This is a genomic window from Clavibacter phaseoli, from assembly GCF_021922925.1.
Taxonomy (GTDB): Bacteria; Actinomycetota; Actinomycetes; order Actinomycetales; family Microbacteriaceae; genus Clavibacter; species Clavibacter phaseoli.
In genome coordinates this window covers 1,082,674-1,138,231 of record NZ_CP040786.1, presented here as the reverse complement: position 1 = coordinate 1,138,231, position 55,558 = coordinate 1,082,674, and the positions used below count along the sequence as shown (strand labels likewise).

Sequence of the window (55,558 nt, the reverse complement as noted above, 5' to 3'; positions counted from 1 at the left end):
CATCCGGCTGCTCGCCCCGTTCGACTGCTCCGTGACGGTCGTCCGCCGCAGCGGCGACCCCGTCGAGGGCGCGGACCGCACCGTCACGGCCGACCGGCTCGACGAGGTCCTGCCGGGCGCCGACGTCGTGATGCTCGCCGCGGCCAGCACGGACGACACGGCCGGCCTCATCGGCGCCGCGCAGCTCCAGGCCATGAAGGACACGGCCGTCCTCGTCAACATCGCGCGCGGCGCGCTCGTCGATCCCGACGCCCTGCTCGACGCGCTCCGCTCCGGCGCCATCCACGGCGCGGGCCTCGACGTCACGTCGCCCGAGCCGCTGCCCGACGGCCACCCGCTGTTCTCCGAGCCGCGGTGCATCGTCACGCCGCACACCGCGGACACCCCGGACATGGTGCGGCCGCTGCTGGCCGAGCGGATCCGCCTCAACACGGAGGCGTTCACCCGCACGGGCGACTTCGTCGGCATCGTCGAGCCGTCCTCCGGCTACTGACGGCGGCGCGACGCCGAGCGGCGCCCGCGCCGTGTCGGGCGGGACCCGTAGGGTGAGCGACGTGATGACGCCCGAGGAAGCCGCCGTGCCCGAGGTATCGATGTGGGCGGGCGGCTACACCGCCGACGCCGGCGGATCGGGCATCGGCATCACGGGCCTCGCGATCGACGCCCTCACGGGCGAGCTCGCGGTCGTCGGCACCGCGGTCGAGACGCCGTCGCCCTCGTTCCTCCTGGCGCACGACGACATGGTCTACGCGGTGGGCGAGGCGTCCGACCGCGTCGAGGCGTTCCGACGCGGACCCGGCGGCTCGCTCCAGTGGGCGGGCGGCCGGGCGAGCGGCGGATCCGGTCCCTGCCACCTCCACGTCGTCGACGGCCTGCTCCTCACCTCGCACTACGGGGACGGCACCGTCGCCGTCCACCCGATCGCGGACGACGGCACCCTCGGTGAGGCGGTGCAGCTGCTCGCCTCCGAGGGATCCGGTCCTCGCCCCCAGCAGGACGGCCCGCACGCGCACGCCACGCTCCACGTCGGCGGCGGCATCGTCCTCAGCGCCGACCTCGGCACCGACGCCGTGTTCGTGCATGCGCTCCGCGACGGCCGGCTCGACCGCATCGACTCCCTCGCGCTGCCGCCGGGGACGGGACCGCGCCACATGGCGCTGCTGTCGTCGGGCCGCGTGCTCCTCGTCGGCGAGCTCGACGGCACCCTGCACGCGCTCGAGGGCACGGGCGCGTCCTGGCGCGTCGCCGCCTCCACCGCCTGCGCGGCCGAGCCGGACGCGCGCGACTCCGCGGCCGAGGTGCGCGTCTCCGCCGACGAGCGCCTCGCCTACGTCGGCCTCCGCGGCTCCGAGCGGATCGCGGTGGTCGGCATCTCCGCCGACGGCGCGCTCGCCCCCGTCGCCGCGTTCGACTGCGGCGGCGAGATGCCGCGCCACCACGTGATCGTCGACGACCGGCTGCACGTGGCGAACCAGGCATCCGGCACGGTCGCCTCGTTCCGGCTCGACCCGGCGACCGGGCTGCCCACCGCGGCGCCCGCCGTCATCGCCGTGCCGAGCCCGACCTACCTGCTGCCCGTCGAGTAGTCGGGGGCTGCCGCCGGGCGCGCGGCTCAGCGCAGCAGCAGGGGAGCGGCCGCCCGGATCTCCTCCTCGACCCCGAGGCCACGCCAGCCGGACGCGGTGAAGGCCAGGCCATCGACCCCGTTGCGGTCCATGAGCGCGAAGCCGACCGCGCGGATCCCCGAGTAGGCGATGAGCACCGGGCGCAGGGGATCGGACACGAGCCGCACGATGCGCTCGCGCCGGGCCTCGAGGACGCGCAGCGAGTCAGCCGGCCCGTTGGCGGGGCGGGCGAGGATCGCGTCGGCGACCGGATCGAGGGCCGCGTCGTCGGGCGCGGCCTCGCGCGTCCGCAGGTCCTCGTCGAGCAGCGGCCACAGCCGGTCCGCGTCGTTCGGACGCGCGACCACGACCTGGAACATCCCCATGGCCCGACGCTACCCGGCGCGGGGGATGGCGGTCGGGATCGGCGGAGGACGAGCGCTGGAGGCGCAAAGTAAAAGGCCCCGCGGGTGGAGCCGCGAGGCCTTCGCTCCCCGAGTTGGACTCGAACCAACAACCTGCCGGTTAACAGCCGGCTGCTCTGCCAATTGAGCTATCGAGGATCACGTGGAGCAACCTGGAAAGCGTAGCAAAGAAATCGGGCGCCTCCGGTCACCGGGTCGCCGCCGGGCGCGTCCCTCAGTCCTCGAGGTGGTCGCGCCCCGGCAGCCACGACTGCCCGGGCACGCCCCAGCCGCTCTTCCGGATGATCTTCGCCACGGGCTTCACGTGCTCGTGCTCGAGCCGGTCGGTGTACAGCAGCCCGTCGAGGTGGTCGAACTCGTGCTGCAGGATCCGCGCGAACCACCCGGCCGCCTCGATCTCGAACGGCCGGCCGTCGAGGTCGACCGCGCGGAGGATCGCCCGGTCGGCGCGCACCAGCGGGAAGCGCTCGCCCGGGAAGGACAGGCAGCCCTCCTCCTCGGTGTCCTCGTCGGCCTCGCGCACGGCGACGGGCGTGATGAAGAGGTCCGGGTTGACGGCGACGCCCCGCAGCGGCTCGCCCTCGTCGGTCTCGTAGGAGTACACGAACACGCGCAGCGGCACGCCCACCTGGGGCGCCGCGAGTCCCACGCCCGGCGCCTCGTCCATGGTCTCGAACATGTCCGCCACGAGGGCGCGCAGGTCGTCGTCGAACGCCTCCACCTCGCGGGCAAGGGCGTGCAGGACGGGGTCTCCGGTGATCCGGATGGGGAGGACGGCCATGCTGCCGATGATAGGCGGACCGCCGGGTAGGGTCGGGGCGTGCCCTTCGACGCCAGCCCCGTCCTCCAGGCCGCCTCGTTGACCCCCTACCAGGCGCTCGGGATCCCGATCGCGCTCGTCGGCGCGGTCTTCCTGTCCCTCGGCGCGCAGCTGCAGTCGCAGGGCGTGGCGAAGATGGAGGCGCGCGGGACGAAGAGCACGGCGGGCCTCAGCCTCCGCCAGCTGGGCGCGCTGCTCGGCCGCCCGTCCTGGGTCGCGGGCACCGTGATGCTCGGCCTCGCCATCGTCTTCCAGCTCGCGAGCCTGCGCCTCGCGCCGCTCATCGTGGTGCAGCCGCTCGGCGCGGTCGCGCTCGTGGTCACGGCCATCCTCAACTCCCGCGCCACGGGCAAGCGACTCGACCTCAAGGCCAAGCGGGCGGTCGCGCTCTGCATCGGCGGCGTGGGCCTGTTCGTGATCTTCGCGGCCGTCTTCGCGAAGGAGACGCCCATCCGCACGCCCGAGCTCATCACGATCCTGGTGATCCTCGCGGTCGTGCTCGCGCTGCTCGGCGGCCTCTTCCTCTACTTCCGCCGCCACGTGCAGGCGATCTTCTACATCATCAGCGCGGGCGTGCTCTACGGCTTCGTCGCCACGCTCGCCAAGGTCGTCATCAACCGCCTCACGACGGGCGACTTCGACGTGCTCACGGCCGTGTGCATCGTGGCGCTCATCGCCGCGACGCTGCTCGGGGCGTACTTCGTGCAGACCGCGTACTCGTCGGGACCGCCCGACCTCGTCATCGCGGGCCTCACGGTCGTCGACCCGCTCGTCGCCGTCTGCATCGGCGTGACCGTCCTCGGCGAGGCCGCGGACGCGCCGCTCTACGCGGGCGTGGCCTTCCTCGTCGCGGGCGCCGTGGCGGTCGCCGGCGTGTTCCAGCTCGCGAAGCACCACCCGCACGCGTCCTGACCGGCCTGCGGCCGCGTGACAGTGCGCGGCGCGGACCCTGAGCACGCCTCCCCGCAGCCCGGTGCGCCGTCGGCCCGTCCCGGGGCCCGTGCGATACGTTGCTCTGCGACACCCGGCCCGCGCCACCCGGATCCACGTGACGCGCGCCGGACGCCGACACCACTGGAGAGACACTTCTTGCCGAACACCTCAGGGCAGACCCCGCGCGAGCCGGCGACCCCCGGTCGACCGCTGCGCATCCTCATCGGCGCGGACACGTTCCCGCCGGACGTGAACGGCGCCGCCCGCTTCGCCGAGCGCCTCGCGGGAGGGCTCGTCCGCCGCGGCCACGAGGTCCACATCGTCGCGCCGGCGGCCAGCCGCAAGCACGGCACGTGGACCGAGGTCCACGACGGCCAGGAGATGACGGCGCACCGCCTCCGCAGCTGGCGCTGGTACCCGCACGACTGGCTGCGGTTCGCGCTGCCGTGGAACATCAACCAGAACAGCGCGCGGATCCTCGACGCCGTCCAGCCCGACGTCGTGCACTTCCAGTCGCACATCGTCACGGGCCGCGGCCTCAGCATCGAGGCCGAGAAGCGCGGGATCCGCATCATCGGCACCAACCACTTCATGCCGGAGAACATGCTCCAGCACACGCTGCTGCCGGTGGCGTGGCAGGACAAGGCCATCTCCATGGCGTGGAAGGCCGCGCGCCGCACCTTCGGGCGCGCCGAGGCCGTCACCACGCCGACGCGTCGCGCCGCTCAGTTCCTCGAGCGCTACACGGGGCTCCAGGGGGTCATCGCGATCTCCTGCGGCATCGACGCCGCCAACTACACGCCCGACTTCGCCCCGCGCACCCGCAACCGCATCGTCTTCGTCGGACGCGTGACGGGGGAGAAGCAGATCGACGTGCTCCTGCGCGCGTTCGCGATCCTGCCGCAGGCGCTCGACGCGGAGCTCGAGATCGTCGGCGGGGGAGACCAGAAGACGGCGCTCGAGAAGCTCGCCGCCGACCTCGGGATCACCGACCGCACCACGTTCACCGGCTACGTCTCCGACGAGGAGCTGCGCCGCGCCTACACGCGCGCGACCGTGCTGGCGATGCCGAGCATCGCCGAGCTGCAGTCCATCGTGACGATGGAGGCGATGGCCTCTGCGCTGCCCGTCGTGGCCGCCGACGCCATGGCCCTCCCGCACCTCGTGCACGACGGCGAGAACGGCTACCTGTTCCGTCCCGGCGACGTCGACGACCTCGCCGCGAAGCTGCGGTGCGTGCTCGAGCTGCCCGAGGAGGAGCTCCAGCGCATGAAGCGCGAGAGCCTCGCGGTGGTCGCCACGCACGACATCGAGCGCACGATCTCGACGTTCGAGAGCCTGTATCGTGGCGAGTCAGTGGCCGCGCCGGTCACGGACGAGGCACGCGGCGTGGCGGACGGCTCAGGCGCCGCCTAGCCCACCCGCCTCGGGGCGGTAGCTCAGCTGGTCAGAGCAGCGGACTCATAATCCGTCGGTCATGGGTTCAAGTCCCATCCGCCCTACTCCCGCGTCGTCCTCCCGGCGCACGCGATCGACTGCCCAGCGGCATGCGCCCGATCGCGCGCCCCCCCCCTCGGACTGGGGTCCGCCGCCGCCCTAGCACGCCGCCGTCCGGACCGCCACGGCGATGTCCGCTCGATTACCATGGGTACCGAAATCACCCCGGTCGCGGGCGCCCCGAGGGCGACCGACGACCGCCACCGGCCACCCGCCGACGAGGCGTCCGCGCGCGCGTCGGCCCCGCCGCCCAGCCGCGAGGACACGATGACCAGCACCCGCCCCAGCCGCACGAGCCGATCCACGACGGTCGCGCCGGAGGGATCGAGCACGAGGTCGTTCCGCGGAGACATCCAGGGCCTGCGCGCCCTCGCCGTGGTCGCGGTCATCCTCGACCACCTGCTCGCGTGGCCGTCCGGCGGCTTCCTCGGCGTCGACGTCTTCTTCGTGATCTCGGGCTTCATCATCACGTCGCTGCTGCTGCGCCAGCACGACAAGCGCGGCCGAATCTCGTTCGCCGAGTTCTACCGCAAGCGCGTCAAGCGCATCCTCCCGGCCTCGACCGCCGTGCTCCTCGTCACCGTGCTCGCGAGCTGGATGGTGTTCCTCTCCGGGCGCGCCTCGGCGATCGCGTGGGACAGCGTCGCGGCGTTCTTCTTCGTCGCCAACTGGCGCTTCGCCGCGACCGACACCGACTACTGGGCCGCCGACAGCGCCGTCTCGCCCGTCCAGCACTACTGGTCGCTCGGCGTCGAGGAGCAGTTCTACGTCGTCTGGCCGATCCTCCTCACGCTCGGCCTCGCGCTCTCGCTGCGCTTCCGCGGGCCGGGGCGCTACCGGGGGATCCTCGCCGCGATCCTCGTCGTCGTCACGGTCGGATCGTTCGCGTGGGCCATGGCCGACACCGCCGGGAACGCGGCCGTCGCGTACTTCTCCACGTTCTCCCGCGCGTGGGAGCTCGGCGTCGGCGCGCTGCTCGCCGTCGCGACGCCGCTGCTGCGCCGCATCCCGGACGCCGCCCGTCCCGTCCTGGCCTACGCGGGCCTCGCGGTCATCGCGTACGGGCTGTTCGCGCTGAGCAGCGAGTCGCCCATCCCCGCGCCCGGGTCCGTGATCCCCGTCGTGGGCGCCGCGCTCGTGATCGCGGGGGGCACGGGCGGGGCCCAGCGCTTCCTCTGGCCGCTCACGAACCCGGTCTCGCGCTACCTCGGCGACATCTCGTACTCGCTCTACCTCTGGCACTTCCCGGTGATCGTGATCCTCGCCGCCGTCACCGACACGTCGACGCTCGCCTACCCGGTCATCGTGCTCGTGCTGACCCTCGGCCTCTCGGTGCTCTCGTACCACGGCCTCGAGGACCCGATCCGCCGCTCGCACTGGCTCGAGCCGGGCGCCGCGGACCGCCGCACGAAGAAGCGCGCGCGCCGCCGGCCGGGCTTCGGCGCGTCCACGAGCACGAAGGTCGCCGCCCTCGGCACGGCCGCGCTCCTGACGGTCACGTTCATCAGCCTCGCCGTCGTGCGGCAGCAGGAGATCCAGGAGGCGTCGCGCCTCTCGCCGGGACCGGCCGCGTCGGGCGAGGAGGACCCCGCGGTCGACGCCGTGCTCGCCGACGGCGACCTCGGCGCGCTGCAGGGCCAGATCCGCGATGCCCTCGGCGCGACCAGCTGGCCCGCGCTCGACCCCGCGATCGACGGCCTCGAGAAGTCGGCGGTGCCCGTCGAGGACGGCCAGGGCTGCGGCCGCACCGACGCGGCGAACCCGCGCTCCTGCTCCTTCGGCGACACCCGGAAGCCGACGATCATGGTGCTCGGCGACTCGACCGGCATCACCCTGCTGCCCACGGTGCGCGCGCTGTTCGAGGCGACGCACCACATCCGCGGCCTCACGTACGCCGGCTGCGCCGTCATGGACGTCGAGTGGGACTTCCCGGACGCCTCCACCAAGGGCGGGTGCCTGGAGTTCCGCGAGCAGGCGATCGCCGCGATCCAGGAGGAGAAGCCGGAGATCCTGTTCGTCAGCAACAGCTACGGGCAGGTCTTCAAGCTCGCCTCGAAGGCGACCGGCGACGACGCCGTGTCCGAGTGGTCCACGGGCGTGCAGAGCACCATCGGCCAGGTGCGCGACAGCGTCGGGAAGGTCGTCCTGGTCTCCTCGCCGCCCGTCGGCCAGCCGCTCGAGACGTGCGCCACGAAGGTCTCGACGCCCGCCGACTGCCAGGCCTCGATCCCCGGCGTCTGGAAGGTGGGGGACCGTGCGCAGCGGGACGCCGCGGAGGCGATCGGCGTCGCCTACGTCGACACCTCGTCGCTGTTCTGCTGGGAGGAGCGCTGCCCGTCCTTCGTGGGCAGCACGCCCACCAAGCGCGACAGCGTCCACACGACGCCGCAGTACGCGGCCGTCATCACGCCGGCGTTCCGGCAGATGCTCGACGAGGCGCTGGCGGGCGTGCCCGCCTGATCCCGCGGCGACCGCCCGAGGCGGTCGCCGTCCCCGCACGTCCCTGAGCCCGGTCGCGCCCTCCGCGCGACCGGGCTCCGTCGCGCGCTCGTGGCGTGCCTCCGCCGCGCCCGCCCCGGCGAGCGACCGGTCGGATCCCGTATTCCAAACGTAACAAGATGGAAAAGAGAGAGCCGTACTGTAACTTTTGAGACGAGCGCAGCGGAGCGCGTGCGGATCCTCCTCGTGGGGGTCGGCCGCGATCGGCTCGTCCACGGACCGCGTGCGCCGGCCAGGCAGCGCCAGAGACAGTGAGGCTCCCCATGATCAGACCCGTCCGAGTCGCGGCCATCGCGCTCGCGACCACCGCGACGCTCGCCCTCGCCGCATGCGGCGGCGCCAGCTCGTCGAGCGACGGGGGCGCCGCCACCGGCGGCGACCTCGTCATCGCCCGGTCCGCGGACATCATCGCAATGGACAAGACCACCACCTTCGACAACAACTCCATCCGCGTCATGCAGCAGATCATGGAGCCGCTCTTCATGGTCAGCCAGGACGGCTCGAAGGTCGACCCGTGGCTCGCTACCGGCTACGAGATCTCCGACGACCAGCTGACCTACACGATCGCCCTCCGCGACGACGTCACCTTCTCGACGGGCGCGAAGATGACGGCCGCCGACGTCAAGTTCTCCCTCGACGAGGACACGAAGACGGGCGCCAGCGGCTGGGGCTTCGTCAACGCCGCCATCGACACCGTCGAGGCCACGGACGACACCACCCTCACCGTGAAGCTCAAGTACCCGTGGGCGCCGCTCATGGCCGACCTCTCGATCTTCAGCAACGGCGTCGTGCCGCTCGACTACGGCGGCAAGACCGTCGAGGAGTTCTACACCGCGCCCGTCGGCACCGGTCCCTTCGTCTGGGACTCCTGGACCAAGGGCCAGTCGGTCAAGCTCACCAAGAACGCGACCTACTGGCAGGCCGGCAAGCCGACGCTCGACAGCGTGACCTGGACCGTCGTGCCCGACGCCAACACCCGCAAGCTCCAGCTGCAGGGCGGCCAGATCGACATCAACGACACGCCCGACTGGTCGAGCTTCGCGTCGCTCAAGGACGCCGAGGGCGTGGAGGCCGTGACCTTCCCGTCGACCCAGATCGACTACCTCGCCTTCAACCAGCAGCGCGCGCCGTTCGACGACGAGCACGTCCGCCGGGCGATCGCCTACGCCATCGACCGCGAGTCGCTCGTGGATGCCGTGCTCTTCGGCAACGGCGAGACCGCCGACTCGCTGCTCTCGCCCGGCACGCCGTACTACGACGGCGACAGCGGAGCGCCCGAGCTCGACCTGGCGAAGGCCAAGGACGAGCTCGCGCAGTCGACGAAGCCCGACGGCTTCTCGACGACCCTCCTCATCCGCTCGGGCGACCCGAACCAGACCTCGGTCGCGCAGATCCTGCAGTCCGAGCTCAAGGAGCTCGGGATCACGGTCGAGATCACGCAACTCGACCCGACCGCCAACAAGCAGGCCCGCCTCGACTCCGACTTCGACATGACCCTCTCCGCGTGGACCATGGACATCCCGGACCCCGACCAGTGGACCTCCTTCGCGGTCGACCCCGAGGGCGGCTCGCACTCCGCCTTCACGTACTACGACGACCCCGAGGTCGTGGCGCTCAACAAGCAGGCCCAGCTCGAGACCGACGACGCGAAGCGCGCCGACCTCTACGCCCAGCTGCAGGAGAAGACGGGGGAGTCCGCCTTCCTCGCCTACCTCTACTACTCGCCGTACGCCTACGCGCTGAGCGACCGGATCGACGGGTTCGAGGTGACGCCGCTCGGCAACTACCACCTCGAGGACGTCACCAAGTCGTCCTGACCCACCCGGCGCCCACCCGCCGCCGACGTCGCCCGTGACGTCGGCGGCGCGGGGCGGCCGCCGCTCGCGACCCGAGCGGCGGCCGCCCCGCCACCCGCACGACACGCACCACCCGACCACCCACCGCATCCCGCCTCGAGGAGGAGCATTGCTGCACCGCCTGCGCTTCATCCCCGGCCGCCTGCTCCAGGCCGTGCCGGTCGCCTTCGGGGTGACGCTCATCGTCTTCTTCATGGCGCACCTGCTCCCCGGCAACCCGGCCCTCGCGATCCTGGGGGAGCGCGCGACCGACGCCAGCGTCGCCGCCCTCACCGAGCAGCTCGGCCTCGACCGCCCCATCTGGGAGCAGTACGGCATCTTCCTCGCGCAGCTCGTGCGCGGGGACCTGGGCACGAGCCTCACCTACCAGCTGCCCGTCACCGAGCTCGTCTTCCAGGCGATCCCCGTCACCATGTCGCTGCTCGGCTACGCGCTCGTCCTGTCCCTCGTCATCAGCATCCCGCTCGCCGCCCTCGCGGCCAGCCGCCCCGGCTCGTCCCGCGACCTCGGCGTGCGGCTGTTCACGCTCGTCGGGCAGGGGATGCCGCAGTTCTGGGTCGGCATCATGCTCATCCTGCTGCTCGCGGTGGGGCTCCGCGCCTTCCCCGTCGGCGGCTACGGCCGCGACGCGGCGGAGCACGTGCGCTTCCTCTTCCTCCCCGCGCTGACGCTCGCCATCGCGATGAGCCCGACGGTGATCCGCAGCCTCCGTGCCTCGATGATCGACGTGCTCGAGTCGGAGCACGTCGGCACCGCCCGCTCCAAGGGCTCCGCGGGCGTGCACCTCTTCCGCGACCACGTGCTGCGGAACGCCGCCATCCCGACGGTCTCGATCATCGGCGTGAACCTCGGCTACCTCGTGGGCGGATCGCTCGTCATCGAGAAGGTCTTCGCGCTCCCCGGCCTCGGCTCGCTCATGGTCAACGCCATCTTCAGCCGCGACTTCCCCACCATCCAGGCGGTGACGCTCTTCGTCGCCCTCTTCGTCGTGATCGTCGGCATCCTCACGGACGTCGTCTACACGATGCTCGATCCCCGGGTCACGCTCGGCGGGAAGGACGCGGCATGAGCACGGGCATCACCACCCCGACCGCGGTGCTCGCGGGGTTCCAGGCCCGGCGGCGCACCCGCCGCGGCTCCCGGGCGCTGCGCCCCTGGTACCGCAACGGGCCGCTCATGGCCGGCGGGATCATCACGGGCGCGCTCGTGCTCGTCGCGATCCTCGCCCCCGTCATCGCGCCGTACGACCCCGTGCTGCAGGACCTCCCGAACGCGCTGCGGTCGCCCGACGCGGAGCACTGGCTCGGCACCGACAAGTACGGCCGCGACGTGCTCTCCCGCCTCATCTGGGGCGCGCGGGTCGACCTCCGCGTCGGCTTCCTCGCGGTGCTGCTGCCCTTCGTCTTCGGCACGGTCGTCGGCGCGATCTCCGGCTACTTCGGCGGGATCCTCGACACCATCGTCATGCGCATCGTCGACGTCTTCTTCGCCTTCCCCTTCTACGTGATGGTCATCGTGCTGGTGTTCGTCTTCGGCGCCGGCGAGCAGAGCATCTACCTCGCGATCGCCGCGGTCTCCTGGGTCTCGTACGCCAAGATCGTGCGCGGCGAGGTCCTCGTGGCGAAGAAGCAGGACTACGTCGTCGCGGCCCGGCTCGGCGGCATGTCGCACGGCCGCGTGCTCGTCCGGCACATCGGCCCGAACGTGCTGAGCCAGGCGATCATCTACGGCATGAGCGACATCGTCATGGACATCATGGCGATCGTCACCCTCGGCTACCTCGGCCTCGGCATCGCCCCGCCCACCGCCGAGTGGGGCTCGATGATCGTCGACGGCCAGGAGTTCATCACCACCCAGTGGCAGCAGGCCACCATCCCCGGCCTCGTGGTGGTGGTGACGAGCCTCGGCCTGTCCCTCCTCGGCGACGGCCTGTCCGACCTGCTCAGCCCCGAGAGAAGGAAGTGACCGTGCCCGGAACGACCACCGCCCCGACGCCGGCGGCGCGCGCGAGCTCACCCGCGCCCGTGCTCCTCGCCGTCGAGCGGCTCACCCTCGGCATCCGCCGCCGCGGCGGGGAGCCGACCGTCATCGTCGACGACCTGTCCTTCGAGATCCTCGAGGGCGAGCGCTTCGGCATCGTCGGCGAGTCCGGCTCCGGCAAGTCGCTGACGCTGCGCGCGATCGCGGGCCTGCTGCCCAAGGGCGTCGAGGTGCTCTCCGGCCGGATCCTGTTCGAGGGCGTCGACCTCGTGCCGATGCCCGCCGCGAAGCGCCGCCTGCTCATGGGACCGGCGATCGCGATGATCTTCCAGGAGCCCATGACGGCCTTGAACCCCGTGATGCGGGTGGGCGAGCAGATCGCCGAGGGCCCGCGCCGGCACCTCGGGCTCTCGCGGAAGGCCGCGCTCGAGCTCGCCGTGGAGATGATGGCCCGCACGGGCATCCCGGATCCCGCCCGCCGCGCCCGCGCCTACCCGCACGAGCTCTCCGGCGGCCTCCGGCAGCGCGTGATGATCGCGATGGCGCTGTCATGCCGCCCGCGGCTCCTCCTCTGCGACGAGCCGACGACCGCGCTCGACGTGACCGTGCAGCACCAGGTGCTCCGCCTCCTCGAGCGGCTGTGCGTCGACTCCGGGGCGGCGCTCGCCTTCGTCACGCACGACCTCGCCGTCGTCAACCAGACCTGCACCGACATGGCCGTCATGTACGCCGGCCACGTCGTGGAGGCGGGCCGCGTCGCGGACGTCTTCCGCGACCCGCGTCACCCGTACACGAAGGGCCTCCTGGACTCGGCGCCCGACTTCGACCAGCCCGACCGCGAGCTCGTCGCCATCCCCGGCTTCCCGCCCAACGTGTCGAACCGGCCGTCAGGGTGCCCGTTCGCGCCCCGGTGCGCGTTCGCCGTCGAGGCGTGCACGACCGCCATGCCGCCGTTCGAGGAGGTGGCGCCCGACCACCGGGCGGCCTGCATCGAGTCCGACCGGATCTTCCTCGGGGTGCCCGCGTGAGCGCCGTGACGGCCGCGGCCGACGTCGCGTCCGCGGCGGGGGAGCCGCCCGTGCTGCGGGTCGCCGACATCACGAAGACCTACCGGGTGGGCGGATCCGTGCTGTCGCAGATCACCCGGCGGAGCGAGGCGGGGTCGCACCTGACCGCGCTCGACGGCGTGGAGCTGCACCTCGGGAAGGGCGAGATCCTCGCGCTCGTGGGGGAGTCGGGATCCGGCAAGTCGACGCTCGCGAAGATCCTCGTCGGCAGCACGGCGCCCACCGCGGGCGACGTCGAGTACCACGGCGCGCCCATGCCGGCGCGGCGCGACCGCGAGGCGAGCCGCCGGATCCAGATGGTGTTCCAGGACCCGTACTCGTCGCTCAACCCGCGCATCAGCGTGGGCGCCATGCTCGCGGAGCTGCTCACGCTGCACCGCATCGTGCCCCGGCGCGAGGTGCGGGCCGAGAGCGTGCGGCTGCTGAACCTCGTGGGGCTGGAGGAGGACGCGCTCGACGCGTACCCGAGCCAGTTCTCCGGCGGGCAGCGGCAGCGGATCGCCATCGCGCGCGCCCTCGCGGTGCGGCCGGACATCCTCATCGCCGACGAGCCCGTCTCCGCGCTCGACGTGTCGGTGCAGGCGACGATCCTCGAGCTGTTCGGGCGGCTCCGGGAGGAGCTCGGCCTCAGCATCCTGTTCGTCGCGCACAACCTCGCGGTCGTGCAGCACCTCAGCCAGCGCGTGGCGGTCATGTACCTCGGCCGGATCGTCGAGGTCGCCGACACGGCGGAGCTCTTCCGGGATCCGCGGCACCCGTACACGCGCGCGCTCATCGACTCGATCCCGCGCATGTCCGCCGGCAGCGTCAACGCCGAGGCCGTCCTCGAGGGCGAGCCGCCGAGCCCGTTCGCCGTGCCGAGCGGCTGCCGGTTCCACCCGCGCTGCCCGTACGCCGTCGCGGCGTGCCGCACCACCGACCCGGCCCTCGCGGCCGTCGCCCCCGGGCACGCGAGCGCGTGCATCCGGGCAAACGAGCTCGACGCCCCCGCGGGCGCCGTCACACAGGAACAGGGGAACGCATGAGGATCTGGATGTCGCTCGACATGGAGGGCGTCGCCGGCGTCGTGGACTGGGAGCAGTGCCGGCCCGACAGCGGCGCCGCGTACGCGCTGGGCTGCGAGCTGCTGCAGGGGGAGGTGAACGCGGCCATCGAGGGCGCGATCGCGGGAGGCGCGACCGAGATCGTGCTCAACGACTCGCACAGCCGCATGGCGAACCTCGACCCCCGCCGGATCGCCGGCGGCGCGCGCTACCTCTCCGGCCGGCACAAGCCGGGCTACATGATGCAGGGGCTCGACGACGGCTTCGACGCGATCTTCCTGGTCGGCTACCACGGGTCCATCTCGGGACCGCCGTCGACCATGTCGCACACGTACAACCCGGAGGTCTTCGCGGGCGCCCGGGTGAACGGCACCGAGGTGGGGGAGAGCGGGATCAACGCGCTCGTCGCCGACCACTACGGCGTGCCGATCGCGTTCGTCTCGGGCGACCAGGTGACGTGGACCGAGACGGAGCCCTTCTCGCCCGACGCCGTGCACGTGCAGACCAAGGAGTCGATCACCCGGTTCAGCGCGCTCAACCTGCACCCGGACGAGTCGTGCCGGCAGATCCGCGCGGGCGCCGAGGAGGCCGTGCGCGCCGTGGCCGACGGGCGCATGCGCCTGCCCGGCATCGAGCGCCCCGCCGTGCTCGAGCTCGACGTGCAGACGGCCGACATGGCCGACGTCGCATCGTGGGTCCGCGGTGCCGAGAAGGCGGCCGACCGCCGCGTCCGCATCGAGGGCGACGACCTGCTCGAGGTCTTCCGCTCGTTCGTGGCCGTGAACTACATCACGCGGCAGGCCGGGGGCCGCTGATGGGCCTCGCCGAGGAGTCGTCGCAGGCGCCGCGCCCGACGCGCTCGTGGAGCGTGCCGCCCGGACCCGACGGCACGGCGCTCGCGCTGCACGGCGGCGCGGGCGGCCGGATCCTCGAGCTGTCCCGGGAGGAGGCCGCCGCGTTCGACGCCGGCCTCCGCCGGGCCCACGACGCGGGATCCGCCGTGCTCGCCCGCGGCGGGTCGGCCCTCGACGCCGTGTGCGCCGCCGTCGAGCGGCTCGAGGACGACCCGCTGTTCAACGCCGGCCGCGGCGCCGCCCTGACGGCCGACGGCCACGCCGAGCTCGACGCCGCGGTGATGACCGGGGCCGGCCTGGCCGGCGCCGTCGCCGTCTCCCGGCACGCCAGGAACCCGGTCCGCGCCGCGCGCGCCGTCCTCGAGGAGACCGACCACGTCCTCCTCGTCGACCCGTCGGCGGAGCTCATCGCCGGCTGGGGGCTCGCCACCGCGGATCCCGCCTACTTCGTCACCGAGGCGCGCCAGCGGCAGCTCGCCCGCGTCCGCGCGGACCTCCTCCAGGGCGCGCGGCACGGCACGGTCGGCGCGGTCGCCCGCGACCGCACCGGCGCGCTGGCCGCCGCGACCAGCACGGGCGGCATGGTCAACCAGACGATCGGGCGCGTCGGCGACACCCCGGTCATCGGCGCGGGCACGTACGCGCGCGACGGCGTCGCCGCGGTCTCCTGCACGGGCGAGGGCGAGTCCTTCCTGCGCGGGGTCGTGTCGCACGACATCGCGGCGCGCGTCCGGCACCTCGGATCCACCCTCGAGGAGGCCGTGCTCGCCACGGTCGAGGCGGAGCTGACGGCCCGCGGCGCGAGCGGCGGCCTCGTCGCCGTGGGCGGGGACGGCACGCTCGTCATCGCCCACAACTCGCCGACGCTCTTCGCGGCGTTCCCCCGGGACGGGCGGCTCGTCGTGCTCACATAGGAGCGCACGATCCCGCCCACCCCCGACGGAAAGACGGAACATGCCCCTCAAGGAAGAGATCTTCGCCCGGATGGACGAGCTCACGCCCGCCGAGCGCAAGGTCGCCCGCAGCCTCCTCGCGAGCTACCCGAGCGCCGGGCTCGGCAGCGCCGCGACCCTCGCCAAGGCCGCCGGGACCAGCACCCCCACGGTGCTGCGCCTCGTCACGCGCCTCGGCATCGGGAGCTACCCGGACTTCCAGCAGCGGCTGCGCGACGAGATCACGCACCACATGAACAGCCCCGTCACCCGCACCGCCCGCAGCCGCGCCACCGCGGAGGACGGCGAGCTGTTCGCCAGGTCCGCCGGCAGCCGCGTGCAGCTCGTCGAGGGCCTCGCGGACACCGTCCCGCCGAGCGAGCTCGACCGCGCCGTGCAGCTGCTGGCGGGGAAGCCCAAGCACGTCGTGATCTCGGGCGGCTACTTCAGCCGCTTCCTCGCCATGCTGCTCGCGACCCAGCTCGACCAGGTCGTCCCCGGCGTGGAGTTCGTGGGGGAGCCGCTCGGGCACGACATCGGCCGGTACCTGCGGCTGGGGCGCGGATCCGTGGCCATCATCATCGACCTGCGCCGCTACGAGCTCGCCGCGAAGGAGGCGGCGGAGCTCGCCCGACGGCAGGGCGCGTCCGTCGTCGTCATCACCGACCAGTGGCTGAGCCCCGCCGCGGAGGGCGCCGACGTCGTGCTCCCCGTGAAGGTGGACGGCATCCCGTTCGACTCCATGGCGGCGCTCCTCGTGCTGCTCGAGGCGCTCGTCGAGCAGGTCCTCCAGGCCACCGGCGACGCCGGGCTCGAGCGCATGCGCCAGTGGGAGGAGTCCGTGCACATCCTCCGCGCCTACCGCGCCGGCGACGTCGAGCCGCTCGCGGACGGCGACGCCCCGTGATCCACCCCGACGACAGGACCCCCGCATGACCGCCACTGCACCCGAGCCCGCCCCCGCCCCCGCGCGCCCCTTCGACGGCCTCGTCGCCGTCGTCACGGGCACCGCCCAGGGGATCGGGCGCGCGATCGCCGACTCCCTCGAGGCCCAGGGCGCCCGCGTCCACGGCGTCGACCGCGACACCGTCGACCTCAGCGTCACGGCGGAGGTGGAGGCGTTCTTCGCGGGGCTGGGCGACGTGGACGTGCTCGTCAACGTGGCCGGCGGGGTGGTGGGCCAGACCCACACGCCCATCGACGAGCTCACGGACGAGGCGTGGGACCAGGTGGTGCGCGCCAACCTCACCACCACGATGGCGTGCACGCGCGCCGCGGCCCGGTCGATGAAGGCGCGCGGCACCGGGCGCATCGTCAACATCTCCTCGGGCGCCGGCCGGAGCGTGAGCCTCACCGGGATCCAGGCGTACGCGTCGGCGAAGGCCGCGCAGATCGGCTTCACGCGGCAGATGGCGCACGAGCTCGGCCCGCACGGGATCACCGTCAACTGCATCGCCCCGGGCTTCGTCCTCTCCAACCCGAGCACCGTGGCGCAGTGGGAGTCGTACGGCCCGGACGGCCAGGCCGCGCTCCTCGAGCGCATCGCGGTCCGCCGCACGGGCACGCCCGCGGACATCGCGCGCGGCGTCGCCTTCCTCGCGCATCCGGACGCCGGCTGGATCAGCGGCCAGACCCTCTCCATCGACGGCGGCCACTCGCTGTTCTGATCCGGCCTCCCGCGCCGCCCGCCCTCCCGCACCGACCGCCCGACAGGAGCACCATGCCCGACCACGTCCCCGCCACGCCGGCGGCCGCCCGCCTCGCCGAGCTCGGCGAGCGCTACTTCCGCGTCCAGCACGCGTACGACCCCTACAACGCGACGCTGCTCGGCATCGACGAGTTCGACCACCTGGCCGGCGACCCGAGCGCCGCCGCGAGCGCCGATGCGGCCTCCGCGCTGGCCGACGTCGCCGCCCAGGCGGACGCGCTCGACGACGTCGACCTCGAGGACGACCAGCGCACCGACCGCGACGTGCTCGCCGTCCTCGCGCGCGGCGCGGCGGACGACGCCCGGCACTCGCTCTGGGCCGCCAACGCCTCCGCCAAGGGCTACGTGAGCCGGCAGGGCCTCGTCTTCCAGGCCGTGCCCGCCATGACGGTCGACACCGCGCCCGCGGCCGACCGGTACCTCGCCCGGCTCGACGGGGTCGCGGGCGTGCTCGACGGCCTCGGCGATCGCTACGCCGAGGAGACCGCCGCCGGTCGCCCATCCACGCGCATGGGCCTCGCGCACGCGGTGCAGCAGCTGGAGGGCTACCTCGCGCTGCCGCTCGACGACGACGCGCTGCTCGCCCCGACCAGGTCCGGCGCCGCCGCCGCATCGGCCGCCGCCGACCGCGCCCGGCGCACCGTGGAGGGATCCATCCGCCCGGCGATGGCCCGCCTCGCCGCGCGGCTCGCCGACGAGCTCATCCCCGGCGCGCGCCCCGACGACCGCGTGGGGATCCAGCACACCGCGGGCGGTGAGGCCGGCTACGTCGACGCGGTGCGCCGCCACACCACGACCGACCTCGACCCGGAGGAGATCCACCGCATCGGCCTCGATGTGCTGGAGGACATGGTGCCGCGCTGGGCGGAGATCGGCGGCCGCGCCCTCGGCGAGCGCGAGCTGCCGCGCATCGCCGAGCGGATGCGGGAGGACCCGTCGCTCCGCTTCGAGACGAGCCAGCAGATCATCGACGTCGCCCAGGGCGCGCTCGACCGCGCGCAGGCGGCGCGTCCGCTCCTGTTCCCCGACTACGACATCGGCGACTGCGTGCTCGAGGTCATCAACCCCATCGAGGCGGAGCACTCGGCGCTCGCGTACTACCGGCCGCCCGCGGTCGACGGCAGCCGGCCCGGCGCGCACTGCCTGCTGGCGACGGATCCCGAGACGCGCTACCGCTACGAGTACGAGTGCCTGGCCTTCCACGAGTCCGTCCCGGGCCACCACCTGCAGCTCGCGACCGCGCAGACCCTCGACATCCCGCGCTACCGCCGCCACCTCGACGTGGAGGCGTGCAGCTTCAACGAGGGCTGGGGGCTGTACTCCGAGCAGCTCGCCGACGAGCAGGGCCTCTACACGGACGACGTCTCGCGCCTCGGCATGCTCTCGTTCCTCGCCCTCCGCGCGTGCCGGCTCGTCGTCGACACCGGGATCCACCACCTCGGCTGGACCCGGCAGCAGGGCGTCGACTTCATGTGGTCGCACACCGCCACGACCCGCGCGCACGTGCAGAGCGAGGTCGACCGGTACATCTCCTGGCCCGGGCAGGCGCTCGCGTACATGATCGGCCGCCGCGAGATCCTGCGCCTCCGCGAGGAGTCGCGCCGGGCGCTCGGGGACCGCTTCACGCTCCCGGGCTTCCACGGCGTGATGCTGGGCGACGGGGCCGTGCCCCTGTCGGTCCTCGACCGCACCGTCACCCGCTGGCGCGACGGCCTCGCCTCCTGACCCCCACCCCCGACCCGACCCGCTCGCAGAGAGAAGGACCCATGGACGTCACCATCAACGGCTGCCGCCTCCGCGTGGAGGTGATGGGCCCGGAGGACGCGCCCGTCATCATCGCCCACCACGGCGGCGGCGGGATCGGCTCCCTCGCCGAGCCCCGCGCCACCTTCGGCCCGCTGGCCGACCGCTTCCGCGTCATCGTGTTCGACGCCCGCGGCTGCGGCATGAGCGAGGGCATCGAGCCGTACTCCCACGCGCAGTGGGCCGCGGACGTCGACGGGATCCGGCAGTGGGCCGGCGTCGACCGCGTGATCATCGCGGGCGGCTCGTACGGCGGCTTCATCGCGCTCGAGTACGCCATCGCCTACCCCGAGCACGTGAGCGGCATCATCCTCCGCGACACGTCCGCCGACGGCAGCAACCTGGAGCTCGCGTTCCAGAACGCACGCGACCAGGACCGCGTCGAGATCGACTGGGAGTCGTTCGACCGCTACTGGTCGGGTCGCATCACCTCCGACGAGGACCTCAAGGCGCGCTGGGCCGAGATCATCCCCCTGTACGACTACGACTACGACCCGGTGAAGTCGGCCGCCCGCGTCGAGGCCGGCATCTATCGCCACGAGGCGCACAACTCGTGCTTCCAGCACAACTGGGGCGCCTACGACGTCAAGGACCGGCTGCCCGGCATCACCGTGCCGACGCTCGTCACGGTGGGCCGCCGCGACTGGGTCACGCCCGTCAGCTCCTCCGAAACCATCGCGTCCCTCATCCCGGGCGCCGAGCTCGTGGTCTTCGAGCGCTCCGGCCACTCGCCGCAGACCGAGGAGCCGGAGCTGTTCCAGGAGACGCTCCGCGGCTTCCTCGAGCGCGTGCACCCGAGCGCGGCGGTCGCCTGATGGACGTCGTCGTCATCGGGGCAGGCGCGATCGGCGGCACGCTCGGCGCCCACATGGCCCGCGCCGGCCACCGCGTGCTGCTGTGCGACCAGGACGCGGAGCACGTCGCCGCGATCCGCGCGCACGGCCTCCGCATCGAGGGCCCGGTGGAGGAGTTCACCGTGCGCGTCGACGCGGTCACGCCCGACGAGCTGCCCGACCGGATCGACCACGCGATCGTGGCCGTGAAGAGCCTGCACACCGCGTCCGCCGCGGAGCTCCTCCGCGACCGGCTGGCACCCGACGGCTGGGTCCTCACGGTGCAGAACGGCCTCACCGCGGACACGCTCGTCGACGTGCTCGGCGCCGACCGCGTGGTCTCCAGCTTCGTGAACGTCGGCGCAGACCTCATGGGCCCCGGCCGGATCCTGCAGGGCAACGTCGCCGCGTTCCACGTCGGCGAGCTGGCGGGCGGGGAGATCACCCCGCGCGTGCGCGAGATGGTCGAGGCGCTCCCGTACGCCCGTGCCACGGACAACGTGCTCGGGTACCTCTGGGGCAAGGAGGTCTACGGCGCGATGCTCTGGGCGGGCGCCGTCTCGGACCTCCCCATCGCCGACACCCTCGACCGCGACGCCTACCGGCCGCTGATGATCGCGCTCGCCCGCGAGGTGCTGGCGCAGGCGCCCGTGCGGGTGGAGGGCTTCGACGGCTTCGAGCCGGACGACCTGGAGGGATCGCTCGACCGGCTGGCGGCGTTCAACCGCCGGAGCGCCAAGACCCACAGCGGCATCTACCGCGACCTCATGGTGCGCCGGCGCAAGACCGAGGTCGACCAGGTGCACCGCGACATCCAGGGGCCGGTCTTCGACATGATCGTCGAGATGATCCACGACATCGAGGAGGGCCGCCGCACGTGCGAGGTCGCCAACCTCGATGAGCTGGCGGCGCGCGTCGCGGCCCTGCCCGCCGGCGCCGCTCCCGCGCGGGGCTGAGCACGCGACGACGGCCGCCGCGCGCATGCGCGACGGCCGTCGGATCGGGCGGGAGCGTCTACTCGCGCAGCGTCGTGATGTGCTCCCGGTACCACTCGACCGTGGAGCGCAGCCCCTCGTCGAGCCCGATGGAGGAGGTCCACCCGGCGTCGGCGAGCTTGGATACGTCCAGCAGCTTCTGCGGCGTCCCGTCCGGCTTCGACGTGTCCCACTCCGTTCGGCCCTCGTAGCCGACGACGCGCGCGATGGTCTCCGCGATCTCGCGGATGGTGACGTCGCTGCCCGTGCCCACGTTGACCTGCTCGGGCCCGTCGTAGTGCTCGAGCAGGTGGAGGCACGCGGCGGCCATGTCGTCGACGTGCAGGAACTCGCGGCGCGGCGTGCCGGTGCCCCAGTTCGTCACCGACTCCGCGCCGGACGCGCGCGCCTCGTCGTAGCGGCGGATGAGCGCGGGCAGCACGTGCGAGCCCTGCGGCGAGAAGTTGTCGCCGGGGCCGTAGAGGTTCGTCGGCATGGCGGAGATCCACGGCAGCCCGTACTGGCGGCGCACGGCCTGGATCTGCATGATCCCCGCGATCTTCGCGATCGCGTAGGCGTCGTTGGTCGGCTCGAGGTGGCCGGTGAGGAGGCTGTCCTCCGTGATCGGCTGCGGCGCGAGCTTCGGGTAGATGCAGGAGGAGCCGAGGAACAGCAGGCGGTCGACGCCGTGCGCGAGCGCGGCGTCGAGCACGTTGACCTGGATGCGCAGGTTGTCGCTGAGGAAGTCGACCGGGTACGTGCTGTTCGCCAGGATCCCGCCGACCTTCGCGGCCGCGAGGACCACGTGCGCCGGCTTCGCCTCGGCGAAGAACGCGAAGACCGCGTCGCGGTCCTTGAGGTCGAGCTCGGCGGAGGTGCGGCCGATGACGTCGGTGAAGCCCTCGGCCTCGAGCCGCCGGACGATCGCCGAGCCGACGAGCCCCCGGTGGCCCGCCACGTAGACGCGGGCCGAGCGGTCGAGCGGCGCAGGCGTGAACGCGACGGCGTCGCGCTCGTCGGCGGCGGACGCGGGCGCCGCGCTCACGCCTCGACCGCGGTCGCCTCGGCCGTGCCCCAGCTCGCGAGCTGCACGGTGTCGATCCACGGCCGCCCCTCGGCCTCGAGAGCGGCGATGTCCGCGTCGACCATGATCCGGGCCAGCATCGTGGTGTCGACCGTGGCCTTCCAGCCCAGCTTCTCCTCCGCCTTCGTGGCGTCGCCCACCAGGGCGTCGACCTCGGTCGGGCGCAGGTAGCGCGGGTCGAACCGGACGTGCTCGGACCAGTCGAGGCCTGCGTGCGAGAACGCGGTCTCGAGGAAGTCGCGCACGGTGAAGTTCCCGCCGGTCGCGAGCACGAAGTCGTCGGGCTCGTCGGCCTGCAGCATCCGCCACATGCCCTCGACGTACTCGGCGGCGTAGCCCCAGTCGCGGATGCTGTCGAGGTTGCCGAGGTAGACGTGGTCCTGCGTGCCGGCCTTGATGGCGGCGACCGCGCGCGTGATCTTGCGCGTCACGAACGTCTCGCCGCGGCGCGGGGACTCGTGGTTGAAGAGGATCCCGTTCACCGCGAACATGTCGTACGCCTCGCGGTAGTTCTTGGTGATCCAGAAGCTGTAGAGCTTCGCGGCCCCGTACGGCGACCGCGGGTAGAACGGCGTGGTCTCGCTCTGCGGCGGGGGAGTGGCCCCGTACAGCTCGCTCGAGGAGGCCTGGTAGAAGCGGGTCTCGATGCCGGACAGGCGCACGGCCTCGAGCAGGCGGATCGTGCCGGTGCCCGTGGTGTCCGCGGTGTGCTCGGGCTCGTCGAACGAGACGCGCACGTGCGACTGCGCGGCGAGGTTGTAGACCTCGTCGGGCTGGATCTGCATCATCAGCGTCGTGAGGCGCGAGCCGTCGCTCAGGTCGCCGTAGTGGAGGAAGAGCTTCGCGCCGTCCTCGTGCGGGTCCTGGTACAGGTGGTCGATGCGGGACGTGTTGAACGTCGACGAGCGGCGGATGAGGCCGTGGACCTCGTACCCCTTGGCGAGCAGCAGCTCCGCCAGGTACGAGCCGTCCTGCCCGGTGATGCCCGTGATGAAGGCCTTCTTGGCCATGGATCCCCCCAGATTCTCATGCGTGCGACGCGTCGGCGGCGGGGCAGTCGCCCGGCGCGGCCGTCCGGCCGTCCGCTCGAATCTAACGTGAGGGCGACGTCCGGCGGCAATCGGGGTACGGCGCCGCGCGGTGCGTTAACGACATCGAAACCTCGAGGCCCCAGAATGGGCCCATGGGGGATCTACGTACGACCGACGCTGCGCGCATGCAGACGGCGCCGGACCTGGGGGGCCTGACGGTCTGCCTGGTCGGCATCAACTACTGGCCGGAGACCACGGGCATCGCGCCCTACACGACCGCGATGGCCGAGGCGCTGACCGACGCGGGGGCGAGCGTCCACGTCGTCACGGGCATCCCGCACTACCCGCAGTGGAAGCTGCAGGACGAGCGCTACGCCGACGGGAAGCGCTGGGAGGAGATGCGCGACGGCGTCCGCATCACCCGCGTCCGCCACACCATCCCGAAGACGCCGGACCTCGCCGGCCGCGCCAAGCTCGAGGCGAGCTTCCTGCGCGGCGCGCTCCGCGAGGTGCGACGGGACACGAGCGACATCGTCATCGCGGTCACGCCGTCCCTCGCCGGCCTCGCCGCAGGGGCCCTCGGGCACGGCCGCCGTCCGCTGGGGGTGCTGGTGCAGGACCTCACGGGCAACGCCGCGGGCGAGTCCGGCACCACGGGCGGCAGGGCCTCCCGGCTCATCGCGTCGGGGGAGTACGCGCTCCTCCGCCGGGCCGACCGCATCGGGGTCATCACGCCGCGCTTCGGCGACCTGCTCGTCCAGCAGGGGCTGCCCGACGGATCCATCTCCGGGCTGCCGAACTTCACGCACATCACGCCGGTCGACGTCTCCACCGCCGCGGCGCGCACGCGCCTCGGGTGGACCCGCGACGCGTTCACGGTGGTCCACACCGGCAACATGGGCATGAAGCAGGGGCTCGAGTCGGTCGTGGAGGCCGCGCGCCTGTCCGACACGCGCGACCTCGGGATCGAGTTCGTCCTCGTGGGCGACGGCAACCAGCGGGCCGCGCTCGAGGCGCAGGGCGCCGGGATCCGCTCGCTCCGCTTCGTGCCGCCGCTCGACGGCGACGACTACCCCTACGCGCTGGCCGCGGCCGACGCGCTCCTGCTCAACGAGAAGCCGGGCGTGCGCGAGATGAGCATGCCCTCGAAGCTCACGTCGTACACGAGCAGCCGACGCCCGATCATCGCCGCGGTCGAGGACGGCGGCATCACCGAGAGCGTCGTGCGCGAGCACGGAGCGGCGGCGATCATCCCGCCGGGCGACCCCGAGCGGCTGCTCCAGGCGGCCCAGGACCTGCGCTGCGACACCGAGGGCGCGGCGGCCCTCACCACCGCCGCCCAGCGGATGTTCCAGAACCGCTACTCGCCCGTCAGCGCGCACGCCAGGTACGTGCGCTTCGCGCAGGCGCTGGCCGCCCTGGGCGCCGGGGTGCGCGCGTGACGGCCGCGCCCGACCCCGCGGTCGACGTCCCGGTGATCGACCTGTCGCAGGCTCCCGGCGAGCACCAGGCGTGGGACCGGCCGAAGCGCACGGTCTACCTGTGGGCCGCCGTCGAGCTGCTCCTCGTCACGAACCCGTGGCAGATCAGCTCGTCGCTCCGCGTCCGCGCGCTCCGGGCGTTCGGCGCCGAGATCGGCGACGGCGTGGTGTTCCGGCCGCGCACGCGGGTCAAGTTCCCGTGGAAGCTGCGCATCGGCGACCGCTCCTGGATCGGCGAGGGCGTCTGGTTCCACAACCAGGACCTCATCAGCGTGGGCCACGACGTCGTCCTCTCCCAGGAGACGATGCTCACCACGGGCAGCCACGCGCACCGGCGCGACATGGCCCTGATCACGCGCCCCATCGTCATCGAGCCGGGCGCATGGATCACCTCGCGCTGCCTGGTCCTCGGCGGCGCGCACGTGGGCCGATCAGCGCTCGCCCGGCCGATGACCGTGGTCGCGGGCGACGTGCCCGCGGGCGCGATCGTGTCGGGTCCCGACTGCACCGTCGTCGGCGCACGGTTCCCGTAGACGCGCCCCTCGCTCCCACGACACTCATCAGACGCAGTCGCCCCGGCGCGACCGAGTCCACCTCGAAAGGGTTCTGCCTCCAGTGCGAATCGTTCAAATCATCAACTCGCTGGACGTGGCCGATGGCGGTCCTCCGAGATTCGCCTTCGAACTGGACGCCGCCCTCAACGGCCTCCCTCACGTGACGTCGCAACTCGTGAGCGTGAAGGGAAGGCGAGCGGATTCGGTTGTCGCCGCCGCTGATCCCTCAGCGATCACTCGGCAGCGACCGCGTTGGCTCCGAGGTCGCGAGGACGCGCTGTCGCTCATCGGGTTGCTCCGCATTATCCGGTCGGCCGACGCGGTCGTCATCCACGGGTACTTCTACCCGTGGCTACCCGTCGCCGCCGTCGTGGCGCGCATCTTGGGAGCGGACGTCCATCTCACGCCTCACGGTTCGCTGACCCCGTATCAGCAGAAGGTGTCGGTGAAGCGCAAGCGGATATACGAAGCCGTGGTCGGAAGATCCCTGCGGTGGGCTATCACCCGCATCGTCGTGCAATCGAGGATCGAGCAGGAGCAGATCCACGAGCTCCTCCCGCAGGTCTCGACATTCGTCGGAGGCGTAGGGACCGCGCTCCCGGACAGACCTCGGATCGGCGATGACACCCACTCACCGCTCCGCCTCCTCTCCGTGTCGCGAATAGCGCCTAAGAAGAACGTCGAGGTGATGCTGCGCGCCGTGCGCACTCTGCTCGATGCGGGGGAGAACGTCCGGTTGACGATCGCGGGGACCGGGAGACCGGACTACGAGCAGGCGCTCAAGGGCCTCGCGGACGAGTTGCGGATCACGGATGCCGTGGACTTCGCCGGCTCCGTGACGGGCACGGACAAGAAGGACCTCTACGAGGGCAGCGACATCTTCCTGCTCCCCAGCGATGACGAGAACTTCGGGATCGGAGTCGCCGAGGCTCTGGCCCACGGCGTCCCGGTGGTGGCCACCGCGGCGGTCGCGGCCGCGTCCAGCATCACGGGCGACGCCGGTCGTGTGATCCCGAGACCGTCCGCGGACCTCCTCGCCGACGCGGTGCGCCGTCTCGCGGAGGTGGAGCCGTTCCAGGCCGCCAGGCAGGAGGCCGTCAGGGTCGCCGCGAGCGACTTCGACTGGCCTTCGGTGGCAGGGCGATGGCTCGAAGGGATGCGTCCCGCTCCGACGGCGCCCTCGCGCGGTCGGAGCCGACGGCGGACCACATGACCCCCCACCGCGACCTCCGCCCAGACGGAGCCCGGATGCGCGCCCACGGCCGGAGGGGCGTCATCGACGACCGCGTGCGCGGACCGCGTCGAGACGCACGCGTCGCGCCGACCAGGAGTCAGATCGAGAGAACGAGGTCCATCCGATGACGACCACGATGCGTCTTCCGACCGCGGCTCCCACGCCGCGCCCCACTCGCGCGCGCATCACGGACCTGACGCTGTGCGTAGCGGCCCTGTCCTCCTCCTGGAGCGCGGTCTCCATAGGCGGCGTCAACGTCGTGGACTGGCTGCTCTCCGGCAGCCTGCTGCTCACGTTGATCGCGCGGATAGCCCATCGGCGGCCGGTGTACATCTCCTTCTGGATGATCATCCCGTTCTTCGGCGCGATCGTGATCGAGACGCTCGCCGTCATCTCCGGCCGCAGCGACGCGTTCGCGTCCGTGATGGTCCTCCGCGTGCTCCTCGCCACGACCCTCGTGGCGGTCCTCATCCAGACGCTCGCGATCGCGAACACCAGGAAGCTGCTCATCGACCTCCTCGCCTGGTGGGCCGTGGGCATCACGCTGAGCTCCGCGACCGCAGCTCTGGTCGCGAGCGGCGCGATCTCGCTGCAAGGCGTCCTCACGCAGGCGACCGGGGAACGCCTCAGCGGCCTGGCCGCGCACCCCAACGGCCTGGCGTTCTCGATCACGATCGTGTTCCCTGCGTTGATCTACTTCCTGCGTTCAGCCACAGCAAAGGTCAAGCTCCTCTGGCTCGCCGCTCTCGTGATCAATCTCGGCGCCCTCTTCTTGAGCGACTCCCGCTCCGGACTGCTCGTGGGAGCGACGTCGCTCGGACTCTCCATCGTCCTCGCCATCCGTTCCACTCGAGGTCGCGTCTTGGCCGCGCCCGTGCTCCTGCTCGCGGGGAGCCTGGCGGTAGTGCAGCTGCCGGCGCTCCTAGCGGGGTCGAGGCTCCTCACGGGAGCCCCCCTCAGCGACGCGGCGCGCTCCAGCATCAATTCCACAGCCCTGCAGGAGTTCTTCGACAATCCCGTCCTCGGCGGTGGGTTCGAGGCTCTTGGAGGAGTCGCGGTCCCCCTCCAACTTATCTCCACCGGTGGCATCGTCCTCCTGCTCGGGTACTACACCTACGTGCTCCGCCCCGTGCCGGCCCTCTGGAGACGACGCGGAGACCACTTGGCGACGACGGGTCTGCTGTCGCTCGCCATGCTCGTCGCCTTCGGTCTGTCCAATCCCGTGATCCTCGAACGCGCGGCATTCTGGCCGGCTCTGATCGCCTACTTCTACATGCGATCCACCGAGGACCTCCTCCCGGAACGGGAGCCATGGAGCCCGACCCCCTGACGAAGAGGGCCGGACCGCTCCGAGCCCCACCATCGAGACAACACCCATCGCGCATGTCGGAGATCACGGAGAACCCATGAAGATAGCTGTCGTCGTCGCCACGATCGGCAGGCCGGAGAACGTCGCCGCGCTGACCGCATCCATGCTCCAGCAGACCATTCGCCCATCCCAGCTGATCGTCTCCGCACCCGCACAGGAGGACGTGATCGGGGTGCAGGGACTGGCACCCTTCGTGCAAGTGCTGATCGGCTCGAAGGGGGCGTCCGCTCAGAGGAACGCGGGACTCGACGCCGTCGCACCGGACTGCGACATGGTCGTGTTCCTGGACGATGACGCGGTCACGCGCGAGGACTACCTCGAGCAGGCGGCCATCGCATTTGGCGCGCACCTGGACGTCGTCGGCCTCACGGGCACGCTGCTCCGAGACGGAGCCGCAGAGGGATCACCGGTCTCGCCGGAGGACGCCATGCGCGCGCTCTCCGCGAGCGAGAGCGGCGGACACGCCCTCGCGGAGGTCCGAGGCCTGTATGGCTGCAACGCGGCCGTGAGATGGAGCGCTGCTCGAGACCTGCGGTTCGACGAGGCCCTGCCCTTGTACTCGTGGCTCGAGGACCTCGACTACTCGCGACGCCTCGCGACGCTCGGGCGACTCATGAGGAGCGAAGCCTGCGTGGCCGTGCACCTGGGAGCGAAGTCAGGCGGACGCCAGCAGCACAGGCGCTTCGGCTACTCCCAGATGTCCAACCCCATCCACCTCGTGAAGAAGCGGAGCATAACGGCGCGCCACGCCGGGGCACTGGTCGTAAAACCCCTCCTCGCGAACGTCCTCGGCTCCTTACGGGGCATCGACTGGAGGAGAGCGCGTCTCCGGGGGAACCTCCTCGGCGTGGGCGACCTCATGAGAGGACGCATCACCCCCGGACGGATCACCGACCTTTAGGAGTCGATCGCCACCGGCCGCAGAAGACCCGCAGGAGGATTCGAGTGACGGGACGGCCGCAGGCCCCACCACGGGCCGTGCCGTCGGCAAATAGCCGGCACCAGTTCAGGTCAGGCGTCGCTTGAGGCGTGCGGGGACGCCCGCGTACAGGCTGTCCCGCTCGCAGTCCTCCGTCACCATGGAGCCGGCGGCGATGACGCATCCGACACCAACGTTGACGCCGGGCAGCACGGTCGTGCCCGATCCGATCCACGTGCCGGAGCCGATGGACACAGGCCGTCCCGTGAGAGCGCCTGCGCGCTTCCGCGACGAACCGTCCTGATGGGTCGAGGTGATCAACCTCACATGGTCGCCGAGGCTCACGTGGTCGCCGATGGTGACATCGGCCTGCGCGTCGATGAAGCAGTCGACGTTGACGAACACCCCTTCGCCCAGCACCACGTCGGCATGCCCGCTGAGCTGGAGCCCGATAAGGACGTGCACGCGGGGACCGGTTGTGACTCCCGCCCACCTCAGCAGGACGGGACGGAACCTGTGCGGAAGCAACTCCATGGATGACAAGCTGCGGAGGAGGTCCACTCGGAGGCTGCGGCGGCTCATGGTCGCAACCCACGCCCGGCATGGACCGCCGTCGTCGCGGCCGTGCGCGCGGGAGAGGACATGAGGGGACCGCGGGGAGATCGGCCGTCATGCCTCGTCTGCCGTCACCCGTGGCAGGGCTCGAGGACCTCGATCACCTCTCCGACCTCGAGATGACACCGAGGATGGCTCCGCTGATGGCCTGGGCCGCTGCCTCGATCGTGGGATGTCCCACTTCCGCCGCCGCCCCATACAGGCTGGTCTCCACCCAAGCCCGCGCGTACGCCTCGGGGGTGGTCTCCGCCTCGAAGACGTTCAGGCCTCGGGTCAGGTACTCGTACTCCGGGGCGTGCGCCGCGCCCGAGCTCGTGAGCACAGGCAGTCCCATGACCAGGGCATCGACCGCCACCAATCCGACCCGGCCGGGATTGAGGAGCAGGCGGGAGACGGACGCAGCCGGCGCGTAGTCCTCGGGAGTCGAGTGTCCGAGCATGACGACCCTGCCGGTGTCGACGGCGAGGGCGTCGACGGACGCGCGCATCGTCCCGTCCCCTGCGACGACCAGCCAGACCGACGGATCCGCCTCCATGGCTATCCGTGCGGCATCGACCAGGAGATCGATCTTCTTGTACTCGTTCAAGGCGCCCAGGAAGAGCGCGACGGATGCATCGTCGGGGATGCCGTGACTCTCCCGGAAGGCGCGCGCCCTCGCAGGATCGACCGCCGCCATCGCGCGCTCCAGTCGCGACGTGTCCGTGGAGTTGCGGAAGGCCGTCACGCGAGCGGGGTCGAGTCGTGTGGAGCGGAGGACGTGTCGTCGACCCGACTCGGTGTAGGTCAGCACGTGGGAGGCATGCTGGTTGAGGCGGTTCTCCACCAGATCCGCGAGCTGCGACTGGGTCGTGGTCTCGGACAGGCCGTGGCCCAACGTGATGTACGGACGGCGGAGCGCCAGGCGCTGCCAGGCGTTGAGGTTGGTCCCCTGCATCTCCGTCACGAGCAGCACGTCCGCGCCGGACCAGGATGCGGGGATCCGTCGGAACATGAACTTGGGGATCCTTCGCGAAGGTCGGAACGTCCACGCACGCACCCTGCTGGCCCAGCGCGGCTCGATGCCATCCCCTCGGACGGCGATCTCCTCGTGCTGGCTCCGATCGCCTCCGTAGAACACGCGGCACTCCACTCGAGCTTCACCGAGCTCCTGGATGACCAGCTCCCATAGACGTTCGCGGTAGCCGGGTACGTATGGCTGCGTGATGGCGACTCTCTGCGTCATTCGCTTGCCTCCTGTCGTGTCGAGGTGTCATGCGGGCAGTTCGGTCCCGCGCCATCGTGATGCGCGGCCGCGCGCGAGACGCCGGCGGATCGGCGCGTGGGGCACTAGGCGTTGTCTTCCTTCCGGCGGACGAAGCGGCTCAGCCGGATCAGCAATGCGACGCATTGGACCAGGTACGCGCTCGCCAGGCCCAGCGCGGCGCCGGTCGCCCCGTTCGTCACGGCGCCCAGCGCCACGCCTGCCAGGCAGATCATGGTGGAGAGGACGCTGATCGTCGCCACGAAGTTCTTCTTGCCGACGCCCTGCAGCACAGCGCCCAGCAGCGCAGCGCAGGAGGCGAAGACCAGCCCGATCGCGGTGATCTGGAGGGGCACGACTGCCCCCTGGTACGCCGAGCCGAGCGCGAACGGGACGAGGAACGGGACCGCGGCGAAGAGGAGCAGGTACAGGAGGGCGAACAGCCCGCTGGCTCCGGAGATGAGCAAGAGGACGCCACGGAGGGTCCTCGAGGTCTTCTTCGCGGCCACGGGGAGGAGGACGGTCGCCAGGGATGCGGGAAGTATCCGCAAGGGGTTGGTCAGGCGCGCGGACGTCGCGTAGAACCCGGCCTGCAGCGGACCCGCGAGAGCGCTGGTGATGGCCGCGTCCAGATTCTGCGCCTGGGCCGCGACCGAGTTGATCCAGTATGGGTAGGAGCGGGAGAGGAGCACCCGCATCCTGGAGCCGTCGGAGGGAGCCAGCCTCCGCGCCACGTAGACGTACGCGAAGACCAGGGAGCCGACCGCGGAGGCCGCGACGGCGACGGAGTACGCCAGCATGGGCTCGAGGATCGGCACGATGGTCGACGCGAGGAACAGGCCCATGGTCGCCACGCGCCTGACGACGAGGTTGGTGGTGTTGATCCGCGCGTCACCGTCAGCCAGGACCACCCCGAGCCAGGTGTCGGCGCTGCGTTCGGCGGCGGCCCACACGGCCAGCGGCAGAAGGGACCAGTAGCGCGCGTCGACGAGCAGGGCGAGCGCGACGCCGAGCGCGCCTAGGCACGTCGCCAGGGTGATGGCGAGGCCCGTGTTCAGGCGCAGCGCCGCGGTGACGGACCCATCGAGACGATCCCGTGCGCGTTCTCGGATCACCAGCGTCGGCAGCCCCAGGTCGAACAGCACTTGCGGTACGGCGAGCAGTCCCAGCACGGCCGCGAAGAACCCGAACTGCTCAGGTGGGAGCGAGCGGACGAGGAGCAGCATGGTCGCTGCCTGCAGCAGCGCTGCGACGATCCGACCGACGGAGATCCACGCGAACTGGGAGCGTATCCGGCGACCGTCGTTCACGGGCACGTCCGTCCTAAGGCCTTCTGATCGCTCCGCGGACTCATCGGGCGCCGCATCCGATGACACGGTCGGGGGACCGGCTGAGGATGACAGCGGCGGAGTCTGGCCGCTCAATACGCCCCCTCTCGCGCCAGGACGGCCTTCGCCGTCCGCCACAGGATCACCAGATCCCCCATGATCGACCAGTTCTCCACGTAATAGAGGTCGAGCCGCACGCTGTCCTCCCACGAGAGGTTTGAGCGACCGCTCACCTGCCAGAGCCCGGTGATCCCCGGCTTCACGAGGAAGCGACGGTGCACCTTCGTCTCGTAGGCCTCGACCTCGCGGGCGAGCGGCGGTCGGGGGCCGACCAGGGACATGGTGCCGTTGAGCACGTTCACCAGCTGCATGAGCTCGTCGAGGCTGTAGCGACGGAGGAATCGACCGACGGTGGTGACCCGCGGATCGTCCTTCATCTTGAACAGGACCGAGTTCCCCGCGTCCCTGCTCTGCTGCTGCAGGTCGAGCAGGCGCGCCTCCGCGTCCGTCACCATCGTGCGGAACTTGAGCATGGGGAACGTGCGTCCGTTGATGCCCACGCGCTCCTGGCGGAACACGACCGGACCCGGGGTGCTCAGGCGGATCGTCATCGCGATGGCGAGGAACAGCGGCGACGCCACGATGAGGATGAGCGTGCTCGCGATGATGTCGAAGGTGCGCTTCGCGAAGAGCTTCGTGCCCTCATAGCGGGGCGTCTCCACGTGGATGAGGGGAAGGCCGGCGACCGGGCGGGTGTGGATGCGCGGCCCGCCGATGTCCGTGAGGCTCGGCGCGACCACGAGGTGCTGGCGGCCCGGCTCGAGCGACCAGCTCAGCTCGCGGATCCGCTCGGGCGACAGCTCATCGTTGCTGGCGATGACGATCGTGTCCGCGTCGACGGCGCGCATGGCGGCCTGCAGGTCATCGAGCTTGCCGAGGACGGGGATGCCCGTGCCGGGGAGCGTCGCGGCGATCACGCCGGAGGGGATGCAGGCCCCCACCACCAGGTAGCCCGCGAAGGGCTGGCGCGCGAGCTCGCGGGCGAGGAAGCCCGTGGACGCCTCGGATCCGATGAGGAGCACGCGCGAGGAGTACCGGCCCTTCGCGCGCTGGACGTTGAGCCACTGCCGCCACATCCAGCGGCTCACGAGGAGCGTCACGAGTCCGAGGGGCAGCGCGATGATGATGTAGCCGCGAGCGAAGTCGATGCGGCCGAGGAACGCGACGATGGCGACCAGGCCGAACAGGCGCACGGTGGCGCTGAGGATGAGGCGGTACTCCTGCGGGCCGGTGCCGAGCACGCGGTAGCTGCGGGTCCCGTAGAGGCCGAGGGCGATCATCCAGCTGGCGATGATGATGACGGAGATGAGGGAGTAGCTGACCGCGACGCCCTCGACGTCGCCGTTGAAGGCGACGTCCGACGTCTCGAACCCGAACCAGGCGATCTGGACTCCGAAGACGACCCAGATCAGCACCAGCAGGTCGGTGATGACGAGACCGAACGCGTAGGTCCGTCGCCACTCATGGGCCCTCGCGTCGCTGAGCTCGCTCTCCGGCCCCGATGCGCCGGCGCGGCCGTTCGCGGATCTGTCTCGCCCGCGTCCTCGCGCAGCGGCTGCCCTTCGTGCGTCGTCGTGCGTCGCCTGCTGTTCGATCATCGTCCCCCCAAGCCGATGGTGCGTCCCCCTGAGTCACCGTCGGCTCTTGGAGTCGAGACTACAGCGCCACCCCAGCGTTCCTGACGTCCCATGGACGCGATCGACGTGATATGTCGTGGGAGGACACGTCCGGCTCAGGCTGGCGGCGGGAGCCGCGGCGCAGCGCCTCGGGGACGTCAGATCCGCGTCCAATCTCCCCCGTCACGCCGCGTGATCGATCCGCGTACAACTTCGACGAGCTCCGCGGTCCGTGCGCGCACCGCCGCGGCGACGCGCTCGGCCGCCGCGTCGTCCTCCGCGGTGAAGCGCACCGTGAGCCGGGGCTCGCCGCGGACGACCTGCAGGTCATTCGCCTCGAGCGTCGCGACGCGGGCCGCCTCGGCGGCGGCGGCCGGCAGGACGGCGGCGGGGTCGGCGCCCGGTCGCAGCGCGCCGACGGTCATGGTGATGCGGTAGGAGGGCACGCTCCATGGTGCCGCACCCGGAGGCTCGCGTTAAATGGAGGACGGCCCCGACCACGTGGTCGGAGCCGTCCTCGGAAGCTCAGCGTGCTGCGCTCACCAGAGGCGAGCGGGTGGCATTAGAGCGGGCGGATGTTCTCAGCCTGGGGACCCTTGGGGCCCTGGGCGACCTCGAACTCGACCTTCTGGTTCTCGTCGAGCGACTTGTAGCCGCCCGTCGCGATCGCGGAGTAGTGAGCGAACACATCCGCGGTTCCGTTGTCGGGAGCGATGAAGCCGAAGCCCTTTTCAGCGTTGAACCACTTGACGGTGCCTGTTGCCATGACGAAATTTCCTTCAAAAGAGATGCATCGATCCCGGGACCCGGGACCGCGGGTCGCCTGCCCCTCGTGACCCCTCCGGCGGACCGGGCGGATCGTGAGGACCTGACGACTTGTTACCAACCCTAGCGGGTGAAACCGCGCCAGCGGGGGATGCGGGCACATTCTCGTCCGGTGTTTCCCTCCGTGACGCCTGCGGGGGAGCGGCGGGCACCGGCGGGGGCCGTCCGACGTCGGACGCGCACGGGATGATGAGGGGATGCACATCCTGGTCGCGCGGACGCCCTCCGGCGTGCGTCTCGTCGACCTCGACGGGACCGGCGCCGTCACGGCCACGCGCGACGTCCCGTCCGCCGAGTGGCCCGCGGTCGCCGCCGCGCGCGAGCGGTCCGTCCCCGCGCCGCGATGGGTGTGGGACGACACCGCGGTCTGGGCGCGCCCGCTGATCGCCGCGGGCGTCCGCGTCGCCCGCGTCCACGACCTGCGGCTCTGCCACGCCATCCTGCGGCTGTCCACGCAGACCGCCGACAGCGCGCTAGCCCAGCTGCCGCCCAGCCCCTGGGACCGCGCAGCGCCGGTCGGACGGGAGCCGTCGGCGTCCGCGACCCTCTTCGACGACCTCGACGCACCCGAGGGCCGGTCGCCCGACGAGCTGGTCGCCGAGCTCCGGCTGCAGCTCGAGGCGGTCGCGGGCAGCGCCGAGCCCGGCCGCCTCCGCCTCCTCCTGGCGGCCGAGTCGGCGGGAGCCCTCGTCGCCGCCGAGATGTCGGCCGACGGGCTGCCGTGGGACACGGCCGTGCACGACGCGCTCCTGCTCGACCTGCTCGGCGGACGGCCCGCGCACGGGGGCGCGCCTCCCGCGCTGGTGCGGCTCGCCGCGCGGATCCGGGAGATCCTCGCCGCCCCCGACCTCAACGTCGACAGCCCGCCGGACGTGCTGCGCGCCCTGCGCCGCGCCGGCATCGACGCGTCGAGCACGCGCCAGTGGGAGCTGCAGGAGATCGACCACCCGGTCATCGCGCCGCTGCTGGAGCACAAGAAGCTGTCCCGCCTCCTCACCGCCAACGGGTGGACGTGGATGGAGACGTGGATCCGCGACGGCCGCTTCCACCCCGAGTACGTGCCCGGCGGCGTGGTCACGGGGCGCTGGGCCGCCAGCGGAGGGGGCGCGCTGCAGCTGCCCCGCCAGATCCGGTCGGCCGTCCGCGCGGATCCCGGCTGGCGGCTCGTCGTCGCCGACGCCGCGCAGCTCGAGCCGCGCGTCCTCGCCGCGCTTGCCGAGGACCGCGCCATGGCCGACGCGGGCCGGGGGACCGACCTCTACCAGGGCCTCGTCGACTCCGGGGTCGTGGACACCCGCGCGCACGCCAAGGTCGCGATGCTCGGCGCCATGTACGGCGCCACCTCCGGCGAGAGCGGTCGCCTGATGCCCCGGCTCGTCCGGGCGTACCCGCGGGCGACGGGCTACGTGGAGCGCGCGGCACGGGCGGGGGAGAGCGGGGGCGTCGTGAGCACGCGGCTCGGACGGTCGTCCCCGCCGCCCGGCGACGCCTGGGTCGACGTGCAGCAGATCGGTCGCGCGGGCGAGGCGTCCGCGGCGGACGCCGCCCGCGCGCGCACGTCCGCGCGCGACCAGGGCCGCTTCACCCGCAACTTCGTCGTCCAGGGCAGCGCCGCCGAGTGGGCGCTCTGCTGGCTGGCCGGCCTCCGGCGCCGGCTCGCCGCGATGGAGCGGCCCGGATCACGCCCGCACCTCGTCTTCTTCCTGCACGACGAGGTGATGGTGCACGCGCCGGACGACCGCGTCGGGGAGGTCAGCCGCGCCGTGGCCGAGGCCGCCGCGGAGGCCGGCCGCCTGCTGTTCGGCGACGCGCCGGTCGACTTCCCCGTCACGATCGCGGTGGTCGACGACTACGCGCAGGCCAAGTGACACCGGGCCCGGACGCGACGACGCCCGGCCCCTCGCGGGGCCGGGCGTCGCGATGCCGTGGGGAGGATCAGCCGCCGGAGGCGACGTCACCCGTGTGGTCGTCGCCGTCGCCCGAGTTGCTGCCGGAGCCGTCGGCGGTCGCATCGTCCGAGCCGCTCTCTGTGGTGACCGAGGAGGAGGTCTCGACGTGCTCCTCGGTGTGCGTCGTCGTGCCGTCGTCGTCGGTCGAGGTGCTCTCGTGATCTGTGCTCATGGTCCGACCGTACGCTCGCGCTGCTCCGCGGGGAACCCCGACGGCGGACGCGCGGCCGACTTGGCCGGGACCGCGCGTGCGGCGAGGATGGGACCATGACCGATCCCGCACCCGCCGCCCCCGCTCCCACCGATCCGGCGGAGGTGCTCGCCGTCTACCGCTCGCGTCGCGAGCAGATGGTGGTCCTGCCCCAGGGCAACCTGGCCCTCGTCAACACGCAGTGGATCTCCGCGGACGCCGCTCCCCAGCCCGTCTACGGGATACCCGGGACGTGGTCGCCCCTCGAGCCCGGCGCCTCCGGCCTGCGGGTCCAGGGGACCGCGGCGGACGGGCTCCGCGTCGACGGCGTCCTCGTCGACGGCGAGGCCATCGTGCGCGGCCGCGACGACCCGCAGCCCTCGTCCGTCGTGGCCAGCGACACCGTGTCGGCGTTCGTCATCGCGAGCGAGGAGGGCGCGTACGCGCTCCGCGTCTGGGACGCGCGGTCCGACGCCATCCGCGACTTCGGCGGCATCGACGCGTTCCCGTACTCGGAGGAGTGGGTCGTGAAGGCCGACTTCACGCCCATCGAGGGAGGCCGGGCGATGGGCTTCGAGCACCTCAAGGACGACGGCGCGACCAAGGACAAGATCGTGCCCGGCGAGATCACCTTCACCAAGGACGGCGTGGACTACTCGCTGGCCGCCTTCCGCGAGGGGCGCGCGCTCCTGCTGGTCTTCTCGGACGCCACGAGCGGCGAGTCCACGTATGGCGTCGGCCGCTTCCTCATGGTCGCGCCGTCGCCCGACGGGACGATCACGCTGGACTTCAACCGCGCCTACCTGCCCCCGTGCGCCTTCAGCTACAACTTCAACTGCCCGATGCCGCCGAAGCAGAACCGCTTCGCCGTGCCCATCGAGGCGGGGGAGAAGAACGTGCTCGCCAAGGACGGCGGGCTGCTGCACTAGGTCAGTCGGCGGATCCGCCCGGAGCGCGCGCGGGACGCCCCCGGCGGGGAGCGGCGGCGAGTCCCGCGGGTCGCGTGCCCGTCGCGCGTGCTGCCCCGATCCGTCGCTCGGCCGCGTCGAGCCACGCCAGCCGCGCGTGCACCTGCGCCTCCTGGGCCTCCACGGACAGGAGGCGCGCCAGCGCGGGATCCCCGGCCTCCGCCTCGAGCCGCTCCCGGGCCCGGGTGAGCGCGGCCGCCTCGGCCAGCGACGCCTCACGCTGGATCCGCACGACCTCGCGCGCGTCCGCGTCGGGGAGCGACAGCGCCAGCGTGACCTTCACCACCAGCTCGTCGCGGGCCCCGACCTCGCCCACGCTCGCCCTGAGCCACGCCTCGACCTCCGCCGTGCCCGCCGCGGTGATCGTGTACGGCACGTGCCCCGCGTCGTCCATCGCGCCCTTGACGACGAATCCGTCGCGCTCGAGCCGGTCGAGCGTGTTGTAGATCTGGCCGACGTTGAGCGGGGCCTCGGTCCCGGTGCGTCGCGAGAACTCGGTCCGCAGCTGGTAGCCGTAGCAGGTGCCCTCGGTGAGGACCGCGAGGAGAGCGTGCCGCACCGACATGCCCGCCCCGTCTCCCGGCCCGGCGGGCCGACACCAGGAGCCTAGGCATTCCCGGCATGCATCCCGGCGGGACCCGCCGCTGACCCGGGAGCGCGCGGCGTCCCGCTGCGGCGCGTCGCGACCCGCATGTTGCCCGCGCACAGGATCACCCGCCATGATGAGACCTGTCGGCGCTCGCGCCGGCCGCACCGGCAGGTGTGGAGCTCGTCCATCGCACGCAGATCGTTGGGGAAGACGCATCTGATCGGATGGAGGAGACCCATGGAAGCACCCGTCGCCAACTCAAGACCGGCTCGAGGAGTGCTCTACGTGCACTCCTCCCCTCGCGCGCTCTGCCCCCATGTCGAATGGGCCGCCGGTCGTGCGCTGGGTCACGCCGTGAACTTCACGTGGGACCCGCAGCCGGTGCTGAAGGGCGCCATGCGCGCCGAGTACTACTGGGAGGGTCCGGAGGGATCCGGCGCCGCCATCGCCAGCGGCCTCCGCGGCTGGGAGCACCTCCGCTACGAGGTCACCGAGGACGCCGGCCCCGGCCGCGACGGCGGTCGCTGGATGCACACCCCCGACCTCGGCGTCTTCTTCGCGCAGACCGACACCGCCGGGAACACCGTGATCCCCGAGGACCGCATCCGCTACGCCCTCGACGTCGCCGGCTCCAACACGCTCGAGCTGCACCGGGAGCTCCGCCTGGCCATGGGCCAGGCCTGGGACGACGAGCTGGAGGCGTTCCGCCACGCGAGCGACTTCAGCCCGGTCGTCTGGCTGCACAAGGTCGGCTGACCCGAGCGGCACCCGGCGCGCGGCTCCTCCCCGCCCGCCCGCACATGACGAGAGGCCCCGACCGTCCGGTCGGGGCCTCTCGTCGTGCGTCCGGCTAGACGCTGCGGAACGCGATGACGGCGTTGTGCCCGCCGAAGCCGAACGAGTTGCTGATCGCGAGCAGGTCGCCGTCGCCCAGCGACCGCGGCGACGTGACCACGTCGAGCGGGATGTCGGGATCCTGCTCCGTGAGGTTGATCGTCGGGGGAGCGGTGCGCTCCGCCAGCGCCTTGACGGTGAAGACGGCCTCGATGGCCCCCGCCCCGCCGAGGAGGTGCCCCGTCGACGCCTTCGTGGCGCTCACGGGGATCCCGTGGACGGCGTCGCCGAAGACGCGCTCGAGCGCCTTGTACTCGGCGATGTCGCCGACCGGCGTGCTCGTCGCGTGCACGTTGATGTGCGAGACGTCGGAGCGCGAGTAGCCCGCGCCCTCGATGCTCTGGATCATCGCGCGCGCGGCGGCCGTGCCCTCGGGGTCCGGCGCCGTGATGTGGAACGCGTCGCTCGTGACCGCGCCGCCCACGAGCTCGGCGTAGATGCGGGCGCCGCGGGCCTTGGCGTGCTCCTCGGTCTCGAGGACGAGGGCGGCGCCGCCCTCGCCGAGGACGAAGCCGTCGCGTGCGATGTCGTACGGACGCGACGCGCGCTGCGGGTCGTCGTTGCGCTTCGACAGCGCCTGCATCGCGGCGAACGACGCGATGGGGAGCGGGTGGATGGAGGCCTCGGAGCCGCCGGCGACGATGATGTCCGCGCGGCCGGCCTGGAGGTGCTCGTAGGCGCTCGCGATCGACTCGGTGCTGGAGGCGCAGGCCGACACGACGGTCTGGATGCCGGCGCGCGCGCCGAGGTCCATGCCGACCGCGGCCGCGGGGCCGTTCGGCATGAGCATGGGGACGGTCATCGGCAGGACGCGGCGCGGGCCCTTCTCGCGGAGCGTGTCCCACGCGTCGAGCAGCGTCCACACGCCGCCGATGCCGGTCGCCCAGTCGACGGCGAAGCGCAGGGGGTCGACCTCGGGGGATCCTGCGTCGGCCCAGGCCTCACGTGCGGCCGTGAGCGCGAACTGGCTCGACGGGTCGAGCCGCTTGGTCTCGATGCGCTGCATGACCTCGGAGGACGGCACCTTGGCCTGCCCGGCGAAGGTGACGGGGATCTCCCACTTGGCGACCCAGTCCTGCTCGAGGGTGCTGATGCCCGACTCGCCGCGGAGGAGCGCCTGCCAGGTGTCCTCGGCGGTGCCGCCGAGCGGAGACGTCGCGCCGATGCCGGTGACGACGATCTTCTTGGGGGTGGTCATGCGTGGCGTCTCCTCGACGTCGGGAACGGGGGAAGGAGATGGCCGGCCCCGGATGCGGGACCGGCCATGCTCCGCGCGATCAGGACTGCGCGTTGGTGATGAACGTGACCGCGTCGCCGACGGTCTTGAGGTTCTTGACTTCCTCGTCCGGGATCTTGACGTCGAACTTCTCCTCGGCGTTGACGACGATCGTCATCATCGAGATCGAGTCGATGTCCAGGTCGTCGGTGAACGACTTGTCCATCTCGACGGTGTCGGTGGCGATCCCGGTCTCGTCGTTGACGAGCTCGGCCAGGCCGGCCAGGACTTCTTCGGTGGACAGTGCCATGTGTATCTCCTCGTGGTTCGTGATGACCGGAACAGCTTATGGGGCGGTGGGGCTCAGGGCAGGACGACGACCTGCGCGCCGAAGACGAGTCCCGCGCCGAACCCGATCTGCAGGGCGAGGCCGCCGGACAGCGACGGGTCCTCCTCGAGCAGGCGGTGCGTGGCGAGCGGGATCGACGCGGCGGAGGTGTTGCCCGTGGTGGCGATGTCGCGCGCGATGGCGACGGACTCGGGGAGGCCGAGCTGCTTCGCGAACTCGTCGACGATGCGCATGTTGGCCTGGTGGGGGATGAAGGCGGCGAGCTGCTCGGGCGCCACCCCCGCGCGGTCGAGCGCCTCCTTGGCGACCTTGACCATCTCCCAGACGGCCCAGCGGAAGACCTTCTGGCCGTCCTGGCGGAGGGTGGGCCACGCGGATCCGTCGCGCATGCTCTTCAGGGTGCCGGTCATGCCGACGGCGTCCCAGTTGGAGCCGTCCGAGCCCCACACGGTCGGCGAGATGCCGGGGGTGTCGCTCGGGCCGACGATCGCGGCGCCCGCGCCGTCGCCGAGCAGGAACGAGATGGAGCGGTCGGTCGGGTCGACGATGTCGGACAGCTTCTCCGCGCCGACCACGAGGACGTACTCCGCGAGGCCCGAGCGGATGAAGGAGTCGGCCTGCGCGATGCCGTAGGTGTACCCGGCGCACGCGGCCGAGATGTCGTAGGCCGGCGCGGGGTTCGCGCCGATGCGGTCGGCGAGGAGCGCCGCCATCGACGGCGTCTGCACGGTGTTGCTCACGGTGCTGACGAGGACGATGCCGATCTGCTCGGGCCGGATGCCCGCCTTCGCGATGGCCTCGAGCGACGCCGTGGTCGCGAGGTCGACCGCGTCGACGTCGGCACCCGCGCGCTTGCGCGTGATGATGCCGGTGCGCTGGCGGATCCACTCGTCGGACGAGTCGATCGGGCCGACGAGGTCGTCGTTCGGGACGTCGAGCTCGCCACGCGCGGCGCCGAGGCCCCAGATGCGGGTGAAGCGCTCGACCACGGGCGCGGTCTGGATGGTGGGGCGGGGCTGGTCGGTCATGGGTGCCTGTTCGGTGTCGGTGAGGCGGGATCAGGCGTGCGCGTCGAGCATGTCGATGGCCGCCGGGAGGTCGTCGGGCGTGGAGAGCGCGAGCGTCGGGAGGCCCTTGAGGCCGCGCTTGGCGAGGCCGGTGAGCGCTCCGGCGGGGGCGACCTCGATGAGGCCGGTGACGCCCGCGGCGGCGAAGGCCTCCATGCAGAGGTCCCAGCGGACCGGGCTCGCGACCTGGCCCACGATGAGGTCGAGGTAGGCGGCGCCGGACTCGACCCGGCTGCCGTCGCGGTTGGTCCAGACGGGGAAGCGCGGGTCGCGGGGCGCGAGGGGCGCGACGGCGGCGCGGAGGGCGTCGACCGCGGGCGCCATGTGGTGCGTGTGGAACGCCCCGGCGACCTGGAGCGGGATGACGCGCGTGCCGCGGAGGGGCTCGGCCTGGAGCGCGGCGAGGGCGTCGGGGGCGCCGGCGACGACGATCTGGCCGCCGCCGTTGAAGTTGGCGGGCTCGAGGTCGAGCTCGGCGAGGCGCGCGAGTACGGCGTCCTGGTCGCCGCCGACGACGGCGCTCATGCCCGTGCGGGTGGTCGCGGCGGCCTCGGCCATCGCGTCGCCGCGGGTGCGCACCACGCGCATCGCCTCGTCGTCCGTCAGGATGCCGGCGCCCGCGGCCGCCGTGATCTCGCCGACCGAGTGGCCCGCGATGCCGGCGACGTAGGCGTCACGGCCGTCGGCGAGGAGGGCGTGCAGGGCGACGATGCCGGCGGCCACGATGAGCGGCTGCGCGACGGCGGTGTCGCGGATGGTGTCGGCGTCGGACGTGGTGCCGTGGGTGACGAGGTCGAGTCCCGCCGCGTCGCCCAGCTCGCCCAGTCGTCGCGCGTGCTCGGGGTGCTCGAGCCAGGGGGAGAGGAAGCCGGGCTTCTGGGAGCCCTGGCCCGGGCAGACGACGATGATCATCCGTCCATCCTCCCGCCCGCCGCGGGGCGCGTCGGAGTCGGCGTCCTACAGAGGATCCGCCGGGACATTGTGACGATGCCACGAGGAAGGCGCGTCATCGTGCCGCCTGGCGCTTCGGGCGGGCGCGACCCGACCCCTGCTGCTTGGGGACCGTGGTGCCCGCCTCGGCGATGCTCCCGATGATGAGCGCCGCCTGCAGGATGAGGGCCTCGCGCGCGCCCGTGGCGTCCCAGCCGATCACGTCGGAGACGCGCTTGAGGCGGTAGCGCACCGTGTTGGGGTGCACGAACAGCTCCCGCGCGGTCGCCTCGAGCGAGCGGCCCGTGTCGAGGTAGCACCACAGCGTCGCGAGCAGCTCGGTCGAGTGCGCCTGCAGCGGCTTGTAGATCCGGTTGATGAGCGTCGACCGGGCGAGCGGGTCGCCGGCGAGGGCGCGCTCGGGCAGCAGGTCGTCGGCGAGCGTGGGCCGCGGCGCGTTCCGCCACGACCGGGCGACGGCGAAGCCGGCCAGCGCGGCCCGCGCGCTCCGCGACGCCTCCACGAGGCTCGGCACCTCGTGGCCGAGCACCAGGTGGCCGGATCCGAAGCCGGGCTCGAGCTGCGTGGCGATCTCGAGGAAGGACACGGGGGCCGTCTCCGGCGCCGCGGCGTCCGGGTCGACGACGGCGGGGGATGCGCGTCCGATGACGAGGACCAGGCGGCTGCCCTGGACCCCGATGAGCACGTCGGCCTCGAGGTGCCGCGCCGTGCGCCGCAGCTGGTCGACGTCGAGCACCGCGGGCGCCGTGCCCACGAGCACGGAGACCTCGCCGTGCCCGTGCCAGCCGAGCGCTGCGATCCGCGAGGGCAGCTCGTCGTCGTACTCGCCGGACAGGATGCTGTCGACGACGAGCGCCTCGAGCCGGGCGTCCCAGAGGCCGCGGGCCTCGGCGGCGCGCGCGTAGACGTCGGCCGCGGCGAACGCGATCTCCCGCGAGTACAGGAGGATCGCGTCGCGCACCGTGCGGTGCCGGTCACGTACGCGGTCCTCGACGACCTCCACCGTGACGCGGATGAGCTGCAGCGTCTGCTGCAGGCTCACGGAGCGCAGGAGCTCGCGGGGTGCCGCGCCGAACACGTCCGCCGCGATCCACGGGGTGGAGTCGGGGTCGTCATACCAGTGGATGAAGGACGTGATGCCCGCCTGCGCGACCAGACCGACGGCGGACCGCCGCCCGGGCGGCATCTCGCCGTACCAGGGCAGCGTGTCCTCCAGCCGCTTGAGCGTCGCGCTCGCGAGCTCGCCCGACAGGGACCGGAGCCACGTCAGCGTCTCCGCCTTCGTCTCCCCGGTCTCCACGTCGGTGTCGTGCCGGTCGCTGGGTGTCACGTCAGGTCGGCGCAGCTCACGCCTCGCCGCCCGCCGATCCGGTCGTGCCGGCGTTCACGTCGAGCAGACGGTACTTGTCGATCGCCCACTTCGGCGCGTCCTGGTCGACCTTGCCCTGCTTCGCGAGCCGCTGCAGCGTCTTCACGACCATCGACGGACCGTCGATCGCGAAGAAGCGGCGGGCAGCCGGACGCGTGTCCGAGAAGCCGAAGCCGTCGGCGCCGAGCGTCGAGTAGTCCCCGGGGACGAACTGGCGGATCTGGTCGGGGACCGCGTGCGAGAAGTCGGTGACCGCGACGAACGGGCCCTCGGCGTGACGCAGCTTCTCCTCCAGGTACGGGACCCGGGTCTCGGAGTGCGGGTGGAGCATGTTGTGCTCCTCCGTGGCCAGGCCGTCGCGGCGCAGCTCGCCCCACGAGGTGACGGACCACACGTCGGCGGAGACGCCCCAGTCCTCGGCCAGCAGCTGCTGCGCCTCCAGGGCCCACGGGACCGCGACGCCGGACGCCATGAGCTGCGCCTTGGGTCCGTCGACCCAGCCGTCCTTGAGCTTGTAGACGCCGCGGACGATGCCGTCCACGTCCACGCCCTCGGGCTCGCTCGGGTGGATGATCGGCTCGTTGTAGACCGTGAGGTAGTACATGACGTTCGGGTCCTCGTGGTCCCCGCCGTACATGCGCTCGAGGCCGGACCGCACGATGTGCCCGATCTCGTAGGCGTACGCCGGGTCGTAGGACACGATCGCCGGGTTCGTCTGCGAGAGGACGAGCGAGTGGCCGTCAGCGTGCTGGAGGCCCTCGCCGGTGAGCGTGGTGCGTCCCGCGGTGGCGCCGATGAGGAAGCCGCGCGCCATCTGGTCGCCGGCCGCCCAGATCGCGTCGCCCGTGCGCTGGAACCCGAACATCGAGTAGAAGACGTAGATCGGGATGAGCGGCTCGCCCTGCGTCGAGTACGTGGTGCCGAGGTTGGTGAACGCCGCCAGGGCGCCCGCCTCGTTGATGCCCACGTGCACGATCTGGCCCTGCGGGCTCTCCTTGTAGGACAGCAGCAGCTCGCGGTCGACCGACGTGTAGTGCTGGCCGTTCGGGTTGTAGATCTTCGCCGTCGGGAAGAAGGCGTCGATGCCGAACGTGCGGGCCTCGTCCGGGATGATCGGGACGACGCGGTTGCCGAAGTCCTTCGAGCGGATGAGGTCCTTCAGCAGGCGGACGAACGCCATGGTCGTGGCGATCTCCTGCGTGCCGGATCCCTTCTTGGAGATGCGGTACGCGGAGTCGTCCGGGAGGGTTATCGCCGTGTGCTTGGCGCGGCGCTCGGGCGAGTACCCGCCGAGCGCGCGGCGGCGCTCCTGCATGTACTGGATGGCCTCGTCGTCCTGGCCGGGGTGGTAGTACGGCGGCAGGTACGGGTCCGCCTCGAGCTGGGCGTCCGTGATCGGCACGCGCATCTCGTCGCGGAACTGCTTGAGGTTGTCCAGCGTCAGCTTCTTCATCTGGTGGGTTGCGTTGCGGCCCTCGAAGCTCGGGCCGAGGCCGTAGCCCTTGACCGTCTTGGCGAGGATGACCGTGGGCTGGCCCGTGTGCTCGCTCGCCGCCTTGAATGCCGCGTACACCTTGCGGTAGTCGTGGCCGCCGCGCTTGAGGTTCCAGATCTGGTCGTCCGTGTAGCCCTCGACGAGCTTCGCGGTGCGCTCGTCGCGCCCGAAGAAGTTCTCGCGGATGTAGGCGCCGCTCTCGGCCTTGTAGGTCTGGTAGTCGCCGTCCGGCGTGCGGTTCATGAGGTCGAGGAGCGCGCCCTCGGTGTCGCGGGCGAGCAGGTCGTCCCACTCGCGGCCCCAGACGACCTTGATGACGTTCCAGCCGGCGCCGCGGAAGAAGCTCTCGAGCTCCTGGATGATCTTGCCGTTGCCGCGGACCGGGCCGTCGAGGCGCTGCAGGTTGCAGTTGATGACGAAGTTGAGGTTGTCGAGCTTCTCGTTCGCCGCCACCTGCAGCTGGCCGCGGCTCTCGACCTCGTCCATCTCGCCGTCGCCGAGGAACGCCCAGACCTGCTGGTCGGACGCGTCCTTGATGCCGCGGTTGGTGAGGTACTTGTTCGCCTGCGCCTGGTAGATCGCGTTGATCGGGCCGAGGCCCATCGACACGGTCGGGAACTGCCAGAACTCCGGCATGAGGCGGGGGTGCGGGTACGACGAGAGGCCGCCGCCGGCGTGGCTCTTCTCCTGGCGGAAGCCGTCGAGCTGGTGCTCGCTCAGGCGTCCCTCGAGGAAGGCGCGGGCGTAGGTGCCGGGGGAGGCGTGGCCCTGCACGAAGACCTGGTCGCCGCCGCCGGGGTGGTCCTGGCCGCGGAAGAAGTGGTTGTAGCCGACCTCGTAGAGGGCGGCCGAGGAGGCGTACGTGGCGATGTGCCCGCCGACCGCGATGCCGGGGCGCTGGGCCCGGTGCACCGTGACGGCCGCGTTCCAGCGGATCCACGCGCGGTAGCGGCGCTCGAGGTCCTCGTCGCCGGGGAAGTCGGGCTCGTTCTCCGGCGCGATGGTGTTGATGTAGTCCGTGGTCGGGACCATCGGCACGCCGAGGTGCAGCTCCTTCGAGCGCTTGAGGAGGCTGAGCATGACGTCGCGCGCGCGACCCCGGCCCTGCGTCTCGACGAGCCCGTCGAGGGACTCGTTCCATTCGGCGGTCTCTTCCGGATCCTGGTCGGTGTGGTTCACCGAGTACGGATCCTGGTCGTTGACAGTCACCCTCGACCTCTTCCTGTGGTGTGCAGACATCGTCTTCGGTGCCACGGGGCTCGAAGGGTGCGAGACCGCGCGTACGCCGAGGGCCAGCCTACCCATGCCGACCGACGGTCACGGACGGCGGGCGGCGCGTCCCGCCGGGCCCGCCGCGGCCCCGCGGGGCTGGACATCGCGGATCCCCGGCGTAAGCTCGACCCTCGTGCCAGACAGGGGACATCTGCCGGCACGGAAGGATCCGCACCCCATGGCCCTGGCCAACGACACACAGGCTCCCGACTTCGAGCTCGCCAACCAGTTCGGCGAGCGCGTCCGGTTGAGCGAGTACCGCGGACACCGCGCGGTCGCCCTCGTCTTCTTCCCCCTCGCCTTCTCCGGGACCTGCACGGGCGAGATGTGCCAGCTCGAGGAGAACCTCGGCCTCTTCGCCGACAGCCGCGTGGAGCTCATCGGCATCAGCGTCGACAGCAAGCACACGCTGCGCGCCTGGGCCCAGCAGCAGGGCATCGACTTCCAGCTCCTCGCCGACTTCTGGCCCCACGGGCAGGTCGCGAAGGAGTACGGTGTGTTCCTCGAGGAGAAGGGGTTCGCGAACCGGGCCACCTTCCTCATCGACACGCGCGGCATCATCCGCGGCAGCTTCATCACGGCACCCGGCGAGGCGCGCGAGCTCGAGGCGTACCGCACCGCGATCCGCGACCTGGCGCTCGTCCCGGCCTGATCGGCTCCGGTCGCCCGCGGGTGAGATCGCCGGGCGTCAGCTCAGGATGTTCACCGCGCGGGCGATGACCAGCGCGAGGATCACGAACCCGGCGAAGGCCTCGAGCGCCATGAGCGCCTTGGCGCGGTGGGACAGCGGCATGACGTCCGTGGGGCTGTAGGCCATCGAGTTCGTGAGCGAGAAGTACGCGTAGTCGACGAAGCCCGGCACCCAGTCCGCGTGCTCCGACGAGCGGCGCGCGACCTCCGACACCGCGCCGGAGTCCTCGTCCTGCGGGAAGCGGAAGTCCGCGGGCGCGAGCGCAGCGCGGGCGTGCGTCCGCCTGGCCACCGGTCCGCCGCGGTCCAGCTCCCAGAAGACGAGCGCGAAGGCCAGCACGTTGGTCACCCACACCTGCAGCGCCGTGAGCAGCAGCTCGGGTCCCGCCTCGGAGGCGTCGACCAGCTCGACGACCAGGACGACGAGGCTGACCTGGTTGGCGACCACGAGGAGGCCGCCGAGCGCGAGGCCCAGCCCGCATGACCACGGCGTCTCGCGCACGAAGCGGCGGGGGTTCAGCGCGACCAGCGGCACGAGCAGGGCGACGGCGATCGCCACCACCGCGACGCGGACGCCCGCGGGGACGGCGGTCGGCGCGACCCCGTAGAGGGCGACGGCCACGACGAGCCCGACGGCGGCGGGCCAGCGGGGCTCCGCGATCGTCCGGCGGGAGGGGTGGATGGGCACGGGGGAGAGGCTACGGCGCGCGCCGTCGGTGCGGCCGGGACGCGCCGACGCGGTCGGCTAGCATGGCCGGGCGCCCGCCGAGCGGACGCGGGGGCCTTTAGCTCAGTTGGTAGAGCGCCACGTTTACACCGTGGATGTCGTCGGTTCGAGCCCGGCAGGGCCCACCCTCCCGAGGGCGTCGACCCGATCCCTCTCCTCGCGTGCGATCAGGCGAGCGTCCCGAGGCCCCGCACGAGCAGGTCCACCCCGAAGGCGAAGTCCCGCGCGGGCTCCTCCTCGCCGGCGGCGACGGGCAGCAGGCCGAGGCGGTCGAGCTGGATGCGCTCCTGCTCGTGCGCCACGTGGCCGAGCACGAAGTGCAGGAGGGCCGACGCCGCGCGAGCGCACTCGGCGTCCCCGAACCCGCCGGTGGCGACGGCCGCGGACAGCATGTCGCGTGCCGCCCGCGCCCCGAGCCCCATCGCGGTCGTGCTGGCCACGACCTCGGCGCCGTCGCGGTGGGCGAGCAGCGCACCGCGGAGACCCTCCGCCGCACGCCGGACCCGGTCTCGCCAGTCGGCGCCACCTCCGACGGTCGTCGCGGGCGCCGCCTCGGCGACGATGCGGTCGGCCAGCTCCGCCAGGAGGCTCTGCTTGTCCGGGAAGTGCCAGTAGAGGGCGCTCGGCTGCACGTCCAGGGCGGCGCCGAGGCGGCGCATCGTGAAGTCCGGGAGGCCGTGCTCGTCGAGGATCCGCAGGGCCGTGCGGGCCACGTCGTCGCGGGTGTGCCGCCCCGCCGCATGCGCCCGTGCCATGCCGCCACTATAGTGAACGCCGTTCAGGTGAACGCCGTTCAGGTCGCCCGCGGCCGCATCCAGCAGAAGGAAGCCCATGACCCCGTCCCGCTCCCTGCCCCTCCGCGCCGAGCGCCGCGCGCGGCTCGACGCCACCGACCTCGCGCGGGTCGCCGTGCTCGCGGCGGTCGTCGCCGTGCTCGGGCTCCCGGGCAGCATCAGCGTCATCGGCGGCGTCCCCATCACCGCCCAGACGCTCGGGGTCATGCTCGCGGGCGCCGTCCTCGGGCCCCGCCTCGGGGCCCTCGCCCTCGCCGTCCTCCTCGCGCTCGTCGCCGTCGGGCTGCCGCTGCTGTCCGGGGGCACCGGCGGTCTCGGCGTCTTCCTCGGCCCGTCCGCCGGATACCTCGTGGGCTGGATCGCCGGAGCCGCCGTGGTCGGCCTCGTCGTCCACCTCGGCGGTCGCCGGCCCACCGCGTCGCGCACGGCGGCCGCCATGGTGCTCGGCGGAATCGTCGTCATCTACGCAGTGGGGATCCCCGTGCAGAGCCTCGTGACGCGCCTGCCTCTCGCCGAGACCGCGTACACCAGCCTCGTCTTCCTCCCCGGCGACCTGATCAAGGCGGCCATCGCCACCGCGATCGTGATGACGCTGGTGCGCGGCTACCCGCGGGCCTTCCGTCGGCCGTCCGGGTGGACGACGGCACGCCAGGACGACGCGGCGGCGACCACCAGGTGACCCCGGCGGACGGATCCGGCGCCTCGGCCCTGCACCTCGCGGGCGTCGGCGTCCGCCTCGGCGACGTCGAGGCGCTCCGCGACGTCACGCTGGACGTCGACGCGCGCACCCTCGCCGTGATCGGCGAGAACGGCTCGGGCAAGAGCACCTTCGCCCGGCTCGTCGGGGGGCTCGTCGCGCGCACCGCGGGGGAGCTGGGCGTGCTGGGGATCGACCCGGACCGCGGATCCCGCGAGCTGCGGCGACGCGTGGCCCTCGTGTTCAGCAACCCGGACGCCCAGATCGTCATGCCGACCGTCGCGGAGGACGTCGCCTTCTCGCTGCGGCCGGAGCGCCTGCCCCGCGCCGAGTCGGACGCGCGGGTCGCCGAGGCCCTCCGCCGGTTCCGCATCCAGGATCTCGCCGAGCGCTCCTCGCACGAGCTGTCCGGCGGGCAGAAGCAGCTGCTCGCGCTGGCGGGGGCCTTCGTCCGGCGCCCCGAGCTCGTCATCGCGGACGAGCCGACCGCCTACCTCGACGCCCGGAACGCCCGCGCGGTGGCGGACCACCTCTTCGAGGACGGGCACCGGCTCGTGCTCGTCACCCACGACCTCGCCGCCGCCGCCCGCTGCGACGCCGCCGCCCTGTTCGCCGGCGGACGGCTGGTCCGCGTCGGGGGTCCCGCTGCCGTCATCGCCGAGTACGAGGCGACGCTCGCGTGACGCCGACGCCGACGGCGCCGCGTCGACCCGGCCGCCTCGAGCGGATGCCCGCCGGACCCGAGCTGATCGCGCTCATGGTCGTCGTGCTCGGGGTCTCGCTCCTGCCCTCCACGTGGTGGGCGGCGGGCACCGCGGTCGCCGTCGCGGTCGCCGCCTACGCGGCCGCCCAGCTGGGCGACGGCCTCCTCGGCATGCGCCGCCTCGCCGGGCAGGTGCGCGCCGTGCGCTGGGTGATGCTGTTCACGCTCGTCAGCCAGCTCGTGCTGCTGGGGCCCGAGCCCGCGGTGGCGAACACGGCGCGCGTCACGGCGGCGATCGCCATCGCCGGCCTGCTCGTCCTCACGACGTCCACGACCGCGCTCCTCGACAGCATCGAGCGCGGCCTGGGTCCCCTGCGGGGCCTCGGCGTCGACACGGAGCGGATCTCGCTGCTGCTCACGGTCACCGCTGGCACCATCCCGGTCCTCGGGCGCCTGGCCGGCGACGTCCGCGAGGCGCAGCGGGCACGGGGTGCGCGCCCGGGGCTCGGGACGTTCGTCGTCCCCTTCCTCGTGGTCGCACTCAAGCACGCGGACCAGCTCGGCGACGCGCTCACCGCCCGCGGGGTCAGGTGACGGCCGGGATACGTGACGGCCGGGTCGGCGACGCCGGGATCGCCATGTCCGCGGGCCGCGCGTGCCGTGTCGCCGCGGGCGTGTCGCGGTAGCATCCACCCATGAGCTCCGACACGGCCGATGGCGCCGACGCCTGGTCGGTCGTCGACGCCGCCACGCACGGGTCCAGCACCCACCGTGGATCGGCCCAGCGGAGCATCTGGCCGCTCGAACCCCTCGTGCCGTCGCCGGGCGTCGCGCCCGACGGGCCGCGGGACGAGGCACGCTCCCGCCGCGCTGCCCGCCGGGGCTGATCGACGCACGGCCCGTCACGGGCCGCGGCCGCCCCTTCGTTACGATGGCAACGTGATCCCCACCCTCGCCGACGTCGTCCGTGTCGTCGAGGACGCCTGGCCACCCGCGGGCGCGTCCGACTGGGACGCCTCCGGCCTCGTCTCGGGGGATCCGCGCCGCTCGGTCCGCCGCATCCACCTGGCCGTCGACGCCGTCCGCGCGACGGTGGACGAGGCGGTCGCCGCCGACGCCGACCTGCTGCTGGTGCACCACCCGCTCCTGCTCCGCGGCGTCACCACCATCGCCGAGACCGGATACAAGGGCGCGCTCCTCGCCGACCTCGTGCGCGCCGGCTGCGCCCTGCACGCCGCGCACACCACCGCCGACGTCGTCGAGGAGGGCACGTCGGGCCGGCTCGCGGCGCTCCTCGGCCTGGTGCCCGAGACCATCCGACCGCTCGATCCCGCCGCGGGCGGCGTGCGCGGCATCGGCCGCGTCGGCGTCCTTCCCGCGCCGACGACGCTCGGCCGCCTCGCGGGGGAGCTCGCCCGGATCCTGCCGCCCACGGCCACGGGGATCCGCGTCGCGGGCCCCTACGACGCTCCCGTCACCCGCGTGGCCCTCTGCGGGGGAGCCGGCGACTCGCTGCTCTCCGCGCCCGAGGTGGTCGGCGCGGACGTCTACATCACCTCCGACCTCCGCCACCACCCGGCGAGCGAGGCCCGCGAGTCCGCCGCCCTCCGCGGCGGCACCCCCTACCTCATCGACACGTCCCACTGGGCGAGCGAGTGGCTGTGGCTCGACCAGGCCTCCGACACGCTGCGATCGGCCCTGCCCGACGTCGAGGTCACCGTCAGCGACATCCGCACGGACCCCTGGGACTTCGCCGTCACGCAGTGACCGCCCGCTGCGCGGACCGACCCGCGCATCCACGACACGCATCGCGTGCACGCCTCACCAACAGGCGGAGCCGCACCACGAGAGGGAGAGCATGAAAGCCGATCCGAGCATCCAGAAGGAGCTCCTCGACCTGCAGGAGATCGACACCCGGCTCACGCACCTCACGCGGCAGCTCGCGCAGCTCCCGCAGCTGAAGGAGATCGACGCGCTGCAGCGCGAGATGGAGCTCGTCCGCCGCCGGCTCGGGGAGCGGACCGGCATCGTCGAGGACGCCCAGACCGAGCTCACGCGCATCGAGTCGGACGTGGCCGTCGTGCAGGCGCGCATGGACCGCGACCGCGCCCGGATCGAGGCGGGCGGCAGCTCGAAGGACGTGCAGGCGCTGGAACGCGAGCTGGAGTCGCTGCTGCGTCGCCGCCACACCCTCGAGGAGGTCGAGCTCGAGGTGATGCAGAAGCTCGAGGAGGCGCAGGCGGCGCAGGCCGAGGTGGTCGTCGAGCGCGACGCCCTCGCGGAGCGGCTGGCCGCGGTCGAGGCCGAGCGCGACGCCGCGGCGGTCGAGCTGCGGGCCCAGGCCGAGCACGCGAGGAAGGACCGGGACGCGCTCGCGCCGCGGTTCCCCGAGGACCTGCTCGCGCTCTACGAGAAGCAGCGCGCCCGCTACGGCGTGGGCGCGGCGATGCTGCATCGCGGGATCTCCCTCGGCAGCAACATCGCGCTGCACCAGAGCGATCTCGACGCGCTCCGCAAGCGCGCGCCCGACGACGTCGTCATCGACCCCGAGAGCAACGCCATCCTCGTGCGGACGGACGAGTCCGGGCTCTAGCGGGAGGCCGGCCCACCGGCTGCCCTAGACTCGTCCCCGCGGATGGGTCGGCAAGACGGTCGCGCCGCGGAGGAACCCGAGAGGGGGAGACCGCGTCGAGGAACGTCCGGGCTCCGTAGAGCAGGGCGGTGGGTAACACCCACCCGGGGCGACCCGCGAGACAGTGCAACAGAGAGCAGACCGCCCGTCGCGGAAGCGGCGAGTGAGGGTGAAACGGCGGTGTAAGAGACCACCAGCGGCCCGAGTGATCGGGTCGGCTATGCAAACCTCGCCCGGAGCAAGGTCGAACAGGGGACGCACAGGCTGCTCGTCCAGTCCCCGGGTAGACCGCTGGAGGGCTGCGGTGACGCAGCTCCGAGATAGATGGCCGTCCATGGTGCCGTGGGCACCGGGACAGAACCCGGCGTATCAGCCGGCCCATCCGCACCCCGCACGACGAAGCGGCCGGATCCCCTCGGGATCCGGCCTCTTCGTCGTGCCGGGTGCGGCGCTCAGTCCTCGGGCTTCGTCTTGTCGACGAGATCCGCCGCGGGTGCGTGCGTGCTGGCGCCGACCGCGTGCGCGGCGAGGGCCGCCGCGCCCATGATGCCCGCGTTGTTCCGCAGCTCCGCCGGCACGATCGGGGTGCGCAGGCGCAGCAGCGGCAGGAAGTGCTTGTGGTTCTTGGACACGCCGCCGCCGACGATGAACAGCTCCGGCCACATCAGCTTCTCGAGCTGGCCGTAGTACACCTGCAGCCGCGCGGCCCAGCGCTTCCAGTTGAGGTGCGCGCGCTCCTTGGCGGCGTACGAGGCGCGGCGCTCGAAGTCGCGGCGGCCCGCGACGTCCATGTGGCCGAGCTCGGCATTCGGGATGAGGACGCCGTCGTGGATCAGGGCCGTGCCGATGCCCGTGCCGAGCGTGGTCATGATGACGAGGCCGCGCACGTCCTTGGCGGCACCGTATCGGGCCTCCGCGTAGCCGGCCGCGTCGGCGTCGTTGACGAAGGTGATCTCGAGGCCCAGGCGCTCCTCGAAGAGCTTCTCGGCCTCGAGGCCGATCCAGCTGGGGGAGACGTTGGCGGCCGACATCGTCATGCCGTGGACGATCGCGGCCGGGAAGCACACGCCGAGGGGCGTGCCCGCGGGGACCTCGCCGAGCGCGTCGATGATCTGCTTCACGGTCGCGACGATGTCGTCCGGCTCGCCGCCCTGGGGCGTCGGCAGCTTGACGCGCTCGCTGCGCAGCTCGCCGGTCGCGACGTCCACGATGGCGCCCTTGATGCCGGTCCCGCCGATGTCGATGCCGATTGCGGTCGTCGCGTCGTCGCTCATGGGACCGACCCTACCGGCTCGTCCGCCCCCGACCGGCCGCCGCACGCGGGGCGGACGGGCCTAGCATCGGCAGCATGAGCGACAGCGACGAGCAGTACTGGTACGACGACCGCACGGGCGAGGTGGAGAAGGGGATGCTGTCCCCGGCCGCCCATCGGATCGGTCCGTTCGCGACCGCGGAGGAGGCCGCGAAGGCACCCCAGCGGCTGCGCGAGCGCGCGGAGCGGTGGGCCGCGGAGGACCGCGACGACGACTGATCCCGTGGATCAGTCGGAGTAGCTCTCCGCCTCGGCCGGGAACGCGCCCGAGACCACGTCGTCCCGGTACCTGGACGCGGCGTCGAGGAGCACCTGGCGCATGTCCGCGTAGCGCCGCACGAAGCGCGGCACGCGGCCGCTCGTGAGGCCCGCGAAGTCGGTCCAGACGAGGATCTGACCGTCCGTCCCGTTCCCGGCGCCGATGCCGATGGTGGGGATGCGCAGCCCCACGCTCACGCGGCGCGCGATCTCCTGCGGCACCATCTCGAGCACCACGGCGAACGCGCCCGCGTCCTGGACGGCGCGCGCGTCGGCGAGCAGCGCCTCGGCCGCGTCCCCGCGCCCCTGGATGATGTGCCCGCCCAGCCCGTGCTCGCTCTGCGGCGTGAAGCCGACGTGCCCCATCACCGGGATGCCCGAGCTCACGACGCGGCGGATCTGCTCCGCGCTGCGCACGCCGCCCTCGAGCTTCACGGCGTGGGCGCGCGCCTCCTTCATGAAGCGCACGGAGGTGGCGAGCGCCTGGTCCGGTCCCGACTCGTAGGACCCGAACGGCAGGTCGGCCACGACGAGCGCGCGCTGGGCGGCGCCCGCGACGGCGCGCGCGAGCGGGATCAGCTCGTCCACCGTGACGGGCACGGTGGTGTCGTAGCCGAGGACCGTGTTGCCGGCGGAGTCGCCGACGAGCAGGAAGTCGATTCCGGCCTCGTCGAAGATGCCGGCCGTGAGCATGTCGTAGCTCGTGAGGCCCGTGATCTTGAGGCCCTGCTCCTTCGCCCGCGCGAAGTGGCGGATCCGCACCCGCTTGGGCGGCCCGGCCGGCTCGGTCGGGAGGCGGGCGGGCTCGGGCGGGGTGACGGCAGCGTCGGGGCTCTGCATGCCTCGGAGTCTACGGCGGGCCCCGCGCGCGAGCCGCCCCCACCCCTGGTCAGCCGGTAGGTTGGACACCGACGAGAGGGTGGTGGATGGACAAGCAGCGTGACTTCGTCCTGCGGACGATCGAGGAGCGCGGGATCAAGTTCGTGCGCCTGTGGTTCACCGACGTGACCGGCACCCTGAAGTCGGTGGCGATCGCCCCGGCCGAGGTCGAGGGCGCGTTCGCGGAGGGCCTCGGGTTCGACGGCTCGGCCATCGAGGGCCTCACCCGCTCCTACGAGGCCGACATGCTGGCCCACCCCGATCCGACGACGTTCCAGATCCTCCCGTGGCGCGGCGAGATCGACCCCACCGCGCGCATGTTCTGCGACATCTCGACACCCGACGGGCAGCCGGCGATCGCGGATCCCCGCAA

At 72.3% G+C, this 55,558-nt stretch carries 56 protein-coding genes, 3 tRNA genes and 1 other RNA gene (2 of these 60 running past the window's edge); 37 read left to right on the top strand and 23 right to left on the bottom strand.

All coding sequences use genetic code 11. The features are described 5' to 3' along the window. Together FGI33_RS05310 and FGI33_RS05305 are read left to right on the top strand one after the other, a co-directional pair. On the top strand, positions 1–493 hold the 3' portion of the coding sequence (locus tag FGI33_RS05310) for a D-isomer specific 2-hydroxyacid dehydrogenase family protein (RefSeq protein ID WP_119435400.1). The gene continues 413 nt to the left of window position 1, outside the view; 493 of the gene's 906 nt are visible here — the last part of the coding sequence; its start codon lies beyond the left edge, outside the window; it ends in the stop codon at positions 491–493. 64 nt (positions 494–557) lie between these two features. Continuing rightward, entirely contained in the window at positions 558–1,586 is a 1,029-nt protein-coding gene (locus FGI33_RS05305; RefSeq protein ID WP_237582353.1) for a lactonase family protein, read from the top strand. 26 nt (positions 1,587–1,612) lie between these two features. Here FGI33_RS05305 and FGI33_RS05300 read toward each other — a convergent pair whose 3' ends face one another. The 3 genes from FGI33_RS05300 to def form a co-directional block, all read right to left on the bottom strand. Then, complete coding sequence (locus FGI33_RS05300; RefSeq protein ID WP_119434429.1) at positions 1,613–1,990, bottom strand: hypothetical protein; 378 nt, start codon at positions 1,988–1,990, stop codon at positions 1,613–1,615. Between the two features lie 104 nt (positions 1,991–2,094). Next, a tRNA-Asn gene (locus tag FGI33_RS05295) sits at positions 2,095–2,167 on the bottom strand. A gap of 76 nt (positions 2,168–2,243) precedes the next feature. After that, positions 2,244–2,810, bottom strand: coding sequence for a peptide deformylase (gene def, locus FGI33_RS05290; RefSeq protein WP_119434430.1), 567 nt, complete (start codon positions 2,808–2,810; stop codon positions 2,244–2,246). Positions 2,811–2,849: 39 nt separating this feature from the next. Here def and FGI33_RS05285 point away from each other — a divergent pair, with 39 nt between their 5' ends. The 16 genes from FGI33_RS05285 (at position 2,850) to FGI33_RS05210 (ending at position 20,810) form a co-directional block, all read left to right on the top strand. Continuing rightward, complete coding sequence (locus FGI33_RS05285; protein ID WP_119434431.1) at positions 2,850–3,761, top strand: DMT family transporter; 912 nt, start codon at positions 2,850–2,852, stop codon at positions 3,759–3,761. A 177-nt stretch (positions 3,762–3,938) separates the two neighbouring features. Next, a complete protein-coding gene (locus FGI33_RS05280; RefSeq protein WP_119434432.1) occupies positions 3,939–5,198 on the top strand; it encodes a glycosyltransferase in 1,260 nt (419 codons plus the stop codon). Positions 5,199–5,210: 12 nt separating this feature from the next. Next, positions 5,211–5,284 (top strand) — tRNA-Ile (locus FGI33_RS05275). Between the two features lie 262 nt (positions 5,285–5,546). After that, the gene (locus FGI33_RS05270) at positions 5,547–7,739 is read left to right on the top strand and encodes an acyltransferase family protein (RefSeq protein WP_119434434.1); all 2,193 of its coding nucleotides are present in this window, start codon (positions 5,547–5,549) and stop codon (positions 7,737–7,739) included. A gap of 302 nt (positions 7,740–8,041) precedes the next feature. Further along, positions 8,042–9,595: an ABC transporter substrate-binding protein gene (locus FGI33_RS05265; RefSeq protein WP_119434435.1), complete on the top strand. Its 1,554-nt coding sequence runs from the start codon at positions 8,042–8,044 to the stop codon at positions 9,593–9,595. A gap of 148 nt (positions 9,596–9,743) precedes the next feature. Beyond that, the gene (locus tag FGI33_RS05260; RefSeq protein ID WP_119434867.1) at positions 9,744–10,703 is read left to right on the top strand and encodes an ABC transporter permease; all 960 of its coding nucleotides are present in this window, start codon (positions 9,744–9,746) and stop codon (positions 10,701–10,703) included. Beyond that, entirely contained in the window at positions 10,700–11,599 is a 900-nt protein-coding gene (locus FGI33_RS05255; RefSeq protein ID WP_119434866.1) for an ABC transporter permease, read from the top strand. The genes FGI33_RS05260 and FGI33_RS05255 overlap by 4 nt, the downstream gene beginning before the upstream one ends. Before the next feature lie 2 nt (positions 11,600–11,601). Further along, positions 11,602–12,642, top strand: coding sequence for an ABC transporter ATP-binding protein (locus FGI33_RS05250; RefSeq protein WP_220452839.1), 1,041 nt, complete (start codon positions 11,602–11,604; stop codon positions 12,640–12,642). Next, entirely contained in the window at positions 12,639–13,706 is a 1,068-nt protein-coding gene (locus FGI33_RS05245; protein ID WP_220453073.1) for an ABC transporter ATP-binding protein, read from the top strand. Before FGI33_RS05250 ends, FGI33_RS05245 begins: the two co-directional genes overlap by 4 nt. Next, positions 13,703–14,539 carry a M55 family metallopeptidase gene (locus tag FGI33_RS05240; protein ID WP_119434864.1) on the top strand — a complete coding sequence of 279 codons (837 nt, stop codon included), beginning with the start codon at positions 13,703–13,705 and terminating at the stop codon, positions 14,537–14,539. Before FGI33_RS05245 ends, FGI33_RS05240 begins: the two co-directional genes overlap by 4 nt. Continuing rightward, positions 14,539–15,492 (top strand): isoaspartyl peptidase/L-asparaginase family protein, encoded by a 954-nt coding sequence (locus tag FGI33_RS05235; protein WP_237582352.1) that lies wholly within the window; start codon positions 14,539–14,541, stop codon positions 15,490–15,492. Before FGI33_RS05240 ends, FGI33_RS05235 begins: the two co-directional genes overlap by 1 nt. A 40-nt stretch (positions 15,493–15,532) precedes the next feature. Then, positions 15,533–16,417, top strand: coding sequence for a MurR/RpiR family transcriptional regulator (locus tag FGI33_RS05230; RefSeq protein WP_119435419.1), 885 nt, complete (start codon positions 15,533–15,535; stop codon positions 16,415–16,417). A gap of 25 nt (positions 16,418–16,442) precedes the next feature. After that, on the top strand, positions 16,443–17,177 hold the full coding sequence (locus tag FGI33_RS05225) for an SDR family NAD(P)-dependent oxidoreductase (protein ID WP_119435420.1): 735 nt from the start codon (positions 16,443–16,445) through the stop codon (positions 17,175–17,177). A gap of 53 nt (positions 17,178–17,230) precedes the next feature. Further along, positions 17,231–18,943, top strand: coding sequence for a DUF885 domain-containing protein (locus FGI33_RS05220; protein WP_237582351.1), 1,713 nt, complete (start codon positions 17,231–17,233; stop codon positions 18,941–18,943). 41 nt (positions 18,944–18,984) lie between these two features. Further along, a complete protein-coding gene (locus tag FGI33_RS05215; protein WP_119433882.1) occupies positions 18,985–19,836 on the top strand; it encodes an alpha/beta fold hydrolase in 852 nt (283 codons plus the stop codon). Beyond that, on the top strand, positions 19,836–20,810 hold the full coding sequence (locus FGI33_RS05210) for a ketopantoate reductase family protein (RefSeq protein ID WP_119433881.1): 975 nt from the start codon (positions 19,836–19,838) through the stop codon (positions 20,808–20,810). Before FGI33_RS05215 ends, FGI33_RS05210 begins: the two co-directional genes overlap by 1 nt. A gap of 58 nt (positions 20,811–20,868) precedes the next feature. Here FGI33_RS05210 and FGI33_RS05205 read toward each other — a convergent pair whose 3' ends face one another. Then, complete coding sequence (locus tag FGI33_RS05205) at positions 20,869–21,873, bottom strand: GDP-L-fucose synthase family protein (RefSeq protein WP_119433880.1); 1,005 nt, start codon at positions 21,871–21,873, stop codon at positions 20,869–20,871. Beyond that, a complete protein-coding gene (gene gmd / locus FGI33_RS05200; RefSeq protein WP_119433879.1) occupies positions 21,870–22,922 on the bottom strand; it encodes a GDP-mannose 4,6-dehydratase in 1,053 nt (350 codons plus the stop codon). The genes FGI33_RS05205 and gmd overlap by 4 nt, the downstream gene beginning before the upstream one ends. A 206-nt stretch (positions 22,923–23,128) precedes the next feature. On the opposite strand from gmd, the gene FGI33_RS05195 reads away from it, so the two are divergent. The 5 genes from FGI33_RS05195 (at position 23,129) to FGI33_RS05175 (ending at position 28,482) form a co-directional block, all read left to right on the top strand. After that, on the top strand, positions 23,129–24,385 hold the full coding sequence (locus FGI33_RS05195) for a glycosyltransferase family 4 protein (protein ID WP_237582350.1): 1,257 nt from the start codon (positions 23,129–23,131) through the stop codon (positions 24,383–24,385). Further along, positions 24,382–24,957, top strand: a complete 576-nt coding sequence (locus tag FGI33_RS05190) for an LbetaH domain-containing protein (protein WP_119433877.1) — start codon at positions 24,382–24,384, stop codon at positions 24,955–24,957. Before FGI33_RS05195 ends, FGI33_RS05190 begins: the two co-directional genes overlap by 4 nt. Positions 24,958–25,039: 82 nt before the next feature. Next, complete coding sequence (locus FGI33_RS05185; protein ID WP_182623259.1) at positions 25,040–26,191, top strand: glycosyltransferase; 1,152 nt, start codon at positions 25,040–25,042, stop codon at positions 26,189–26,191. A 145-nt stretch (positions 26,192–26,336) separates the two neighbouring features. Beyond that, on the top strand, positions 26,337–27,542 hold the full coding sequence (locus tag FGI33_RS05180) for an O-antigen ligase family protein (protein ID WP_119433875.1): 1,206 nt from the start codon (positions 26,337–26,339) through the stop codon (positions 27,540–27,542). Positions 27,543–27,618: 76 nt separating this feature from the next. Further along, complete coding sequence (locus FGI33_RS05175; protein ID WP_119433874.1) at positions 27,619–28,482, top strand: glycosyltransferase family 2 protein; 864 nt, start codon at positions 27,619–27,621, stop codon at positions 28,480–28,482. 105 nt (positions 28,483–28,587) lie between these two features. On the opposite strand, the gene FGI33_RS05170 is transcribed toward FGI33_RS05175, so the two are convergent. The 6 genes from FGI33_RS05170 to FGI33_RS05145 form a co-directional block, all read right to left on the bottom strand. Next, complete coding sequence (locus FGI33_RS05170) at positions 28,588–28,965, bottom strand: acyltransferase (protein WP_182623258.1); 378 nt, start codon at positions 28,963–28,965, stop codon at positions 28,588–28,590. A 250-nt stretch (positions 28,966–29,215) separates the two neighbouring features. Then, entirely contained in the window at positions 29,216–30,337 is a 1,122-nt protein-coding gene (locus tag FGI33_RS05165) for a glycosyltransferase family 4 protein (RefSeq protein ID WP_119433872.1), read from the bottom strand. A 104-nt stretch (positions 30,338–30,441) separates the two neighbouring features. Then, on the bottom strand, positions 30,442–31,671 hold the full coding sequence (locus FGI33_RS05160) for a lipopolysaccharide biosynthesis protein (RefSeq protein ID WP_182623257.1): 1,230 nt from the start codon (positions 31,669–31,671) through the stop codon (positions 30,442–30,444). A 104-nt stretch (positions 31,672–31,775) separates the two neighbouring features. Continuing rightward, complete coding sequence (locus FGI33_RS05155) at positions 31,776–33,341, bottom strand: sugar transferase (protein ID WP_119433870.1); 1,566 nt, start codon at positions 33,339–33,341, stop codon at positions 31,776–31,778. Positions 33,342–33,517: 176 nt separating this feature from the next. Beyond that, complete coding sequence (locus tag FGI33_RS05150; protein ID WP_237582348.1) at positions 33,518–33,805, bottom strand: hypothetical protein; 288 nt, start codon at positions 33,803–33,805, stop codon at positions 33,518–33,520. Positions 33,806–33,921: 116 nt separating this feature from the next. Beyond that, a complete protein-coding gene (locus FGI33_RS05145) occupies positions 33,922–34,125 on the bottom strand; it encodes a cold-shock protein (protein ID WP_012038298.1) in 204 nt (67 codons plus the stop codon). A 256-nt stretch (positions 34,126–34,381) separates the two neighbouring features. On the opposite strand from FGI33_RS05145, the gene FGI33_RS05140 reads away from it, so the two are divergent. After that, on the top strand, positions 34,382–36,052 hold the full coding sequence (locus FGI33_RS05140; protein ID WP_237582347.1) for a bifunctional 3'-5' exonuclease/DNA polymerase: 1,671 nt from the start codon (positions 34,382–34,384) through the stop codon (positions 36,050–36,052). A gap of 67 nt (positions 36,053–36,119) precedes the next feature. Here the strand turns inward: FGI33_RS05140 and FGI33_RS05135 are convergent, their stop codons facing one another. Beyond that, positions 36,120–36,305: a hypothetical protein gene (locus FGI33_RS05135; RefSeq protein WP_182623377.1), complete on the bottom strand. Its 186-nt coding sequence runs from the start codon at positions 36,303–36,305 to the stop codon at positions 36,120–36,122. Between the two features lie 95 nt (positions 36,306–36,400). On the opposite strand from FGI33_RS05135, the gene FGI33_RS05130 reads away from it, so the two are divergent. Next, positions 36,401–37,252, top strand: coding sequence for a DUF1684 domain-containing protein (locus FGI33_RS05130; protein WP_119435610.1), 852 nt, complete (start codon positions 36,401–36,403; stop codon positions 37,250–37,252). A gap of 1 nt (position 37,253) precedes the next feature. On the opposite strand, the gene FGI33_RS05125 is transcribed toward FGI33_RS05130, so the two are convergent. Beyond that, positions 37,254–37,856 (bottom strand): PadR family transcriptional regulator, encoded by a 603-nt coding sequence (locus FGI33_RS05125; protein ID WP_237582346.1) that lies wholly within the window; start codon positions 37,854–37,856, stop codon positions 37,254–37,256. A gap of 261 nt (positions 37,857–38,117) precedes the next feature. On the opposite strand from FGI33_RS05125, the gene FGI33_RS05120 reads away from it, so the two are divergent. After that, positions 38,118–38,636, top strand: a complete 519-nt coding sequence (locus tag FGI33_RS05120; RefSeq protein ID WP_012038303.1) for a DUF3145 domain-containing protein — start codon at positions 38,118–38,120, stop codon at positions 38,634–38,636. A gap of 94 nt (positions 38,637–38,730) precedes the next feature. Here the strand turns inward: FGI33_RS05120 and FGI33_RS05115 are convergent, their stop codons facing one another. The 6 genes from FGI33_RS05115 to aceE all read right to left on the bottom strand — a co-directional run bounded on the left by FGI33_RS05115 (position 38,731) and on the right by aceE (position 46,430). After that, on the bottom strand, positions 38,731–39,972 hold the full coding sequence (locus FGI33_RS05115) for a beta-ketoacyl-[acyl-carrier-protein] synthase family protein (protein WP_086522308.1): 1,242 nt from the start codon (positions 39,970–39,972) through the stop codon (positions 38,731–38,733). 79 nt (positions 39,973–40,051) lie between these two features. Further along, complete coding sequence (locus FGI33_RS05110) at positions 40,052–40,300, bottom strand: acyl carrier protein (protein WP_012038305.1); 249 nt, start codon at positions 40,298–40,300, stop codon at positions 40,052–40,054. Positions 40,301–40,353: 53 nt separating this feature from the next. Continuing rightward, positions 40,354–41,367 carry a beta-ketoacyl-ACP synthase III gene (locus FGI33_RS05105; RefSeq protein WP_049791911.1) on the bottom strand — a complete coding sequence of 338 codons (1,014 nt, stop codon included), beginning with the start codon at positions 41,365–41,367 and terminating at the stop codon, positions 40,354–40,356. A 30-nt stretch (positions 41,368–41,397) separates the two neighbouring features. Beyond that, on the bottom strand, positions 41,398–42,318 hold the full coding sequence (locus tag FGI33_RS05100; RefSeq protein ID WP_119434764.1) for an ACP S-malonyltransferase: 921 nt from the start codon (positions 42,316–42,318) through the stop codon (positions 41,398–41,400). A 94-nt stretch (positions 42,319–42,412) separates the two neighbouring features. Next, positions 42,413–43,687 (bottom strand): PucR family transcriptional regulator, encoded by a 1,275-nt coding sequence (locus FGI33_RS05095; RefSeq protein WP_237582345.1) that lies wholly within the window; start codon positions 43,685–43,687, stop codon positions 42,413–42,415. A 16-nt stretch (positions 43,688–43,703) separates the two neighbouring features. Beyond that, positions 43,704–46,430, bottom strand: coding sequence for a pyruvate dehydrogenase (acetyl-transferring), homodimeric type (gene aceE / locus FGI33_RS05090; RefSeq protein WP_119434915.1), 2,727 nt, complete (start codon positions 46,428–46,430; stop codon positions 43,704–43,706). Positions 46,431–46,671: 241 nt separating this feature from the next. Here aceE and FGI33_RS05085 point away from each other — a divergent pair, with 241 nt between their 5' ends. After that, the gene (locus FGI33_RS05085) at positions 46,672–47,145 is read left to right on the top strand and encodes a peroxiredoxin (protein WP_012038310.1); all 474 of its coding nucleotides are present in this window, start codon (positions 46,672–46,674) and stop codon (positions 47,143–47,145) included. 36 nt (positions 47,146–47,181) lie between these two features. On the opposite strand, the gene FGI33_RS05080 is transcribed toward FGI33_RS05085, so the two are convergent. Next, positions 47,182–47,871 (bottom strand): hypothetical protein, encoded by a 690-nt coding sequence (locus tag FGI33_RS05080; protein WP_119434916.1) that lies wholly within the window; start codon positions 47,869–47,871, stop codon positions 47,182–47,184. Positions 47,872–47,962: 91 nt separating this feature from the next. Between FGI33_RS05080 and FGI33_RS05075 the strand changes: the two genes are divergently transcribed. Beyond that, positions 47,963–48,035: transfer RNA gene (locus FGI33_RS05075), tRNA-Val, on the top strand. A gap of 42 nt (positions 48,036–48,077) precedes the next feature. Here FGI33_RS05075 and FGI33_RS05070 read toward each other — a convergent pair. Beyond that, positions 48,078–48,665 (bottom strand): TetR/AcrR family transcriptional regulator C-terminal domain-containing protein, encoded by a 588-nt coding sequence (locus tag FGI33_RS05070; RefSeq protein WP_119435213.1) that lies wholly within the window; start codon positions 48,663–48,665, stop codon positions 48,078–48,080. A gap of 76 nt (positions 48,666–48,741) precedes the next feature. Between FGI33_RS05070 and FGI33_RS05065 the strand changes: the two genes are divergently transcribed. From FGI33_RS05065 to rnpB, 7 genes are all read left to right on the top strand, one after another. Next, on the top strand, positions 48,742–49,383 hold the full coding sequence (locus tag FGI33_RS05065; RefSeq protein ID WP_119435211.1) for a biotin transporter BioY: 642 nt from the start codon (positions 48,742–48,744) through the stop codon (positions 49,381–49,383). Continuing rightward, positions 49,380–50,084 carry an energy-coupling factor ABC transporter ATP-binding protein gene (locus FGI33_RS05060; protein WP_119435212.1) on the top strand — a complete coding sequence of 235 codons (705 nt, stop codon included), beginning with the start codon at positions 49,380–49,382 and terminating at the stop codon, positions 50,082–50,084. Before FGI33_RS05065 ends, FGI33_RS05060 begins: the two co-directional genes overlap by 4 nt. A 44-nt stretch (positions 50,085–50,128) precedes the next feature. Next, on the top strand, positions 50,129–50,698 hold the full coding sequence (locus FGI33_RS05055) for a CbiQ family ECF transporter T component (protein ID WP_119435214.1): 570 nt from the start codon (positions 50,129–50,131) through the stop codon (positions 50,696–50,698). A gap of 101 nt (positions 50,699–50,799) precedes the next feature. Beyond that, positions 50,800–50,991 (top strand): hypothetical protein, encoded by a 192-nt coding sequence (locus FGI33_RS05050; protein WP_119401468.1) that lies wholly within the window; start codon positions 50,800–50,802, stop codon positions 50,989–50,991. A gap of 52 nt (positions 50,992–51,043) precedes the next feature. Continuing rightward, entirely contained in the window at positions 51,044–51,871 is an 828-nt protein-coding gene (locus FGI33_RS05045) for a Nif3-like dinuclear metal center hexameric protein (RefSeq protein ID WP_237582344.1), read from the top strand. 91 nt (positions 51,872–51,962) lie between these two features. Next, complete coding sequence (locus FGI33_RS05040) at positions 51,963–52,697, top strand: zinc ribbon domain-containing protein (RefSeq protein WP_237582343.1); 735 nt, start codon at positions 51,963–51,965, stop codon at positions 52,695–52,697. A 43-nt stretch (positions 52,698–52,740) separates the two neighbouring features. Beyond that, positions 52,741–53,121, top strand: an RNA gene (gene rnpB / locus FGI33_RS05035) — RNase P RNA component class A. Positions 53,122–53,188: 67 nt separating this feature from the next. On the opposite strand, the gene ppgK is transcribed toward rnpB, so the two are convergent. Continuing rightward, entirely contained in the window at positions 53,189–54,010 is an 822-nt protein-coding gene (gene ppgK / locus FGI33_RS05030; protein ID WP_119434068.1) for a polyphosphate--glucose phosphotransferase, read from the bottom strand. 74 nt (positions 54,011–54,084) lie between these two features. Between ppgK and FGI33_RS05025 the strand changes: the two genes are divergently transcribed. Next, complete coding sequence (locus FGI33_RS05025) at positions 54,085–54,267, top strand: SPOR domain-containing protein (protein ID WP_119434067.1); 183 nt, start codon at positions 54,085–54,087, stop codon at positions 54,265–54,267. A gap of 9 nt (positions 54,268–54,276) precedes the next feature. Here FGI33_RS05025 and panB read toward each other — a convergent pair whose 3' ends face one another. Then, entirely contained in the window at positions 54,277–55,146 is an 870-nt protein-coding gene (gene panB / locus FGI33_RS05020) for a 3-methyl-2-oxobutanoate hydroxymethyltransferase (protein ID WP_119434066.1), read from the bottom strand. Positions 55,147–55,232: 86 nt separating this feature from the next. Between panB and glnA the strand changes: the two genes are divergently transcribed. After that, positions 55,233–55,558, top strand: partial view of a type I glutamate--ammonia ligase gene (gene glnA / locus FGI33_RS05015; protein ID WP_063071882.1) — the beginning only. 1,012 nt of this gene lie beyond the right edge of the window; 326 of the gene's 1,338 nt are visible here — the first part of the coding sequence; its start codon is at positions 55,233–55,235; the stop codon falls past the right edge of the window.

Excerpts from the sequence above, each read along its gene's own strand:
- FGI33_RS05305 (WP_237582353.1), top strand. The coding sequence starts at position 558 with ATGACGCCCGAGGAAGCCGCCGTGCCCGAGGTATCGATGTGGGCGGGC.
- FGI33_RS05135 (WP_182623377.1), bottom strand. The coding sequence starts at position 36,305 with ATGAGCACAGATCACGAGAGCACCTCGACCGACGACGACGGCACGACG.
- FGI33_RS05065 (WP_119435211.1), top strand. The coding sequence starts at position 48,742 with ATGACCCCGTCCCGCTCCCTGCCCCTCCGCGCCGAGCGCCGCGCGCGG.
- FGI33_RS05220 (WP_237582351.1), top strand. The coding sequence starts at position 17,231 with ATGCCCGACCACGTCCCCGCCACGCCGGCGGCCGCCCGCCTCGCCGAG.
- FGI33_RS05145 (WP_012038298.1), bottom strand. The coding sequence starts at position 34,125 with ATGGCAACAGGCACCGTCAAGTGGTTCAACGCTGAAAAGGGCTTCGGC.
- FGI33_RS05055 (WP_119435214.1), top strand. The coding sequence starts at position 50,129 with ATGCCCGCCGGACCCGAGCTGATCGCGCTCATGGTCGTCGTGCTCGGG.
- ppgK (WP_119434068.1), bottom strand. The coding sequence starts at position 54,010 with ATGAGCGACGACGCGACGACCGCAATCGGCATCGACATCGGCGGGACC.
- FGI33_RS05025 (WP_119434067.1), top strand. The coding sequence starts at position 54,085 with ATGAGCGACAGCGACGAGCAGTACTGGTACGACGACCGCACGGGCGAG.
- FGI33_RS05180 (WP_119433875.1), top strand. The coding sequence starts at position 26,337 with ATGACGACCACGATGCGTCTTCCGACCGCGGCTCCCACGCCGCGCCCC.
- FGI33_RS05235 (WP_237582352.1), top strand. The coding sequence starts at position 14,539 with ATGGGCCTCGCCGAGGAGTCGTCGCAGGCGCCGCGCCCGACGCGCTCG.
- FGI33_RS05265 (WP_119434435.1), top strand. The coding sequence starts at position 8,042 with ATGATCAGACCCGTCCGAGTCGCGGCCATCGCGCTCGCGACCACCGCG.
- FGI33_RS05125 (WP_237582346.1), bottom strand. The coding sequence starts at position 37,856 with ATGTCGGTGCGGCACGCTCTCCTCGCGGTCCTCACCGAGGGCACCTGC.
- FGI33_RS05300 (WP_119434429.1), bottom strand. The coding sequence starts at position 1,990 with ATGGGGATGTTCCAGGTCGTGGTCGCGCGTCCGAACGACGCGGACCGG.
- FGI33_RS05040 (WP_237582343.1), top strand. The coding sequence starts at position 51,963 with ATGAAAGCCGATCCGAGCATCCAGAAGGAGCTCCTCGACCTGCAGGAG.
- FGI33_RS05165 (WP_119433872.1), bottom strand. The coding sequence starts at position 30,337 with ATGACGCAGAGAGTCGCCATCACGCAGCCATACGTACCCGGCTACCGC.
- FGI33_RS05050 (WP_119401468.1), top strand. The coding sequence starts at position 50,800 with ATGAGCTCCGACACGGCCGATGGCGCCGACGCCTGGTCGGTCGTCGAC.
- FGI33_RS05070 (WP_119435213.1), bottom strand. The coding sequence starts at position 48,665 with ATGGCACGGGCGCATGCGGCGGGGCGGCACACCCGCGACGACGTGGCC.
- FGI33_RS05270 (WP_119434434.1), top strand. The coding sequence starts at position 5,547 with ATGACCAGCACCCGCCCCAGCCGCACGAGCCGATCCACGACGGTCGCG.
- FGI33_RS05120 (WP_012038303.1), top strand. The coding sequence starts at position 38,118 with ATGGAAGCACCCGTCGCCAACTCAAGACCGGCTCGAGGAGTGCTCTAC.
- FGI33_RS05230 (WP_119435419.1), top strand. The coding sequence starts at position 15,533 with ATGCCCCTCAAGGAAGAGATCTTCGCCCGGATGGACGAGCTCACGCCC.
- FGI33_RS05110 (WP_012038305.1), bottom strand. The coding sequence starts at position 40,300 with ATGGCACTGTCCACCGAAGAAGTCCTGGCCGGCCTGGCCGAGCTCGTC.
- FGI33_RS05195 (WP_237582350.1), top strand. The coding sequence starts at position 23,129 with ATGCAGACGGCGCCGGACCTGGGGGGCCTGACGGTCTGCCTGGTCGGC.
- FGI33_RS05105 (WP_049791911.1), bottom strand. The coding sequence starts at position 41,367 with ATGACCGACCAGCCCCGCCCCACCATCCAGACCGCGCCCGTGGTCGAG.
- FGI33_RS05255 (WP_119434866.1), top strand. The coding sequence starts at position 10,700 with ATGAGCACGGGCATCACCACCCCGACCGCGGTGCTCGCGGGGTTCCAG.
- FGI33_RS05215 (WP_119433882.1), top strand. The coding sequence starts at position 18,985 with ATGGACGTCACCATCAACGGCTGCCGCCTCCGCGTGGAGGTGATGGGC.
- FGI33_RS05100 (WP_119434764.1), bottom strand. The coding sequence starts at position 42,318 with ATGATCATCGTCGTCTGCCCGGGCCAGGGCTCCCAGAAGCCCGGCTTC.
- FGI33_RS05175 (WP_119433874.1), top strand. The coding sequence starts at position 27,619 with ATGAAGATAGCTGTCGTCGTCGCCACGATCGGCAGGCCGGAGAACGTC.
- panB (WP_119434066.1), bottom strand. The coding sequence starts at position 55,146 with ATGCAGAGCCCCGACGCTGCCGTCACCCCGCCCGAGCCCGCCCGCCTC.
- FGI33_RS05130 (WP_119435610.1), top strand. The coding sequence starts at position 36,401 with ATGACCGATCCCGCACCCGCCGCCCCCGCTCCCACCGATCCGGCGGAG.
- FGI33_RS05210 (WP_119433881.1), top strand. The coding sequence starts at position 19,836 with ATGGACGTCGTCGTCATCGGGGCAGGCGCGATCGGCGGCACGCTCGGC.
- def (WP_119434430.1), bottom strand. The coding sequence starts at position 2,810 with ATGGCCGTCCTCCCCATCCGGATCACCGGAGACCCCGTCCTGCACGCC.
- FGI33_RS05115 (WP_086522308.1), bottom strand. The coding sequence starts at position 39,972 with ATGACCACCCCCAAGAAGATCGTCGTCACCGGCATCGGCGCGACGTCT.
- FGI33_RS05155 (WP_119433870.1), bottom strand. The coding sequence starts at position 33,341 with ATGATCGAACAGCAGGCGACGCACGACGACGCACGAAGGGCAGCCGCT.
- gmd (WP_119433879.1), bottom strand. The coding sequence starts at position 22,922 with ATGGCCAAGAAGGCCTTCATCACGGGCATCACCGGGCAGGACGGCTCG.
- FGI33_RS05140 (WP_237582347.1), top strand. The coding sequence starts at position 34,382 with ATGCACATCCTGGTCGCGCGGACGCCCTCCGGCGTGCGTCTCGTCGAC.
- FGI33_RS05085 (WP_012038310.1), top strand. The coding sequence starts at position 46,672 with ATGGCCCTGGCCAACGACACACAGGCTCCCGACTTCGAGCTCGCCAAC.
- FGI33_RS05240 (WP_119434864.1), top strand. The coding sequence starts at position 13,703 with ATGAGGATCTGGATGTCGCTCGACATGGAGGGCGTCGCCGGCGTCGTG.
- FGI33_RS05225 (WP_119435420.1), top strand. The coding sequence starts at position 16,443 with ATGACCGCCACTGCACCCGAGCCCGCCCCCGCCCCCGCGCGCCCCTTC.